This window comes from Bacteroidia bacterium (genome assembly GCA_026932145.1).
Taxonomy (GTDB): Bacteria; Bacteroidota; Bacteroidia; order J057; family JAIXKT01; genus JAIXKT01.
This window is the reverse complement of the sequence record JAIXKT010000001.1, coordinates 100,163-152,978: the sequence shown is the minus strand read 5'-3', so window position 1 is coordinate 152,978 and position 52,816 is coordinate 100,163. Positions and strand designations below refer to the sequence as shown.

Below are 52,816 nucleotides of genomic sequence, written 5' to 3'. Positions count from 1 at the left end.
AACTAATCATTCCAAAAAATATCTTCCTATTATTTCTACCTCCTTACAGCCCAGAGTTAAACCCTGCTGAAAAGATATGGCAACATATCAAAAGAAAGTTTACCAATAAACATTTCGAAAATTTAGAACAAATCAGCACATTCTTTGACCAAGCAATAAAGAACCTAAGCCCTCAAATGGTAATGTCTATATGCACATTCAAATATATGAATATAGATACATTTTGGTCTAATTAAAATATCATTATCGTATTACGCCTTCTATTTCCGGTTATGGTTCAGAAAAAGGATTAACCATCTGAGCCACAATTTGCTTTTTAGCAGCTAACGGCAGTTATCTTTGGTTACGCTTCTTTTGTGTAAATCTGTTTTAGGATAAAAATGGGTTAGCTGCTTTTGGGTTGGGGAGTGAGGATAATGACAAATTCGCCTTTTTCGGCTATTTTGTGTTGGTTTAAGGAGGTTAGTTCTTCAAGAGTACCTCTTAGCACTTGTTCAAATTTTTTGCTGATTTCACGGCAAATAGCTGCTGGACAGTCTTTTCCCAGTTCTTCTGACAAGTCTTGTAGTGTTTGGAAGATTCGGTGAACAGATTCGTAAAGCACAATCGTTCGGTGTTCGTGTTTTAGTTGTTCTATTCTTTTTTTTCGACCTTTTTTGGCTGGCAAGAATCCTTCATACACAAATCTGTCGCAGGGGAATCCGCTCATTACTAAGGCGGGAATGAGGGCAGTAGGGCCTGGCAAGCAAGTTATGGGGATATTTTTTAAAATAGCCTCTCTGATTATCAAAAAACCGGGATCTGATATTCCGGGAGTGCCGGCATCTGAGACTACAGCTAAGATGAGCTTTTTATCCAGAACATCTTGTAGGATTTGTGGGACTTTTTTATGTTCATTATGGCCATGAATTGAGATCATCGGGGTTTGGATGGCGTAATGCTTTAGCAGATGCTGGGTAACGCGGGTATCTTCAGCAGCGATTACATCCGCTTCTTGCAATATCCTTATTGCTCGGAAAGTAATATCCTCTAAGTTTCCTATGGGGGTAGGAACTATGTAGATACACGGACGCGTAATGTCTGTGTTACCAATAGCAGTTTTGGTCTCCATACCAACGGTTTTGAATACGTAATGTAGCTTCAATTACTTCGCGGGCGCAACCGGTTCCGGCTTTTGAGCGCAATAACCAGCGTACTATTTGCTGAATATCCCAAGCTGCATCTGCAGGGCAAGTAGATACGCCCACACGCTTTAAGACTTCAATATCCGGCATATCATCTCCGACGTACAGCACGTCGCCGTCATTAAGCCCTTTTTGGGAAATATATGATTCATAGACAGATAGCTTATTATGGCAGCTCATAAAAATGTCCTCTACGCCTAAGCCCGCCAAACGTTTATGTACTCCCGATGAAGTTCCACCAGAAATAATGGCAACTTGAAATCCTAATTTAATGGCTAATTGTATAGCGAAGCCGTCTTTTATATTCATCACTCGAACTGCTTCTTGCTCAAAAGCAAATACTTCTCCGGTGGTTAAAACACCATCAATATCAAAGATAAAAGCCCGAATAGGCTGTAATAGGCTTGATAAACATTCGCTAACAATAGAATCATATCGAATCTCTCCGATTTTTTCACCCGAAAAATAATATTTATCGGATTGAGATAATGATAGTTGAACAAAACCATCTTCGGGTGAGTAATAGGAAAAAATGGTTTTATCTGATGCCCAAAACTCAATCAGTAATTGACCTCTCTGAACTTGACCAGCAGGGATATAGCATTCTTTTACTTTCCAGCAAGTAATATTTTCCTGATAAGGTAGCCTTAATGCAATTGTGTACTGCATATTAATGGTTTACAAAAACCCACTTAGATAAATCTTTCCATGTTGGTTTTTTTCCGTACATCAAAATCCCAACGCGATAAATTCGGGCTGCTAACCAGATAGTTCCGAATACTCCGGCAATAAGAAGCAGTATAGATAACCCAATTTGCCAAAAAGGAACTTCTATACTTGCTAAACGCATCATCATTACTACAGGAGAAAATAGCGGTACTAATGAACCGATAGTCGCGATAACCCCATTCGGATACTGTAAGATATTAGGGATAAATAAAATCGGTAAAACTAAGGGAATAAAAATAATAGATACAAATTGCTGACTATCAGTTTCTTGGTCTATTGCCGAACCAATAGCTGCTAAAATTGACCCATACAGAAGATAGCCAAATAAAAAGTAAAAGAGAAAATAAAAAATAATGGAAATATTAAAATTTTGTAGTGAACGAATGATTTCGGCAGTTTGATTTATTTGTTCAGGAGACGCTTGCGCTGTCGATACAGATTGAGATGCTATTCCGGTTATTCCCATTATAAAAGCCCCCACTACAACGATTAATATCATTAAAATAAGCCAGATAGCAATTTGGGTAAGTCCTACCAAGGCTATTCCCATAATCTTTCCCATCATCAATTCTATTGGTCGGATACTGGAAACGATTATTTCTACGATGCGACTTTGTTTTTCTTCCATCACACCACGCATGACCATAGTTCCGTATATTACTAAGAATAAGTAAATTATCATACTCATAGCATAACCTATTCCGGCTGCGACTATTGAATTAATGGATTGTTCGCTTTTTGCAGAAATTTTTAATGTGTTTAAGTCAACTTTTGGGGTTAAAAAGCTAAGTTGTTCTGATGTAAGGTTAATCTGTGAAAGCCGGATTCCTTGAATGGCTTCTGTTATTTTACTGCGAATTTTTTGGTCTAATGATAAACTTAATGGTTTTGCGGCATACAAAGTAGCCGTAATTTGAGTTTTAGTAATATCTTCCGGTAATATCAGAAGATATTGATTTTCAGTTTGTTGTATCTCTTGTTGTATTTCTGGGATGGCATTATTTCGGCTTACAAACAAGATAGAACCATCTGAATGTAGGTTTTTAATAATTTGGTTTGTTGGGTCTTTTACCCAAACAGTAGCAATTTCAGAGTTATCCGTAAGAGTAGTAACTAAAATTGGCAAAAACACCAGCAGTGCAAAGCCTATCGGAGCTAAAAATGTAATGAGCAAAAAGACCTTGTTTTTAACTCTGATAAAATACTCTCGGCGTAAAACAAGGCCAATGTTTCGTAGCATATTTCTGAAAATCAGTTAGTTATTCTTTTCCAGATAACTGTTCGTCCGATAAGTGAAAAGCCAATATAGCCTCGTACTTCTAAGGTATTTTTGTCTGTTAAGGTCATTTTACAGCTATAATCTTTGCCATTTTCAGGGTCATAGATATTACCGTCTTCCCACACATTGTTTTTGTAATAGACAAAATTTCGCAGTAAGTTTAGCCCTATCAGTGGGTTATTGCGTTTTTTGGGGTCAGTGTTATTTTTATCAACTTTGGGTTTTCCATTTTCTTCGGGCTCTTTGAGCCAAGAAATTTTTCCAAAGTATTTATTATTTGATTTGTAGATATGGACTTTTGAGCGTCCATTGGTAGTTAGCCAATCACCAATAATCTGGTCTGCTTCTGCTTGAGCAAAGGCAAAAAAGCAGTTTAGCAAAGCAAAAAATGTTATTAAAAATAATAACTTATTTGTTTTCAGCATTTTATTACTTTTATTTAAGTTTACTCTTGTTCGTTTTTTTCTTTTAAAATAGCCAAGATAATATTTTTGAAGGCATCTCCTCTTGCATTATAGTCTTCAAAGAGGTCAAAACTTGCGCAGGCGGGGCTTAGCAGAATGGTATCTCCTTCGGCAGCAAATTTCATGGATTCTTGGATAGCATCTTCCATACTTAGCACATGAACAATCGGTTTAAGGGTTGCAAAGGCATCAAAAATCGCTGCTTTATTTTTGGCTAACACAACGATAGCTTTCACTTTTTTAGACACCAAATCAAGCAGTTGGCCATAATCATTACCTTTATCTACCCCGCCTACAATCCAGACAACGGGCTGTGTTATAGAGTCTAAGGCATACCAAACAGCATTAACCGTAGTTGCTTTAGAGTCGTTAATAAAGGTAACTTTATCAATTTCTGTAACAAGTTCTAACCGATGTGGCTCATTTTCAAAGGAATTAAAACTTTCTCTGATTTGGTCATTCCGAATGCCGCTTATATTCCCGACAATACCTGCTGCCAAAAGGTTTTGTTGGTTATGCTTTCCTTTATTAATTTTAACGTGTTTCGTAGAAATTTTATCTACAGAAAGTTTCTCGCTTTTTGGGTCAGTATCTTGTTTCATATTTTTGAACATTAAAAAATCGCCGTCTATCCAAGCAGTAGAATCGGGGGTGTAAGATAAGGAAAAACCGAAAGTTATGCACAATGGTTTGTTTTTTTTCACAATATCTACAAGTTTTTTACTATCAAGAGAATAAATCAGAAAATCCGCTGGTCCCATAGCCTGATATAGTCTTGCTTTGGCTTCTGCATACTTAGAAAAGTCGTAATTATACCTATCTAAATGGTTTTCGGTGATATTTGTTAAGACGGCAATTTTGGGTTGAAAGCTAAAACAATTATCCAATTGAAAGCTGCTTACTTCTACGACATACCATTGGTGTGGATCTTCGGCTATCATTTTTGCAAAGCTGAAACCTACATTTCCGCACAATCCTATATCAAAACCGGCTTGGCGCATTAAGTGGTAAACCAGCAGCGTAGTAGTAGTTTTGCCATTGCTTCCTGAAATAGCGATAATATTATCGCTATTTCTATGCCGGTAGGCAAATTCTATTTCCGAGATTACTTCAATTTGGTTGGAATAAAGTTTTTGGATAATGGGTGCTTTTTCCGGTATTCCAGGACTTTTGATTACGGTGATGCCGGATTTTAGCCAAGTTTCAGAATGTCCATTTTCTTCAAAGGCGATATTATAATGGAGGAGTTCATCTTTGAATTTCGGTTTTATTGTTTGAGAGTCTGATACAAAGACTTCAAAGTGTAGTTTTTTTGCAAGGACAGCAGCACCGATTCCACTTTCGGCTGCGCCCAACACAATGATTGACTGCATAAAAAACGCGCAAGATATACAGTTTTTGTAAACCTTGCGCGTTAATATTTTTAGAATTTAAAAGTTACTCTTTAGGTGCATCTGCAATTGTGTTGCGCATTTGGGTGTCGGCTTGTAGGTTTTTCAGCCGGTAATAGTCCATTACTCCCAAGGAACCTTTGCGGAGGGCTTCGGCCATAGCTAACGGTATTTGGGCTTCTGCTTCAATCACTTTGGCACGCATTTCTTGCGCTTTGGCAATTGATTCTTGTTCGGCTGCTACTGCCATAGCCCGGCGTTCTTCGGCTTTTGCGCGAGCTACTTGTAAATCTGCTTCGGATTGATCTATTTGTAGCTTTGCCCCAACGTTCTCTCCAATATCAATATCGGCAATATCTATGGACAATATACTAAATGCTGTTCCGCTATCTAAGCCTTTGGCTAACACTGTTTTAGATATTAAGTCGGGATTTTCCAATACTGTTTTATGGGAATCAGAGGAGCCGATTGTGGTTACGATACCTTCTCCAATTCTGGCTAAAATAGTTTCTTCACCAGCACCACCTACTAACTTGTGAATATCTGCTCGCACAGTTACTCGGCTGCTAACGACAAGCTGAATCCCGTCTTTTGACATTGCTGTAACTGGAGGAGAGTTGATAACTCTTGGATTAACGGAATCGTGTACTGCCTGATAAACATCGCGCCCTGCCAAATCAATAGCTGCTGCTAAGTTGAAATCTAAATCTATATGTGCTTTATCTGCTGAAATCAAGGCATTTACCACTGCATTTACATTGCCTTTTGCTAAATAGTGAGTTTCAATATCTGTAACACCAATCTTGATTCCGGCTTTTGTTGCTGTGATTAAGTTATTTACGATTATAGATGGCTGAACCTTACGTAACCGCATCCCCACCAACTGCATGATACTAACATCAACTCCGGAAGTAACGGCTGTAATATACAACCCTATCGGAACAAAATAAAAAAACAGTAAGATACCAATAAAGGCCGCAAAAACTGTTAGTGCTGTTAAAATTTCCATGATATTTAAAAAAACAAATCTAAGTGTTTTTAACACACAATACCTAATATTTATTTTAAAAATCGAAAATTAATTATTGTAAATTATCAATTGAACGTAATTGATGCCAATAACTGTTGATTTTTATCGCCAGTTCAGCTATTTCTATGGATTCTTCTGCGCAAATAATATGTGCTTGTTGGTAATAGAAAACTCTATTTGAAAGTAGATTTTGTAGGGATTTTAAGATACTTGGTTTTGTTTTTCCTTGAATAACGGGTCTTGAATGAGGATTTTGGGATAATATTCGGTGGGCAATGATGTGAATATTGGGATTTAGCCAAATACAAACTGAATTAGATGACATTAAAGAGTTATTTTCCTGAAAACAAGGTGTTCCGCCACCACAAGCAAGAACAAAGCGTTCATGGTCAGCAAATAACGATTGTAATTGTTGGGATTCTGTTTGGCGAAAATAGTTCTCTCCGAATAATTGAAAAAAACGAGCAATAGGAATCTGTTTTTCTTGAATAATCAGATTATCTAAATCAAAAGCGGGTAAGTTAAGAGCGTTAGCTAAGGTGGGTAATAGACTGGACTTTCCAGCACCCGGAAGCCCCCAAATACAAACCCTCACGAATTTTGCTTTTCTTGTTTGGGAAAAATTAACGAAAAAACTACCGATAACACTAAAACAGAAATAATAAATATAAAAGATAAAATTGTATCTATCTTAATATTAATAAGTTCTAATAACATTTTAGCTCCAATAAAAATCAAAATAAATGAAACGCCGCGGGAAAGAAGATAAAATTTATTCAGGACGGAGCTTAGTACAAAAAACATTGCCCGAAGGCCAAGTACGGCAAAAATATTGGAAGTATAAACTACAAATTCATTTTGAGAAATCGAAAAAACAGCCGGTATAGAATCAACAGCAAATATCAGGTCGGTAGTCTCTATCAAAATGATTACCATGAAAAGGGGGGTAAACAATAGTTTTCCCTTATCCCGTATCCAAAAAGAACTTCCGTGCTCTACGGTAGTAAAGGGTAAAAATTTCTTGGAAAACCGAAGTACCGGATTCGTATCTAAATTCACCTCTTCGTCTTCTTCGGATTTTCCAAAGAGCATCTTGGCACCGGTAAAAACCAAAAATGCCCCAAAGATGTACAGAATCCAATGAAATTCATGGATTAGTATGGCTCCTATAAAAATAAAGATACCCCGCATAATCAACGCACCCAAAATACCCCAAAATAAAACTTTGTGCTGATATTGATCTGAAACGTGGAAATATCTCATTATCAATATAATCACAAAAATATTATCTACAGATAACGCGTATTCTGTAACATAAGCTGATAAATATTCAACTGCTGCGGTAGGTTGGTCATCAAAATAATAAATTAAGGCTCCAAACGATAAGGAAACTGCCACTAAGGCCGCAGACTGTATTAAAGCTGCAGTAGTAGATACTCTATGAGGATTTTTGTTAAAAACCCCTAAATCTAGTACCAAAAACGTAACTACAATAATCCCGAAAACCGTATATAACCAACTTTCAGGCGAAATAGACTCAATAAATAAAAACGTACCATGCATAACTTAGGTACCAGAATACACTATGATTGACTTAGGCGGCAAAGGTAGAAAAATATACATTATGAATAGAAAGTTCGGCTGTATAGTTATTATTTTTTTGCAATAATTTTCAATATTTATATTTAATGCACGTAAACACTTGAATTTAAGTGTCTTTATGCTTTCAATACCTAAATATTTCTGAGTATGTAACGACAAATTAATTTTTAGTTTTAATAATCTATATTGTTTATTATCAATGATTCGTATGTATTAGAACTTATCTATAAGAATTAATATTATTCTATTTATTTGATTACTAAATGATTTTTTACAAGAGATATTTTATTGATAATCTCTACTTTTTAAGATAAAGAGAAATAGTAAAAGTTAATTTTTCATTGTATCTGAGAAGGGTAAAATCCGAGAAGTTAAAGAATTGGTAGCGGCTCGAGTTAATCTGTCATTAATAGCAATTCCGATACTTTCTTGCGGGAATTTTTCTGCCAAAATGACATCAATTCCGGATGCATCAAGTTCATAAAGAGCAGCATATAGCCGTTGGGCAGCTTGATACATATCTCCCGAAGGGGAAAGACACTTGATAGTAGCTCCCGGAACATCCAGATTGTAGTTTCGTTGAAACGACAAAATCCCAATTTTTTCCGGCACACAATCATTCAGCATAAGCCAGTCGATAGGATTTCCCAAAATTAGAGGGGTTTTAGGGGCATAGTGGGCAAGTGTCATGCCAGGTGCTGCTATGGGAATGTCAGATGCGGCCTGAGAATAGGTAGAAATTTTCCCTACAATAGCTTCTATTGCTTCCGGCAAAATACCGCCTTGCCTTAAAATAACCGGTGAATCGTTCATAAAAGAAACTATAGTTGATTCCAACCCAACGGCACAAGGCCCACCATCTAAAATATATGGAATTTTATTTCCTAACTGTTCATAAACGTGCATTGCCGTTGTGGGGCTAATGGAGCCGGATAAATTAGCACTTGGTGCCGCTAATGGGATACCGGAGTTCGTTAATAGCCGATTGGTTAAAATATGCGCAGGCATACGGACGGCAACCCCGGAAAGACCTGCCGTAACTATAGTTGGAATATGCTGGCTTTTGGGCAGCACTAAGGTCAAGGGGCCAGGCCAAAAAGCCTCTGCTAACAGCAACGCTAACGGAGGTAAATCTGAAACAATAAATGGTAACTGCTCCAAAGAGCCAATATGAACAATGAGCGGATTAAAATCCGGCCGATTTTTTACCTCAAAAATTTTCGCAACCGCATATTCATCAAAAGCATTTGCGGCTAACCCATATACTGTTTCCGTAGGAATCGCAACTAACTTACCTTCACGTAGATAAGTCTCTGCTATACGTAAGTTCTTTCCAATTCTACAACAACTATCTTCTTCTTCCTTTTCCATATATTATTAAGTTACAAAGATACATATTGACATAACACATTTTGTGCCCAATTGATAAATGTTGAAACATTTATCAATTTAGTGTTTATACTTTGTTAGGTTTAACAACTATTTGCTAATCCAAAGAGTTCAACAGATTTATAATTTTCTAATTTTAGGAGAAAAATAATTCTAAGATGCTGATTTACAGTTTGTATTAAAGAGTTATTGCATAAAACTCCATGCTGATTCATATCCGCCAACTGTTTCTGCATAGGTTACAAAATCTTGGTAAAATGAATCATTTCCGATAGTAGAGCTATCTCCGGCCACAATTAATGTCATTTTGGCACGGGTTATCGCTACATTAAAACGCCGTTTATCGGCTAAGAAACCAATATTTTTTTCTTGATTTGAACGCACTAAGCTGATTGCAATGATAGAACGCTCTTGACCCTGAAAACCATCAACTGTATCAATGGTAATTCTATGCTTAAATGCTATAATAGATTGAAAATCATTTATTAATGATTCTAAATAATAGGTTTGTTCTTTATAAGGAGAAATAATTCCAATGGTTAATGAATCAGCCTCTTGGGGTGAATTTGTTTTCAGTTGCTTTAAGAAAATATCTAAGAACCGGAGTAAGATTTGCGCTTCTTCGGGGTTGTAATAACTTTGGGATTCAGGATGTAGCATTTCTTCGAAGCCACAGCCGGCAGTATCTAAAAACAAAACAGGCTTTGTTACAAGTATATTTTCTGCTGGTACATTCCATTTTTTAGTGGCCACAGAGGCATCTGCAATTAGTTTGCTTTGATAAAATTTTTGGTTAGAAAACTCCATGATAGTTTCATGCATTCTATATTGCTGGTCTAAAAGGGCTACAATTTGCGGATATTTTGCCATCAATGTTTCTAATAAAGTTTTACTTAGAATAGGAGCGAGGGCAGGATTTTTTACAGTAGGCGGAAGCTGGCAAGGGTCTCCTGCTAAGATGATGCGTTTGGCTTTTAGTATTGGTATCCAGCAGGCTGGTTCTAAGGCTTGGCCGGCCTCGTCAATAACTGCAGTTTGGAAATATTGTTCTTTAAGCCATTCATTGGCGGCTCCGGTGCAGGTGCAGACTATTACTTGGCTTTGGGTTAGAATATCTTGCTCTATAAATTTTTCTAAGTTTTGGGCTTCTTTACGTAAATTTTTGGCATCCTGTTTTGCTTGTTTTTTTAGTTCAATATGTTCTTGTGTTATGGTTCTTATCCAGCGTTTAGCGGCGCGAATGGCTTCATTTGCTCGGCGACGTAGTTTTTTTATTTCCTGAAAATGAGTGTGTTGGGATATTTTAGCTTCTGCTGAAAGTTCACGTGCATGAGCAGAAATTCTACCCGGATGCCCGACCCTCAAAACACGTAAGCCCATTTTAGAAAGTTTGGTAGCTAATAAATCAGTAGCTAAGTTACTGGGAGCGCATACCAACACCCGCTTTTCTACCTGAACAAGTTCATAAACAAGCGCACAAACAGTTGTGGTCTTGCCCGTGCCCGGAGGTCCCTGAATAACACCTATATGCTTAGAACCTAACATCTTAGATACTGCATCAATTTGACTTTTATTTAAGTTATTCAGAATAAGTTTGTTGTGAATTTCATTAAATTCCGGCTCTGCCTCACCTAACAATACGCGACATAGTTCGGCGGTTTCTCGGCTATTTTTTGTTGATTGAACTTGGTTTAGTGCCTGCAGCATAACCTCATAAGTATGCTCATCATAAAACCAATCCATACCCAACTTAAATTCTTCAATCCATTCCGGAATTTCGGAACAAGAAAGCATAATTTTAGCTTGATTTTTAGTAAAGCTGGTTAGAACACCGCTTATTCTGGGGTATTTTTTACCGTCATTTCCAAATATCGAAACAGAGCATCCTTCTTGAAAAAAACCTCGTTTAAAGGTTTCAGGTAAATTCATAGTAGTCAGTAATTTATCTCCAGTTTCTAATTCAAAACTTTCATATTGAACCGGATAAATTGTGGTACCTTTTGATATTCGATGCTCTAAGGAAAGGTTCTTAAAATTTGATTCAAACAACGTTCGCTCATAAAGCCGTTCTGCTTCAACAGCCTCTTGTAGTTTTTCTATGCGTGTGCTCACATCGCAAATTTAGAATGATACAGATTCATTTAACCACAGAAAATACGGTAATTAATCTAATCAAATTGATTATTTATTATAAAACTATTAATTTATATTGATTTTAAAAATAAATATAAAAAATTTATTATGAACAACTTATTTTAATGACATAACTTATTTTGTTAAAATAAGTTAAATTATCAAAAAAACAACTCTGTAAGATTAGCCTTTTCATTAGGTTTGATGACTAATAAAACAATACCTTTGTTGAAGGATTAAGTAGCTGTATATTAGTTTTAGATGAAAACTCAAATATTGATAGTAGAAGATGAGCTCATCGTTGCCAAAGATTTACAATTACGTTTAGAACTATTGGAGTATGAAGTGATTGGGATGGCTGTGAATAAGCAAGAGGCGTTAGATCTGCTTCGGCATCATAGTCCACAATTGGCATTGATGGATGTTATGCTTAAAGACGGAGACGATGGGATAGCCTTAGCCAATATTTTCCGTAAAGAATACAATATTCCGGTGATTTTTTTAACGGCATATTCGGATAATGCTACCTTACAGCGAGCTAAACTGATAGAGCCATTTGGCTATCTTGTAAAACCCTTTGAAGAGCGTGAAATTCATGCAGTTATAGAGATGACTTTGTATAAGCATGAAATGGAGCTAAAACTGATGCGAAGCGAACAATGGCTTAGTTCTATGATGCAGAGTTTAGGCGATGCCGCTATTGCCGTTGATAATCAAGGGAATATAAACTTTTTTAATATTCGGGCAGAAATGCTTTTTGGAATATCATCTACCCAAGCTATGGGCGCAGACCCAGCCATATTATTCTCCATTATTTCTGAAGAAACCCGCCAACCTATCCGAAACCCGCTGATACAATCTTTGATATTAAATTGTAAAGTAGAGAGTTACAAAGATTTTAGAATCCGGCTGCCAAACAAAACGGAGCCTCCCATAGAATTTGTAGCCTCTCCTATCATTGACGAAAAAAACAACTGTATCGGTAGTGTGCTGATTTTAAAAGACATCACAGCTAAACGAATAGAGCAGTCTGAAAAACAACGCCAACGAGAAGAAGCCGAACGTAATCTGATGAGCACTATCGTAGAAACCCAAGAAAACGAACGCCGTAGAATAGCCGAAGACTTACATGACGGACTTGGGCAAATCTTATATGCCGCTAAACTAAACCTAAATACAATCGAAAATACCGAAATAGCGGAACAAAAACAATATAATTTCGAAATAGCTAAAACCCTGATAGACCAAGCCATCGAAGAAGCTCGTAATATTTCCCATAACTTAATGCCCGGTGCTCTGTATGATTTTGGGCTAATCTCAACCTTAGAATCTTATTTTGAACGACTTGAAGCAAGCAAAAAACTAAGTATTCATTTTCATACCAATATTGATAGCCGCTTGCCACTCAAAGTAGAGTTTACTTTTTATCGTATTATTCAGGAAATCTTTGTCAATATCATCAAACATTCTGACGCAACCGAAGTAAATATTCAACTTTTACTAAGAGAAAATGATAATTTAGTATTATTGGTTGAAGACAACGGTAAGGGATTTGATACCTCAGATGTGAAAAATAAAGGATTTGGGCTGAAAAATATCGAATCCCGAATCAAAACCCTAAATGGACAGTTTAATATAGATTCTGCCGCTAACCATGGAACTACGGTAATTGTTGAAACACATATTGACAAATTCTAAATAATTGTGAATTGGAAACATCGTTTACTTAATGATACACTAAGCGTTCGTTATTATCTCCTAACTTGTTTAGGGATATTTTCCACAGCTGGTAGTTTCTTGTTTAAGTATGGTTATGTTGAGAGTTTTCAGATACTAAATGCTTTTGGAAACCCTAAGTGGGATTGGTTTTACTTAACAGTTACTTATTTGGGTGATTCCCTATTTGTTTGCTCTGTTATTTCAATCATATTAGCGTATAAAAAACCGGATGATGTTCTAACTTGCTGGATTGTTGTTCATCTTGCCGGTATTATTATCCAAATATTGAAACAATTTATTTTTGTAGAATGGGGGCGTCCCGGATTTGTACTTGGGTTAGAAAATATTTATACAGCAGGTAGCCCTGAAATTTATCGTTCTTTTCCTTCCGGCCATGCTTGCACCACATTTTCAGTTTCCCTTTGGGTTGCCTATATGTTGGAAAAAAAACTTTTCTTAATCGGAATTGCAGCATCTATTATAGCCAGCATTGTCGCTTACAGCAGAATATACTTAGGCGTTCATTTTTTGGGTGATGTTTTTGCCGGAGGCTTAATTGGACTGTGTTTTGGCACAATAGCATTTCCTCTTGCGGGAAATTTTATTAAAAATAAAATCAACAAAGTTTCACCAAGAGAAAAAATGGTATCTCATTTATTGTTTTACTTAGGTATTTTAGGGTTTATTGCTTCAGTAGTAAAGTTTTTGATAGAAAATAAGCTTTTTTTTTCATAACTAAAACCAATTTGAAGCCAAATTAGCGGTAAAAGCATTACATAATAGGAGGCTTCTGCCCCAAAAAAGGCAAAGGCAGCCCACATAAAAACACAAAACAAAAATAATGGCTGTAGAAATTGCTTTCTTAAAATCTGAATACTTCTGCTAAGCCACCAAATAATCCAAGGCAGGTTTAGTAATAGCAATAACGTTCTCTTCATGGGAAAGCTGTCATTGGGAAACCAAAACAAAAAAGCACCTCGCACAATCCGTTCTAATAACTTGGCGGGATTTTGGAGCATATCATCAGTGGCCAATTTCCACAGTTCGTTATCTTGCTGAGGAGTATCCGTTCCAAAGTACGTAATATTCAGCTTTTTACCATATTTTTTTTGATAAACCGTGAATATAATGTCGGTAGTACCAAAAATAGATTCTTCTCCCTTCCAATATTGAGCACCGGCACCGCTTGCTATTGGGATAAATTGATGAAATTGCTGATAATTTCTAAGTGTCCATGGAAAAATTCCCGCAAAAAATACTGTACAGAATATCAATAACGAGATAATTCTTTTCTTCAATGGTGAATCTAAACTCCAAATTCCCCACAAGGAAACAGGAAACAACAGCACCAACGTTGCGTGCGTAAGTGCGGCAATTATTGCCAAAACCACTACAATAAGCACCCAAAAAATGTCTTTTTTTTGGAACATCCAATAAACTGCAACTGCCCAACAAGTAATAACAGCAACGCCTATTGGCAAAAAAGTAGCGGCACGAACACTTGCCAGCAATGGCGGAAACAATAAATAAGAAATCAGAATAAATCTGCGAACAAAAACAGCTGAAATACGAACAGAAATAGTTAAGAAGAATAGGAGAGAAGCTACTGTGAATAAAGCTATTGTAAAGCTAAACCAGCCCCAATACCAATATGTAGGATACGGTGCAGCCACAAATTTCATTATCCAAGCGGTTACGGGCGGGCGCGTATGAACCGGAAAACTATCCTTAAAATAAGCATATTTACCCGTTTCTAACCACGTTTTTGCCAATTGAATATAGCCGTCAGTTCCCGCAGATTCAAAATCAAAACTATCTAATACAACAATTCCACGCCCGTCTTCAAAGACAAATCCTAAACAAACAATCAACCTTAATAGCCCGAAAAGGCTTAGCCAGAAGCCGAGTTTCTCGATTAACCGAAAAGTATCTGAACCTATAAATTGCTCAAACTTAATCAAATATCGAAAAATATTGATCCTGTGAATCCATTTTTTCAACTTTCAATAATAAGACCGGAACAAAAAAGAACAACGCTCCCAATTTATCTACTTCAACTAAATCATTGAGAAAGAGATGAAAAATCATAGCCCCAAATGACAATGTAGCTGCTACTACCAAAGATTTAGAACTCTCGTATTTTAAATTATGGTATAAATTTTCTCCCCGTATTAAAATAAAAGCAACAAACAAAGTAAATAGAATCAGCCCGGGTATTCCTTGTTCAGAGGCTACCAACAAGAAGTAGTTATGCGTAGAAGAGCGTTCTACATTATCACTTACGTATGTTCTAAATCGGCTTTCTGCAAAAGGTTTATATTGGAATGTAAAAGAGTTAGGCCCAAAGCCTGTTATTGGGTGCTCTGCAATCATATTTTTGGCCGCTACCCAGCGATATAATCGTTCAACGCCGCTTACATCTTTCATTTGGTAGGTAGCAGTTAAGTGTTTTGAAAAGTCATTTTTGTTAAAAACGGTCTTTTCATAAACCGGAGCAAATTGAAGGTAGTTTTGGTTGTGCAATAAATATGAAACAAATATTGTGGTAATCGCTAATGACAATAGCAAAACCAGCTTTGTTAATCTGAATTTTATGATCAGAAATAGAACGGGTAATAATATTATAGCTATCCAAGAAGCTCTGGTATAGCTTATAATAATTGCTACAATCCAGAATAAAATACTGAAATTCAATAATTTACGTAGATTGCTATCTTTGGGATACCATTTTCTGGCGGATAATAAGTAGGGGAAAAATAAGGCCATAATGCAAGCATAGGTTACGTGATTGCTATAGTATGGATGCATTGGGTCATGATGTGCAGCGGCAAAAGTAAAGCCCATTAGCCCGTGTCTGATAATTGTAACAACAGCTAAGATGAGTAAAATCCAATAAAGTACCCAAAACCATCGTCTAAAATCTCCTGGCTCACGTATAACCAATAAACTAAATCCTATAATAGACCCAAAATACCAAACCTTGGATAAGGTATATTTTAATGAAATTAATGGCTCCGTTGAAAAAATACTCGAAATAACAATCCATATAAACATTAAGAATAACATTAGATAGGTTTTATTTATGGGTATTTTTGCAAAATAAGAAAAATCTAATCCTAAGCGAAGCAGAAAAATAAAAAACAAAACCAACATTAATGGTTCCGAAAATAAATCTAAGTTCATTCCGGAAGGCAAATCGTATGGTATCGAGCCAGGGAGGCTAAACCAAAATAAATAAAATAGAACTTTATAGTTAATTACTGCTACAAAAGATAGCCCAATCAATAATGGAATAGCTAACAAAACATAACGTTCTAATACAAAGCTCAGTACAACAACAGGAATGGTGATTAATGCTGTACCGGCTATTAAAAGAAACTGTTGTTTGGCAGAGAAAAAATCACTGTTTAATTTCATTCCGTAAGCTTTTGTAATGCTCTAAGAATAAGATTATCACCATCGTTAATAAGGTAGAAAGAAGAACCATGATTATAGCTACTGCCATACGTTTTGGGCGGATATGCTTATCGGCAGGATAAGGCTTTTCCATAATGTAGATGGTGTTTGTGCTGTTTTGCATGGTTAAAATAGCACGGTCATAGCGGTTTTTTAAGTCCTCCACTTCGTGGTGAGTTCTCCCTATAAGGGATTCTAAACTAAGTACTTTATCAACACCTTCCCGAAATTTAGATAAGTTAATTTGATTGTTTGAGTTTGGCTTAGTCAGATTATCTACAATGGTTCTCTTTGCATGATAGTCCATTAGTGCTTGCTTCGTTTCTGGGCTTTGTTCTCCTTTTTCTTTTAGCAAAAATTCGTATTGAACTTTAGCTGCACTTAGTTGTGCCTCTAATTCGGTAATTCGGTATATCAAGGCTTCCGTTTGGCGTTCATAATGAAAAACATTGTATTGGTTACGCACTAAACGTAAACTATCATATAAATGAGTTTCTTCTATTTGCTTTGCCTGTAAGCCAACTTTGTACAGATTTGTTACATTTTCAAGCTGAACAAGAGCTATTGAGTCGTATTCCTGTTCAATCCCTAAGATTAATTGATTACAAATATCAGCAGCTATTTTGGGGTCTTTGTCTTCTACGATAATTTTTACCCCCACAGCGTCAGTGCGAGAAATCTCAATATTATTACGAAACTCTTCTAAGATGTCAAATTTAAAATTGGCTGTTTTGGTAGAATCTATTTCGTAGTGGTCAAATAGCTTTAATTTGTAGATAACACGAAAGGCAATTGCATCTGATTCACCTATTTCAATCATTCGATTTACATCGTCTCCACTGCCAAAAATATCAAATTCATTTTTTCCTAAGACATAATTTAGGTCTCCCCGATTTTTATTGATGGGGTATAATATTGCCTGCGAGCTATATGTTCTTTCCCAAATAGCTGGTAATGTGATGATAACAGCCAATAAAAAAGAAATAATCCCAACGATGGCTATAATTTTCCACCAACGCAGTATTAGCTGGATTAGATCTAATAAATTATAGTTGGTTTGTGTAGGTTGCATTTACTTTCAGCCCGCAAAAATATTAATTCTTGCGCTTGTTCAACCTTTTTGTGAAAAACAAAACTAAATAGTTAATAGTCCTTCGTTGGACATATTTAATACTTTTTTGACTTCTCCGACAAGTTCATCTTTTTCCCACGGTTTTGAGATAAACTTATACATATTAGCTTCTTTTTTGGCTCTTTCTACGGAGTCTTGGTCAGCCTGACCGGATAGCATAATTAAGGCTACATCAGGAAACCGTTTGTGTACTCGAATCATAAACTCATCTCCGCGAACTCTTGGCATTAGCCAATCGCAGATTATTAAATCAACAGAAAGTCCGTCGGCATATACTTCATCAATGTATTCCCAAGCTTCTTCTGCATTATCAAAGCCTTCATATTTAAAATTTTGGCCAAAAGCATTTCTGAGTTGGCTAATCAAGCTGGTTATCACGATTTTCTCATCATCTACACACATAATGGTCTTTTTAGCCATAATTCCATTTAACTTTATTTGGCGCAAAGATAATATTTTTATTTTACTCAATTAGTATTGTTTTTATTAAATTTTAATAAGTGTTTATTGGTATGCGAAATATAATAGTGTAGAAATTGAATGGTTATTTTGATATGATTTATGAGTTTATAAATATAAATCCTGCATATCAGTGAGTTAGATATAGACAGGATGGTAATTATTTACAAAACACTTATTATCGAAGAGATAAGTCACAACTAAATTTTTATGTACTTTTGGAGCGCGATATTTCGTTCCGATAAAGTATTTATTAAACTTACCTAACCACGAAATTATCAATAAGATAGTATAATTCTACCTAACTAATTGCAATGTTCTTTTCAATAGTAGTTCCTACCTATAATCGCGCTCATCTAATAACCAAAACGCTTCAATCGCTTTTAGACCAAACATATCCTGACTTTGAAATTATTGTAGTAGATGACGGTAGCACGGATAACACAGAGGAGGTTGTCAAGAAAATAAACGCTGATAAAATTAAGTATTATAAGATAGCCAATAGTGAACGTGCTGCTGCCAGAAACTATGGAGCAACTAAGGCAACCGGAGATTATGTCAATTTTTTTGATTCAGACGATATTGCCCTAAGTAATCACTTAGCAGAGGCACAAAAAGCGGTTGAAAAATATAACTTTCCCGAAGTTTTTCACCTAAGTTATGCCGTTAAAAACGTAAAAACAGGCGTTGAAAAAAACAGCATATTCAAATATGAAACTTGCAATGCTGTTCTTTGGCAAGGAAACTATTTATCCTGTAACGGTATCTTCTTGAAAAGAGAGGTAACATTACAAAACCCATTTAATGAATACAGAAAACTATCAGCTTCTGAAGACTGGGAAATGTCGCTAAGAATAGCCGCACGATTCCCTTTTTATATGATACCCACAGTTACTTCTGTTATCATTGACCACGATGAAAGAAGTGTGATGACATTTAATGAGTCAAAAATGCTGGCAAGAAAAAACGCATTGATAAATAGCTTAGCAGCAGATAAAGTTTTTTTTGCCAAGAACAAAGATAAACTACCTAAAATTGATGCTCACATGTGCTCTTACATATCTCTACACGCAGCAATTACCGGGCACAAAAAAAAAGCAGTTACTTATCTATGGAAAGCCATCCAACTGAATATCGGAGAACTTTTTACCCGAAGAACTTTAGGTATTATTAAACACCTGATTTTAAGCTAAAAGCTATTCATTTTCGGGATATTCCTTCTTTTGCTTGTGTGAAAAAGACATCGTTACGTGAATTTTCTTTCTCCGCACATGAACCATTGTTTTGTTCAGATTATCTAAGGTTTCTTGAACCGTTTTGGTAAACGTGGTATCGTAGAGTAATGTATGCGCAAGTGTTTGTCTTTGCTGTAAGGTATCTAAAATAGACTTTGCATTAAGTAATAGATTCTCAGCCTGATAAATCAACTTATCTGTATTTTTCAGAACCGTATCCATATTGTTTAGCGTTGATGTGCCGGCTTGCATAAGTGGTTCTAAGGCGTTGATTTTAGCGTCTGCTACCTGTAAAGTAGAATCAATATGCACAATCAAGCTGGTGATTTTGGAAATTAAGCTAAACTGATTCGTTTTGTTCAGCAAATTATTGATCCCCGTTATGCTATTTGACAAATTCAAAAGGAGTTCTTTGGGCTGCTGTTCCGGAATATTATTTACAATTTGGGTGATTTTATCCAAACTATTCCATAATTGTTGTGTCCTTTCTGGGGTTAGTTCTGTCAATAGATTACCCATTTTGGCAATTCCGGTGGTTATATCAAAAGTTTGTTTTCCTTTTAAAATAGATTTATTATCAAGTAGTTGTGTTTTTTTTCCGGGAAATAATGCGACTTGTTTTCCGCCCAAAATTTCTTTTATCTGGATTTCGGCGGAGGCATCTGCATACAATTCAACGGTTGGTTCAATGCCGAGCAAAACTACAACTCCATTTTTTTGCTGTTCAAACCCTTGAACAGAGCCTATTTCAAAGCCGAAAAGCACTACTGGATCGGCTCGTTTCAGCCCGTTTACATTATCAAAATAAACCCTAACTATCTGATAGTTAGTAGAAAATGGCCATGTTCGTAATAGCCATGCTATGGTTAGATATAATCCTAATAAAGCTGGAATAATAAAGAAAACAAGCAGAATCCGCTTTTTCACCAGATTTTATTAGCGCATGGATAGGGCATTTTTGAGATAATCTATAACACGCACCGGAGTTGGCTCAACGGCATTAAGCTCTGCTAAATACAGCGAAACCCAATCCGCTAAATGTAGCAGATACATCAACTGAGCAATTTTGCTCGTTCCTTTTGCCCAAACTTCTGTCAATTTACCGCTTTTAGGCTCAATAATTTCTTTATTTATGTCAAAACGAAGATTTACACGCGGATGATCATAGCTCCAACGTAAGAAAATCACCATTGTTTTAGGTAACAAAAAGTCCGGTTTTTCCCAGCCAACTAATTCATTGTGATTCATTTCCGGCAAATAGTGATTCCAGCATAATTGTTTCGCATTTTCATTGATTTGCTGACGAAAGCGAATAGAGATAGAATCTGATGCGTCTGAACTATATAAAACAACTGCTTTTTCAAAACAATCTGCTGCAAGTTCGCGGGCAAAGGCATGGTCTGAAAAATCATTTAATAGCTGAATAGATTCCTGAATCTCCGGTAAAAATTCACCAATTAAGTTAAAGTGTTTTAAAACAAATAGTTGTTGGACAAAGGAGAATCCGGCTGCGGTACGTGGCGGATAGCCTGTTGGCAGCATGATAAGGTCATAACCATTTTGCTGGGCAAACTTAGCTAACTCTCCGCCGGATGTGATGCAAACTATCATTGCACCTCTTTGGTGGCAGGCTAAAACGGCTTGTAAAGTCTCTTCGGTATTTCCTGAATAGGAGCTGACAATAACTAAGGTGTTGGTAGATACATACGGAGGAGCATCATAATTGCGATGTATTTGAAAGGGTACTTTTATCTGTACCGCATTTTTGGTGATTTCCCCGCCGAAAGCAGAGCCGCCTAAGCCTAATAACGCAATATTATGAATAGCATTACGAGGTTGTGATAACTTTGCTGCTGTCCCTATCTCAACGGCGCGCTGTAACTGCCCGCTAAATCCAGCTATCAAGTCTTTCATTTCCATTGTGCAAAATTACGCATTTAGCGCATTATTCTATATCATTTAAAAAAATCTACTCTAAATAATTGATTATGAGCAATAACAAATTTATTATTCATCTTTTGTGTGATTCAATATATGTTGTAATATTGCGGGGCAATTGGTTTTGATAGTTGAGCGAATTATTAAATAATAGGGAATGAGGTAAAAATCCTCAACATTACCCGATGCTGTGTTCTCCAAAACGTATTTTTCGAGTGCGCCAATTTTGCAAGTGCGTCGCCGCAGTATTTGTAAAGTGAAGGCCAAAAATACGGGAGTCAGTCAGAAGACCTGCCAATAGCAAAAAACCCACGCTTACGGAGTATAAGCAATATGGAGAAGTGGCATACTGTTTTATCACCTTTGTCAAAAGGCAGTAGGAATTATCGTTTGAACCTACTCACAAGGCTAATCAGCATCCTTATGTGTATTTGGATAGCTGATTGTAAAACTCTGATTGCTCAGCAAGATTCTATCAAGGTTCAAGGAAGCCTGCCGGAGATAACAATTGAAGACTTTTGGGGTAATGCAGAGAAAAACTTAGGGAATAAAATAATCCTTGATTCCATCATAAAAACTACTTTACCGGCTGTTTCTCTGGCAGAGTTATTGGCCTCAAATGGCAGCGCTTTTCCCAAAAGTTATGGAATCAATGGCATTGCTACAATCAGTTTACGGGGAAGCTCCGCCGAACAAGTAGCCTTAAAGTGGAATGGAATTAACCTAAACAACCCACAATTGGGGCAAGCCGATATTTCATTACTACCAGCTACTATTTTTGAATCCATTGAAATTCAACCAAATGTTACACTTGATAACCTTAATTCTTCCGGAGGAACAATTGAACTAAAGTCTAATGAAAAAATAGATTCTCTATTTTCTGCTCAGGCAATTTTTAGAGCCGCAAGTTTTCAGGATTATAGAGGCAGTTTAAAACTTCAAAAAGGGTACAAGTCTTTTGATTTCAAACTATTAGGATATGGGATGAATCAGAAAAATGATATTTCGTACCTTAATCCTTATCACAATAACCAACGGGAAAGGTTAGAACATTCTAAAAATGAGCAACTTGGAACGATGCTTTATCTTGCCAAAAAAGTTCGTACTACAACCTTTCTATATTCCGGTTGGCTACAAAATGCAAAGCGGCAAATACCGCCCACTTTTTCACAGGCTTATTCGGATGCTGTACAACAAGATTATTTTTATAGGAATTTATTGACAATCTTATTTTCAAATTGTTGGATAAAAAATATTGATATTGCCCGTTTAGATGACCAAATTCATTTTGAAGACTTACAGGCTAATATCCATAGCTTTAGCCGCTCTGAACGATATGTTGGAAAAGTTTTAAGCAAAGATTTAATTATTAAAAACTGGGTTAATCATTTGGATATTACCGGAGAATGGGTGCAAGCGGAGGTTCGTGAGTATCAAACCCCCAAGCAGCAATTAACCGGCACTATTAAAGGTAGCTCAATCTTTACTAATCATTGGCTACGATTACAATTAGGAGCTGTGTATCAGAAAGTTACACAAATGAAAGTACCTCTAACCGGTGCTATTTTAACTGAAATTCTGCCTTTTCAGAAAGCAATTAAGGGGAATATTTTATTTAAAATCTCGCTAAATATAGCTCGGGAGGTGCGTATTCCCACGCTAAACGACCGCTACTGGATGCCGGGAGGGAATCCGGATTTATTACCCGAAGAAAGTTGGAAACAAGAGTTAGCTACGAATTTAAAGTTCCATAATTTTGATTTTCAAGTAATTGCTTTTCACAGATGGGTTAATCATTGGATACAATGGATTCCGGTAGGGGGCTTTTTTGCGCCTGTAAATATTCCAATGGTGAGGGCACGGGGCTTAGAAACAAACTTTTCTTACCAAACCAAATTCACAAAAGGTTTTGTAAGAACTTCTATAACGGGTGCTTTAAACCAAATAACCAAAGAAAAAACAACTCAAATAGCTGATGCTTCCTTGCATAAACAAATGATTTTCATACCGTTGGTAAATTCTTCTTTTCAAATATTACTTTCCTATAAATATTGGCAATTTCGTTTGAGTGATGTGTTTTGCGGTTTTCGGTATATTTCAGCAGATAATTCGGCGTTTTTACCGGGTTATAACTTGCTTAACTTTTCTATTAGTAGAAATATTAGGATAAAAGCTACCGCATGGAACTTAGCATTCGGGGTAGAAAATACCCTGAATCAAATGTATGAAATTATGCCGGGGCGGCCAATGCCCGGAATAACTTTCTGGTATTCAATTCAATATAAATTAAATCAAAATAAACACAATTAATTTTTATGTTAAATCTTTTTTTAAGAATGACCGTTTTATCGGTATTGTTTAGTTATCAGGTTTCTAAGGCGCAAGTAGTAGCTGATTTTGATGACCTTCAGCCTACGATTAGGGGTTACTGGAATGGGTCAGATGGCTCAGGCGGCTTTTCTTCAGGGATTTGCCATTTCTGGAATTCGTATGATTCAACATGGAACTCATGGATAGGTTGGGCGTATAGTTTTATGTATGACACAGTTACAACAGGTTTGGGAAATCAATACAGTGCTTATGCAACTCCTTTACCCGGATCATTCAGGCAGTTTGGGCTTTCTTACGGCCAGCAAAATGGCTTTCAAATACAATCCTCTTTCACCAGCGGTTATGGTTATCTGAATAGTTTGTCAATCGCCAATTCAACTTATGCGGCTTGGGCAATGCGAGATGGAGACGCTTTTTCTAAAAAATTTGGCGGCCCTTCAGGAAACGACCCAGACTACTTTAAAATTGTATTTAAAGGATTTTTGCAAGGAAACCTCACAGACACTGTTGAATTTTATCTCGCAGACTATCGCTTCACAAACAATAACTTAGACTATATCCTAAAAGGATTTCACTCAATAAATTTGACCCAACTCGGATTAATAGATTCACTTGGATTTGAACTGTTTTCTTCTGACACCGGAATGGCTTGGATTAACACACCTACTTATGTTTGTTTTGATAATATCGAATATATGATTCCAACAAATACAAACCATACTTTGCAACATCCAGATTTTCAACTATATCCAAATCCTGTTTCCGAAAAATTATATTGGAACCCTATCTCAAAAGGAACAGTATTTATCTACAATTTAACCGGCCAACTCTTAAAAACAGAAAATTTAGCATCCGGTGAAATGCTTGTTAATGATTTAGCATCAGGAGTTTACATAGTAAAAACAATCTCTGAATTTGGTAATTTTACTACACGGATAATTGTAAATCATTGATTTTAAAGATGCTAAAAATGAATGAGGAACACTGCAAAATAGTGTTCCTCATTCATTTTTTTAAAAAAAGTAGTTTATTGGCTTTTATGCCTAACGTTCGGATTATTATGAAATAACCATTTCAGAGACTAAGCTATAAACAATCGGCTTTGCTGCGAATAAGGTTTTTGTTTTTGTCCAAATATTCTTAAAAACCTCACTATTACGGTAGTTTTCTAAGTGTTCAGGTGATTCCCAGTGGCTTATAGTATATCTTACTGATTTATTATCCAAATCTTCTAAGAGTTCTAAATAAAGGCAGCCGGGCATAGCTCGTATCAATTCCTTAGACTCACTGAATAGTTGTGAAAATTCGGTTATGTATTCCGGTCTAAATTCCAGTCTAACAATACGTTGAATCATGGTTTATAAAATATTTTTAGGGAAAATTTAATTGGTTCTGTATAATATAAATTGCACAAGTGCTTCTAATGATTTTTTGGGCGGGGTATCTGGGAAGGTGTTTAAAATAGCTAATGCTTGTTTTACATAATTTTCCATAGCTTGTTTGGCATATTCTATGCCATTATGTTCATTCACAAATTTATAGAGAGTCTGTAATTTTTTATAGTCGGTATTTTGGTATCTAATTGTAAATAAGATTTTTCTGCGTTCAATCCAAGAGGCTTGGTTTAGGGCATGAATTAGCGGGAGGGTTAGTTTTTTTTCTTTTATATCAATTCCGAGTGGTTTTCCGACAGCTTGTGTTCCGTAGTCAAATAAGTCATCTTTGATTTGGAAGGCTATTCCGGCGAGTTCGCCGAATCGGCGCATTTTTTCAATAATTTCTGGGTCATTATTGGTACTGGCAGCTCCGCAGGCGCAGCAGGATGCAATTAAGGAAGCGGTCTTTTGCCGGATAATGTCAAAGTAAATAGGCTCATCAATATTCAGGATACGAGATTTTTCTATTTGAAGAAGTTCCCCTTCACTCATCATCTTAACTGCATTAGAAACAATTTTCAGAAGTTCAAAGTCATTGTGTTCCAAAGACATAAGTAATCCCTTGGAGAGCAAAAAATCGCCTACAAGAACAGCTATTTTGTTTTTCCAAAGAGCATTTAAGGAGAAGAATCCGCGTCTTTGATCGGAGTCATCTACCACATCATCATGAACAAGCGTAGCAGTATGCAGTAATTCTACCAAAGCTGCACCGCGGTAGGTCGCGGGTTGTATTCCACCGCAGACTTGGGCTGAAAGAAGCACAAATAATGGGCGCATCTGCTTTCCTTTTCGCCGCAGGATGTAGCGCATAATAGTATCTAACAGAACAACGCGCGTCTGCATGGAAGACCTAAAGTATCGCTCAAACTGCGCTAATTCCTGCGCAATTGGAGCCTGAATATCTTCCAATGTTTCACCCATTCGCCCGCAAAATTAAAAATTTTATATGCTAATTCGATAATTTATTTATCCAGATTTATCCAGAATCTACCAACAATTAACTGCGTGTGGTAAGCCAAACGCCTGTTAATATCACACACATACCTGCTAAGTGCATACCTGTAATAGCCTCATGGTCAAGGGCTCCCAAAAGTATTGAAATTATCAGTGTTAAAAATGTTCCGGTAGAGGCAAACAGCGCACTTGTTTGCTTAATTAGCCAATTAAATAATACTAAGGCAATAGCAGTATTCAAAAAGCCCAGTATTACTAAATACATAAAAGACTCCCAAGCCCCTTGTACCGTAGAAAGTTTATAAAAAACATCTGAAAAAAACAACCCTGCCCAGCATATTGGCCCAATCATAAGCAAACATATTGCCGAAACTGCGGCAGCCGGAACATCGTGAAAATGCTTCTTTAAAATATTAATATTTATACCATAAAAACCTGTAGCTAAGATAATTAAAGCTCCATACTTAACGTTTGACTCTATACCGCCTCCGGGCTTTAGTAAGACCAAACTGATAGCACCAATCAAACCTAAGCAGATTCCGGCTACTTTCCGCCACGTAATTTCGGTTGAAAATAACCATGCCCCGAAAAGTAGCGTAAATACCGGCGTTAATGAATTTAGAATTCCGGCTGTAGAACTCTGGATAAACTGCTGTGCTATACTAAACAAAAATGCCGGTATTAAGTTCCCAAAAATCCCGGCTAAAAATAGTGGCAATAAGGGAAGTTTTATCTGCTTGTTTAGATAAAAAATGGCTACCGGTAATAATCCTGCACTTGCAACTCCAATACGTATCATGGCAATTTGAGCAGGATTAAAAACAACTAAGCCTCTTTTAATGAAGAAATAAGATGCCCCCCAAACAATTACCAAAAAGATATATACCAGCCAAACTTGTAGCGGATATAATCCTGCTTTTTGCTTTTTCAATGACTGCAAAATTATGGTTTTTACTGCGGGTTTCTACAAATTTAGATGCCTAAAAGTTCTAAAAAGTTGTGGAAATTTGCCGGAAGTGTAGGCTTGTTGTTCGTTTTAAGGTGTAATTATTGCCGCTTTGCTTATAGTACACTATCTTTGCTTTAGCAATGCGTAATCCACATATAGAATCGCAGTTTTTACCGGAAGATGTAGAGGAAAAAGCCTTACGTCCCAAACGATTTGAAGATTTTTTAGGCCAGCATAAAAATGTTAAAAACCTAAAAGTGTTTACTCAGGCGGCGTTATTGCGTCAAGAAGCCTTAGATCACGTATTGCTTCATGGCCCCCCAGGTTTGGGAAAAACAACCTTAGCGGCTATAATAGCTCAGGAATTACAAGCTAACCTCAAAACAACAAGTGGCCCCGTTATCGAAAAACCTGGAGACTTAGCCGGATTATTAACCAATCTTGAAAAGGGAGATGTCCTGTTTATTGATGAAATTCACCGACTTAGCCCCGTTGTAGAAGAATATTTGTATTCCGCAATGGAAGATTTTAAAATTGATATTTTGATAGAAACAGGCCCTAATGCCCGCTCTATTGAAATCAAATTGAACCCCTTTACCTTAGTTGGAGCAACTACCCGTGCCGGGCTGCTTACCTCTCCAATGTTAGCTCGTTTTGGCATTCAATGTCGGTTAGAGTATTACGACACAGAACTATTAAAACAAATTGTTGTGAGATCTGCTAAAATGCTGAGAATAAATACATCCGAAGATGCTGCCATAGAAATAGCTCGTAGAAGCCGAGGTACCCCCCGAATTGCTAACCGCTTACTACGCAGATCCAGAGATTTTGCACAAATTGAAAATCAAGGCAACCTTTCCAAAGAGCTTGCCCAATATGCCTTAGCTGCCCTTGAAGTGGATTCCGCAGGACTTGATAAAATGGATAACAACTTACTTTTGACGTTATTAGAAAAATTTGGCGGCGGACCGGTGGGCATTAATACATTAGCAACAGCTATTGGAGAAGATGCCGAAACCATCGAAGAGGTTTATGAACCATACTTAATTATGGAAGGTTTCCTAAAAAGAACTCCGCGTGGGCGCGAAGCCACAATAAAAGCCTATACTCACTTTGGAAAAATTCCCCCAACCCAGCATAGCCAGCTATTTTAAAAAAATATTAACAATAAATTTATATTCGCTTCATTTTTTTTCGTTTTTTTGGATGTGTTCAAACTCTTTTCTATTCAGATAGCAATTTTTCTCATTGCTTTTCAATTTAGCTATGGACAATTAGTGGATGATTTCTCTGACGGAGACTTTACCAATAATCCTACTTGGCAGGGAATAACCGCAAACTTCACCGTTAATGCAGCAAAACAGTTGCAAACCAATGGGCCGGCGGCTACCGCAATAGACTACTTAGTTACTAATCAATCTTTAACAAATGATATAGTATGGGAATTTTACGCCAGATGTAACTTCAGCCCAAGCACAACTAATTTAGCTCGGGTTTATTTAATAAGTAATCAAAGTGATTTAACCGCTGCTTTAAATGGATATTATCTTCAGCTTGGCGGAGAAACAGGTAATAATGATGCAATAGAACTTTATCGCCAAGCCGGACTTACTAACCAGTTGGTAATCAGAGGAATCAATGGAAGAGCCGCCAGAAATAATAATATTTTCAGAATTAAAGTTACCAGAAGTGCAACCGGATTTTGGGAAATTTATTCAGATTCATTAGGAGGAACGAACTATATTTTGGAAGGAACAGGAACAGACAATACCTACACCACATCAAACTTTTTTGGGGTTTATTGTAAGCATACAACATCCACAGCAACAAGTTTTTATTTTGATGATTTTTATGTTGGGCCCCCAATATTGGATACTATTCCGCCACGTATCTCTAACATTACAGTTCTGAGTGATAGTAGTTTACGGATTAATTTCTCTGAAAATTTTATTTTACCTTCTGGTGAAAATATCTTAAATTATGAAGTCATTCCCAGTATTTCTAATCCTTATTTAGTGAATAGACCCGGAGGGAGTTTTTCACAAGTAGAATTATTTTTTGCCTCAAAGTTTATAGATTCACAGAGTTATCAATTAATTATCAAGAACATACAAGATGCTGCACTGAACTCAGCACCAGACACCATGTCTTTTGTTTGGTACGCACCGGTAGTTCCACAGTTTAATGATGTAGTAATAAACGAATTACTTCCTGACCCTACGCCGGTTGTGGGATTACCGGCGCAGGAGTTTGTGGAGATTTTTAACCGAAGCACTAAAGTCTTAGATTTAGCGGGTTGGAAAATAACCGATGGCACAACAACCGCTACATTGGGAAGCTATCAACTCAAACCCGACAGTTTTTTGATTCTCTGCGCAAATACTTACGTCTCATTGTTCAGTCCATTTGGTTCTACGCTTGGATTAAGTTCTTGGCCATCCTTAAATAATTCCAGCGATACAATCACCATAAAGGATTCTAACAGCAACATAATAGATGTTGTTTCATATCAATTATCTTGGTATCAGGATGTTAGCAAACAAAATGGTGGTTGGAGTTTAGAGCGTATTTTCCCGAACGGGTTATGCCCCGGAATATCCAATTGGCGAGCCTCTATTGACCCTGCGGGTGGAACCCCCGGAAGAACCAATTCGGTCTTAAACCAACCCTTAGATGTGTATCCTCCTAATTTACTCAGCAGCGCAATTTCCGGAAATTCAGTTGCTTTAATATTCAATGAAGCAGTAGATTCAGTAACGGCAGTTAATTTACTGAATTACAATATAAACAATGGTTTTGGTTCACCTACTAATTTAAGTCTTTCAGGAGATAAAACACAACTAACACTGACTTATGGCAGTTCTTTTTCTGTGGGAGTTCTTTACACATTGATTATTAACCAGATAAAAGATTGCTTAGGGAATGCCCAAAGTAATTTATCGGTGATATTAGGTATTCCGGAGGTTGTTTCGGTGGGTGATATTCGTTTTAACGAGTTATTACCGGATCCGGATCCGGTGGTTGGGCTACCGAACCAAGAGTTTGTTGAGTTAATCAATGTAAGTGGTAAGTTATTGGATTTAGGGACGTTAGAGATTCGGGATTTAAGCACCGGTAGTTTTTTAACGCCGATGTTATTGCCACCGGATAGCATCGTTATTTTATGTTCTCCGGCTAATGTTTCTTTATTTTCGCCTTTTGGCCGAGTGTGCCCGACATTGAGCACCTTACCTTCGCTAAATAACAGTAGCGATAATTTCAAACTATTGGATAATTTCGGGAATGTTATAGATTCAGTTGCATATCAATTATCTTGGTATCAGGATGTTAGCAAACAAAATGGTGGTTGGAGTTTAGAGCGTATTTTCCCGAACGGGTTATGCCCCGGAATATCCAATTGGCGAGCCTCTATTGACCCTGCGGGTGGAACCCCCGGAAGAACCAATTCGGTCTTAAACCAACCCTTAGATGTGTATCCTCCTAATTTACTCAGCAGCGCAATTTCCGGAAATTCAGTTGCTTTAATATTCAATGAAGCAGTAGATTCAGTAACGGCAGTTAATTTACTGAATTACAATATAAACAATGGTTTTGGTTCACCTACTAATTTAAGTCTTTCAGGAGATAAAACACAACTAACACTGACTTATGGCAGTTCTTTTTCTGTGGGAGTTCTTTACACATTGATTATTAACCAGATAAAAGATTGCTTAGGGAATGCCCAAAGTAATTTATCGGTGATATTAGGTATTCCGGAGGTTGTTTCGGTGGGTGATATTCGTTTTAACGAGTTATTACCGGATCCGGATCCGGTGGTTGGGCTACCGAACCAAGAGTTTGTTGAGTTAATCAATGTAAGTGGTAAGTTATTGGATTTAGGGACGTTAGAGATTCGGGATTTAAGCACCGGTAGTTTTTTAACGCCGATGTTATTGCCACCGGATAGCATCGTTATTTTATGTTCTCCGGCTAATGTTTCTTTATTTTCGCCTTTTGGCCGAGTGTGCCCGACATTGAGCACCTTACCTTCGCTAAATAACAGTAGCGATAATTTCAAACTATTGGATAATTTCGGGAATGTTATAGATTCAGTTTCATATCAATTATCTTGGTATCAGGATGTTAGCAAACAAAATGGCGGTTGGAGTTTAGAGCGTATTGAACCTCGAAATAGTTGTTCTGGAATAGGAAATTGGCGTGCAAGTATAGATTCTGCGGGAGGAACACCCGGAAAAACAAACTCAGTAACCGGCCAGTTTTTAGATACATCCGGACCACAACTTATAAGCTATAATTTAACATCTACCTATGATACATTAACTCTTTACTTTAACGAAAGTATTGATTTCTCTTCATTATCAATAAATCAGTTAAATATAACTCCAACAATAGGTTCACCAACACAGATTTTACTTATTGATGCACAAACAGTTAGTTTGGTTTTACTTCAACCAATAACTTCCGGAATAATTTATCAACTAACAGTTACAAACTTTAAAGATTGTATTGGCAACCTAACTAATTCCCAAACGATTTCGATAGGTGTTCCAGAGCAAGGATTATTAAGAGATGTGATATTCAATGAGTTATTTCCAGATCCTGATCCAACACAAGGCTTACCTGAATATGAATTTGTAGAAATTTTTAATAGAAGTTCCAAAATAATTTCACTTGCCGGCTGGAAACTAACAGATGGCTCAAGCACAGCTACAATAAATGACTTTATGTTGATGCCACAACAATACCTGTTAATCGCTTCGAGTGCCGTTAAGCAGTTTTTTGAACCTTTTGGAAGCACTGTTGGGGTTTCTAATTTTCCTTCTTTAAATAATTCGTCTGATAAATTAGTTTTAATCAACAACTTAGGAGAAATAGTTGATAGCGTAACATATAGCGATACTTGGTATCAAGATAATGTAAAAAAAGACGGAGGCTGGACATTAGAAAGAATTGACCCAAACGAATTTTGCCACACAACCGGAAACTGGATTGCCTCAAACAACAGTATAGGCGGAACACCCGGACAGCAAAATTCCGTTATAGGAAGTTTTATAGATACAGATATTCCACAAATAAAAATAATTCAAACAATTAATAATCAGGAAATTATAATTACTTTTTCTGAAAATATGAACCCTGATGCTATTGCTAACCCATCATTATACTTTGCCTCCCCAACGCTTGGAAATCCAATGTTAATAACTCAACTAAATGATTATCAGTTATTAGTAAGATTTTCTGCTAATATTGACAGCAACTTTGTTTATTCGATTCAAATAAATGGACAAAAGGATTGCTCTGGAAATCAGGCGGGAACATTGAGGGGGGAATTTTTTATACCGGTAGCTGCTTCGGCGGGCGATATTCTGTTGAGTGAAGTTTTACTTAGCCCTCCGGTAGGCGGCCAACGCCACGTAGAACTCTATAATAATAGTTCCAAAATTATTTCCTTATTTAACTGGAGCTTAGCTAAAGGAGATGCGATTACGGATAGCATTATTTCACCTAAAAAGCTATCTAACAGTGATTTAATCATTCGCCCCGGAAAATATCTTTGTTTTAGTAAAGACACAGCGTGGACACGAAGTTGGTTTTTGCCACCGGATACTGCACAATTTGCCCGAGCAGAATTACCAACATATAGCGACTCAAAAGATAAAGTCTATTTATTATCAGCTGATAATCAGATAATTGATAAATTAAATTATACTAATTCGATGCATTTTGGGGATTTATTAAACAAAAGGGGAGTTGCTTTGGAACGATTAGATTATTCCCGACCTACAAATATGTCGGGTAATTGGTTCTCTGCCTCTGCTGATGTGAATTTTGGAACACCCGGCTATCGAAATTCTCAGAAAAAACCTGATAATCAATCAAATACGGAGGTAAGTCTTTCGCCTGAAGTATTTTCTCCTGACGAAGATGGCTTTAATGACTTTCTGGCTATTCAGCTAAACTTCCCAACGCCCGGAACCGTTATCAGCATACAAATTTTTGATGCCGAAGGCCGAAAAATCAGAAAATTAGCCAACTCTGTAACTATTTCTTACGAAGGTGAACAAGTTTTGTGGGATGGAACAGACGAAACAGGCAGAAAACTATCTGTGGGAAGTTATATTTTCCTTGTTTCTGCCCACAACCCAACTGACGGATTTCATAAAGAATATAAACTAACAGCAGTATTGGCCGGTAAATTTTGACCGGAAACCTGAAAAATTGTATTTTTGCTAAAAAGAAATAACTTGGAAAATGTTTATGATTACGTAGTAATCGGATCTGGGTTTGGCGGTTCGGTTTCGGCAATGCGGCTAAGCGAAAAAGGCTATTCGGTTTTGGTGCTTGAAAAAGGAAAACGCTGGAAACAGGAAGACTTTCCAGAATCAAATTGGAAAGCCGCAAAATTCTTATGGTTCCCTAAATTAAAATTCTTTGGTTTTCAGCAGCTTACATTTTTCAAGAGACTCTTTGTATTGAGTGGGACAGGAGTAGGCGGCGGAAGTCTGGTTTATGGAAATACCTTATTCATGCCTCCGCAGGCATTTTACAAAAATCCGGTTTGGGCTCATCTGGGAGATTGGGAAACAACATTAGCTCCCCATTATGCCGAAGCCCGTAGAATGTTAGGCGTAACTAAAAACCCACTCTTAGGTGCTGAAGATGAAGCACTTAAAAAAGTGGCAACAGAGTTAAATCGTGAATCTTATTACCATTCGTTAGATGTTGGAGTATATTTTGGCCCAACTGATAAACCGACTGACCCTTATTTCAACGGTGAAGGACCTCTACGAACCGGATGCACAGCTTGCGCAGGCTGTATGGTGGGCTGCCGCTATAACGCAAAAAATACTCTTGACAAAAATTATCTATATTTTGCCGAAAAAAAGGGCACTATTATCCAAGCTGAATCATACGCTTGGAAAATAGAATATCAAGATAATATTTACAAAATATATTGGAAATCAACAACATCCAAAAAGTCTGGTATAATTTTAACTCGAGGCTTAATTTGCAGTGCAGGTACACTCGGCACACAAGATTTATTACTCAAACAGAAATATAAGTACCAAACGCTAACAAAACTTTCTGAAAAATTGGGGTTTGGGATTCGTACCAACTCCGAAATGCTCTGCGGAATTACCGATATTCCTCAGAAAGTAAATAACGGTATTGCTATTTCTTCGGCCTTTAATGCCGATGAACACACTCATATAGAAGTAGTTAAATATCCGGAAGGCTCAGGCTTGATGGCACGTTTAGCAATACCGGCTACCGGTGATGCCCACCCATGGATACGACCAATTAAGTTTTTGGGAAATTTACTCTTAAATCCTTTTTCTTATTTCAAACTACTATTTAAAAGCAAGATAGAAAACAACACTATTATTTTGCTGGTTATGCAAAATATAGATACTAAAATGCGTATGGTTTTCAAAAAAGGGATTTTGGGCGGAAGAATAACCTTAGAACCTAACCAAGATGAGAAAGTACCTGCCTTTATCCCTAAGGGTCAGGAGATTATGCATCATTATGCGCGTGTAACCGGTGGGAAACCGATGAACGCCGCTACCGAAGTAATGTTTAATATGACCACAACAGCTCACATCTTAGGGGGCTGCCCTATGGGAAATGATACCCAACAAGGCGTTGTGAACCCTAAAATGGAGGTTTTGGGATACCCAAATTTCTTTATTTTAGACGGTTCCATTGTGCCTTGTAACATCGGCGTAAATCCCAGTCTTACAATCACAGCTTTAAGCGAATATGCACTATCCTTTATTCCTAACAAACAAGACACTGTAAATGAATGAGTTAGTATCTCACTATCAAAATACAACTTTTATACAAGATTTTTGCCAAAAACTAACCCAAGAGCCTGTTTTTTTTCGTTGGCATGGCTGTTCAGGTAGTCAATTTAGTATAGCACTGGCTGCCGTAACAGAAATTTCTAAGCAACCTACTTTGGTTATTTGCAATAATAAAGAAGAGGCTATTTATTTGTTGAATGATTTAGCTTATTTGCAACCATCTCTTAAATGGCTTTATTATCCGGCTACGTTTCAGAAACCGTATCAAGTTGATAAAATTGACAATGCAAATATTATCAGAAGAGGAGAAACTATTAATGAAATTTACACTACCGGCGATTCTAACCTTTGTATTGTAACCTATGTAAGTGCCCTTTGTGAGAAGGTTTTAAATAAAAAAACGCTCCAAAAGAGTATTTTTCGCATTCAGGTTGGAGAAAATAGCGGTATATCTTTTATTGTAGAACTTTTAGAATCGTATCATTTTGAGGAAGTTCCGTTTGTAAGCGAACCCGGCCAATTTGCTGTTCGTGGAGGAATTGTAGATATTTTCAGCTATGCAAATGAGTTCCCTGTTCGTTTAGAATTTCAGGGAGATACTGTTTCCGAAATCCGTTATTTTAACGCAGAAACGCAGTTATCAATCCACAGTACGAATGAATTTTCATTACTGATTAATTTTCAGGAAATTTCAAATCAAGAAGAATATATTCCATTTTTAAATCATCTTCCCAATAACACAATAATCTTTGCTAACAATTTTGAATATATTAACCATGAATTAGATAAGTATTTAGAAGTTGCGCAGGTTTATTATGAACAGCAGCAAGAAAAAACGAATGGGGCAAGCCTTTTATCAGAACCAAATAAGGTTTATGCTTCATCAGCAGTTATTCAAGATATTTTTAATCAGCGTGTTTGTATAGAATACGGAAGCCTTACTTCGCTTTCCCCAAATACTGAAACCTTAATATTTACTGGAAATGCGCAGCCACTTTTGAATAAAGATATGACTGCCTTAGCCAAAGAGTTAGAAAACTTAGCCGAAAAAGACTTTAAAACATATCTATTGGTGGAAAATGAAAAGCAGTTTAATCGGTTACAAGAAATTTTGACTGGAATAGCTCCCAAAATAAATTATCATTTAAGAATAGGAGAATTGTATGCCGGTTTTATAGATAGCGCGTTAAAGATAGCCTGTTTTACTGACCATCAGATTTTTGAACGTTATCAGCGACCCAAAACGAAATATGCACGGCAGCAATCTAATAAAATTTCGATTAAAGAATTAATAGAACTTAAACCCGGAGATTATGTGGTGCATGAAGGATACGGAATAGGCCGTTTTGGAGGGTTAGAAAAAATCAAAAAGGGAGAGATTGAGCAAGAAACCATCAAACTTTTTTTTCGAGATAATGATATTTTGTATCTAAGTATCAGCCGGTTACATGAGGTTTCTAAGTATTCAAGTTCAGAAGGAGCTGCTCCGCAGTTAAGTAAACTGGGTAGTGGAGAGTGGAGTCGAACCAAATCCCGCGTAAAAAGCCGCGTTAAGGAGTTGGCTTTTGACTTAATATCTCTTTATGCTAAAAGAAAAGCCCAACCCGGATTTGCCTTTTCGGCAGATACCTATATGCAAAAAGAATTAGAAGCCTCCTTTTTATATGAAGATACACCAGACCAATTTACTGCTAATGAAGATGTTAAAAAAGACATGGAAAGTAGCGCGCCAATGGATAGGCTCATCTGTGCAGACGTAGGTTTTGGAAAAACAGAAATAGCAATCCGTGCAGCATTTAAAGCTGCAATAGACGGAAAACAAACAGCCATTTTAGTGCCCACAACAGTTTTAGCTCTACAGCATTTCAAAACATTTTCTGAAAGATTACAAAAATTTCCCATTACAATTGATTACGTAAGTAGGTTAAAATCAGCCAAAGAAATAAAAGAAACACTAAAAAAATTAGCAGACGGAAAAATTGACATACTGATTGGGACACACCGAATATTGTCAAAAGACGTTATTTTCAAAGACTTAGGGCTTTTAGTCGTTGATGAGGAACAAAAATTTGGCGTTAATGCAAAAGAAAAGCTAAAAAACCTGCGTTCAAATGTTGATACGCTAACCTTAACTGCAACACCAATTCCGCGTACACTTCAGTTTTCGCTTATGGGAGTACGGGATATGTCGGTGATTAACACACCACCACCAAATAGACAGCCAATTGATACTCAATTATTTACATATAACGAAGAAGTTTTACGTAATGCTATTGATGTAGAATTACGGCGAAAAGGGCAGGTTTTTGTTGTAAAAAACAGAATCCAAGATTTAGAATCAATAGTTGCTAAGATTTTAGAGTTAGCTCCGGAAAGCAGGATAGCCATCGCGCACGGGCAAATGTCCGGCGAAAAAGTGGAAGAAATCATGCTGAATTTTATAAATAGAGAGTATGATATTCTGGTTAGTACCACTATTATAGAGTCGGGCTTAGATATTCCAAACGTTAATACGATTATTATCTATGATGCTAACTTGTATGGTCTGAGTGATTTACATCAGATGCGGGGTAGGGTAGGCCGTTCAAATAAAAAAGCACATTGTTATTTATTTTCTCCACCACTTTCTATCCTTAGTACAGATGCTCGTAAGAGGCTTGCTGCCATTGAAGAGTTTTCGGAAATTGGCAGCGGGATTCATATTGCTATGCGCGACTTAGATATTCGCGGCTATGGAGATATTCTCGGTGCAGAACAATCCGGATTCGTATCCGAAATAGGCTATAAACTATACAACAAAATATTAGAAGAAGCTATTCTTGAAATCAAAGAAGAAAGCTTTAAAGACTTGATTAACAATAAAGGAGAAGCTATCGTTAAAGCAAATATTAATGCTAAAGATTGTATTGTTGAAGCTGACTTAGAGATGTATATCCCCGATGAATACATAAAAAGCATATCTGAAAGATTACATTTCTATAATCGGCTGAGCAAATCTCAGGGAGATACTGATATTCAACAGATTTCCAGAGATATGATAGATCGGTTCGGGGTGATTCCAAGACCCGTTTTGAGTTTATTTGACATAGTGAGAATCAGGGAATTATCCAGAAAGCTATCAATTGAACGTATTACATTAAAAAGTGGAATTGCAAAATTGGTTTTTCCTCACCAAAATAAAACCCAGTTCTATAATTCACAACAATTTACGAATCTACTTGCTGAGTTAGATAAACTACCTAACCTTCAACTAAAAGAAGATGATGGTCATTTAGTTATCCGAATAGGAAATATAGCATCACTCAAAGACTTAACCTTATTAGTTAAAAGATTTCTAAATATTTCTTATAGTGAGGTAGTTAATGCATAACATTAAAGTAAAATATACTATAATTTAGAGGAAAGTTTGCTCATTAATGAAATAAAAGGGCTTGTGTTTTGCATAATATAAAAATGCAGATTTTTCAAGCCGGCTTCCAATAGCCCAAGAGATTGATGATATGCCCAGTTAATACCTATTTCTAAAACGGTTTTATCATTTGTGGCATTTAAAATATCTGATACTAATTCTTCGGGTAGGTTTACAAAGAACGACCGAGGTATTGAGTGCAGTTGTTTTTTTGAGGTTAAAATTTTAAGTCCTGGCAAAATAGGAATTGTAACCCCCTTTTTACGAGCTTGTTCTACAAAATCAAAATAGTATTGATTACTAAAAAACATTTGGCAAACGGCATATTCTGCACCGGCATTTTGCTTGGCTAATAAATTATCAATATCAAAATTCAGGTTAGGAGACTCAAAGTGTTTTTCTGGATAAGCTGCCACTCCGATGCAAAAATTTGACGGGTAAGCGTCAATCAAAGTATCTTGGTAAATACCTTTATTCATGTTAGCTACTTGTTTTACCAAATCTAAGGCGTGATTATTGACGGTTCTACCTACTTGGTCTCTGCGCGGTTGGCCGTCTCCACGAATTAGGAGCAGATTTTCAACCCCCAAATAATTCAGTTCTATTAAGGCGTCTTCGGTTTCTTCACGGGTAAAGCCATTACAAAGTAGGTGTGGAACGGGATCAACGTTGTATTTATATTTAATAGCTGCACAAAGCCCAAAAGTGCCGGGACTTTTTCTTTTGGTTCTACGCTTGATTGTTCCGTCCGGCATTTCTTCTAAAATGGCTTCTGCTGCATGGCTGGTAATGTCAATAAAGGCCGGTTTATACGGTAAAACGCTCTCTATTGCTTTATGCAGTTGATGGATATTGCTACCTCGCTTAGGGGGGATAATTTCAACACTAATATGCGGATTTTTGGCTAATGCTAAATGTTCTACTACTTTCATTCGATTTCAGTAAACAAATAAGTTAAAAGTACGGTTTCAAAAAATTGGTAATGAATAATGATTTCCTTGCTGAACAATCCTTTTTGGAGCGTTGCTTGGATTGTCCCATTGTCAGAAATTTTATTTTGTGGCTGGATTGCTAAGTGATTTCTAAAAGATAATTCCCGCCAAGAATACCATTTATAGAGAGCTTCTTTGGAGCTCCATACAAGGAAGAACCACCGTTCTGGTGCTGGGTTACTATTATAGCAATCTAATTCTGTCGGGTTCATAAACATTCTTTTGACGGCGAAATCGCGAGTCGTTTTGAGTGCTTCTAAATCTATTCCGACACGATATTTTTTTGAATAAACGCCGCCCCCAAACCCGGGGCAGTGCGAAAAAGAAAAATATCCTTCAACATGAGGAGATGTCGGCTCGCCCGTTAAAGTGTTTTTTACTTCTAAGGGATCTGTAAATGGCAAACAAGTTTTGAGTGCTAAGCGGCTTGCTAACCATTCTAAACGCTTTTCGGGCACTTTGATTCGTTCTAACTTTTCTTCTTCAGATTCAAACAGAACTAAACGTTCTCTAAAGAAATCTTCATTTTCACTGGGGTCAACTTTCCAAATGCCTATAAAAATATCTTCATTGGATATATTGACAGGTATAAACGGCATATTTAAAATTTACGTGGATCTTCTTGTTATGCATTTAAAATATAAATCCCCCGAGCAACCATAAGTTTTAAGCCGTCCTTTAGGTAAAAAACGGAAGGTATTAAGATATAAACGATGGCTCCTTTTGCGATATTTCCTTGTGAAATTCTTTGTTGAATTTCGGATATAACGTGTTGCTGGTTAGGAAATTCGGAAGATTTTAATCGTGCACTTTCGCGGTAGTTTTCTATGGTAACATTATCGGCATAATGTTCTGCATGCGGGGAGCGACCTATGGTCTGGTCATCAACATCAACTTCTAATTGGCGTATTTGGGTAATCAATTGTTTATAGGCTGCTTGCCCGTCATTGATAGCGGCAACATAAGAAAGTTGGGCGAATCTAGCTATGGCGTATAAGTCCCCTTGTTGAGTAGGGTTATTTAAACCTAAGGTTTGTGATAAATGGGTTAAAGAATGTATATTTGATTCACTACCGATTTTTAAAATCGTTTCTCGAAGGGAAGAGTTTAAGGGCAGCAAGACTTTTCCTTTTAAAATGGGAGCAGCATCTAAATCTGCTTTTAGGGATTCAATAGCGTGGATTTTGTCTGTTAGTTGCTGCATCTTGAGATCCGTTGAAGTCCGAATCTCTTGTATCCAAGTATTCATCTGGTTTATCTCGGTAATTACCGTTTTACCAAAGTCAAGTTGTTTCGTATTAACTTCTGTTATTTTAGAATTCAGAACATTTATTTTGGCTTCAACTTCCTGAAAAAAAGTAGTTATGCTGGTTTCGATTGCAACTACTTTAGATTGGGTAGTCATTATTTCGGTGGGGGATATTTGGGGTCTTTTTTCTAATGATTCAATCAATTTTGATTGTTCTGTTAGTCTTTTCTCTACGGCTTGGAGTATCTTTTTTCTTCTTCCAAAGGCATTTAGCCAGGTGATACAGAATAGTAAAATTATAATTCCAAATAAAAAGTAAATAATTGTCATTTCGGGGATTCTCGAAATGGGGGAGGATTGTACAATTATAGAGCCTTGTTCTTCTGACTGGTTAGGTTGGTTGGCTGTATTTGCGGTATAATCTTTTTCTTTGGGTTGTTCTGTATTCGGTTGGGGTAATTCTTCGGGGGATTTTGGGTTTTTTAGAAGATAATCACGCAGGGATTCTGACCAGAAAATAACCTTACGGGCGTTATCGCTATCAAATCGTTTGGCATATTTCAGAAGATTGTTATTTCGGTTTTGTAGTTCTTTATAGTTTAAGTATGTAGAATCTTGCTGATAGTTGTTTATTGCTTCTCGGGTGCTAATGAGCAAATCGTATAGCGTTTTAGTGTCTTTATTCGGCTTATCTTGATTAGCACTTTGGTAAATGGTAATCAACTCACCTAACTGATTATCAAATTCTCCCTGTTGGGAATATCCGACACGCAGGAGTAAACCCCAAATCAAAAGTATAAAAAAAATAAAATTCTTTTTTACCACTGCTTTATGCTGCGCAAAGGTACATAGTTTTATTATTCTTGCTTCCAAACTCTTAGCATTTCGCGTTTATTCCCAAATCCGCTTGGCTTTTGAAAGAAAAAACCATGTTTTTTTAGGATTCGTTGTACTTGTCCGGTTATACCGTAGCTAACTAAGCAGCCACCGTTTTTCAGCAATTCAAAATAGGTTAAAAAAGCATCTTCGTCCCAGAGCTCCGGAGATATTTTGCTGTCAAAAGCATCTAAGAAAATACAGTCATATTGTTGATTCTTAATTAGTTCTTTTGAAAATGGGCATGAAAAAACAGTTAGTTCTGCGAGTGGAAAGAAATCAACTGTTATGGTTGGAGAGATAGGTCTTTGGTAAATTGTTGTTAAGGCATCTAACTTAGGCAAATACGCAGGCAGAGAGTGATAATATTCTGCCATAAGTAATTCCGGTAGCAAATCAGGCTCAAAAGCGGTATAGAAAATTTTATTTTTTGTATTTATAACTAATTGATAATAAGACAATAAAAAATTTAATCCTGTTCCGAATCCAATTTCGAGGATATACACATTTCCGTATTTAAGGAGTTCAGGAAGGTAGCTGCCTTGAATAAACACATGATTAGATTCTCCTATTGCACCCGATAGGGAGTGGTAGTGGCTTTGAACTGAGTGGTCAAACACAGTAGGAGAGCCGTCTTGGGTAATAATTACATCTAACACACCACAAAGATAACACTAACCAAGCAGTCAGCAAACACAAAACAAAACTAACCAATTAGTCAAGGTATGAATATAAGGCTGACCAATTGGTTAGTCTTATGGGATAACGACTGGCCAATTGGTCAGTGTTCTGTTTTTTGTTTTGACTAATTGGTTAGTTTTGTGGCGGTGATTTTACAACCCTAAAAAATGGAACAACCTATCCGAAATCAGATATTAGCTGCCTCCCGAAAGGCATTTCTAAGGGAAGGCTTTGTGGGCGCACGTATGCAGGCTATTGCAGATGAAGCCGGAATCAGTAAAGCGTTATTACATTATCACTTTAAAAGTAAAGAACTACTTTACCAAGAGGCAGTTAACTATGCTATAAGTCAGTTACAGCCTGTTTACCAAGCGTTTGCTGCCGAGCATACCAGCACCAAAACTAAGGTTACTGCTTGCTTGCAAGAAATTGAAGATATTCACCAAAAACAGCCGGAACTAATCCAGTTTTTAGTATTTGAAGCTAAAAATAACTTTGCCGGACTCACATTTGAGTTAGAAATTCCCCCTTACCAAGAGGTAAGTTTCAAGCAAAAACAGCTTTTTTTTGACCTATTTTGCTTCGTTGCGGGATACTTTTTGGTTCAAGAAAGCGCCAAAAATATTTACCCTCAATTAGCAAGCTGCCAAAAATTAGCTCCGTCAGAGTTAGCAGACGGCATCTTAGCCTTGATTCCTTCTTTATATTTAGAAAGGTATCTTATGAAATAATACGAAATTTTGGAGGTTTTCAGGGTCAGTTTTTTAGCCTTTTTGGCGGAAGTTTTGAAAATACTTTGGTATTCAGCAGGAAAAAATGAATCAAGAACCAACCTTTGTAAACGCCGGTTAGCTCGCGAAGAGGTCTTCTGGGGTATCTAAACTGCTTTCTAAAACGAAATATGGCTGAAAATTGCCCATAAAAGGCAAAATGAGCTTGAAGAATAGCAAGTGTTTGCTGATAGTTAAGTTTTATCAAAGAAACAAAGCCGGCTAAACCGTCTAAGCATAGCCGAAAAAACAGTAAGAAAAAAACCTGCGGAGCCGGATACAGCCGCGCAATCATCATCAAGTTATTTCTAAAATTTAAAAATGATTTACGAGGAGATTGCTGTGCCAAAGTACCACCCCCTACATGAAAAACGAGGCTAAGTGGCTCTACTGCAATTTGATAACCAGCTAACTGGGCACGCCAGCAAAAATCTATTTCTTCTTGATGCGCAAAAAAATACCCCTCAAAAAGCCCTATTTCGGCAATTACAGACTTTCTAACCAAGATACAGGCACCACCAGCCCAAAAGATAGTCCTAAAATCATCATACTGCCCGTTGTCGCGCTCGCAAATGTTTACCATTCTTCCTCGGCACAAAGGATAGCCTAATTCGTCAATAAATCCTCCGGCAGCACCTGCATATTCAAAGTTTTCTTTTTCATAAAAACTGCGAATCTTGGGCTGTATAGCAGCCAGTTTAGGCATAGCTTCCATTCGCTTTACCAGTGGAGCTAACCACGCCGAATCCACTTCTACATCACTGTTTAAAAAAACAATATACGGAGAATCTATCTGGGCTGCCGCTAAGTTATTTCCAGTCGCAAAACCGTAGTTTTTAGCCAATTTAATCAACCGAACGGCGGGATAAGTGGTTTCCAACCAAGCACAACTATCATCAGTAGAAGCATTATCAGCCACAATAACAGAAAAGTTAGAATACTTTGTAGCCAAAGCACTGGGCAAAAAACGCTCTAACCAATTTCTACCGTTATAATTTAGAATTAATACAGAAACATGTGGTTCTAAATCCAAAGAAAACGTATTTAAAGCGCAAAGATACGTAACTTTGCTACCCATTAGTAACTATGAATTATCAATTTATTATTGTTGAAAAAGAAATATCAGCCAATGTCGCTTTAATTCGCTTGAATCGCCCCAAAGAATACAATGCCCTAAATACAGAATTAATGGCAGAATTGGCCGATGCCTGCCAACAATTAGATAAAACTGAAAACGTTCATTGTATCATAATTACCGGAAACGAAAAGTCTTTTGCTGCCGGTGCTGATATTAAGCAGATGTCAGGGCGCGGTGCTGTTGATATGCTGATTTTAGACCAATTTTCTGTTTGGGATAAAATCAAGCGGGTTAAGAAACCCATTATAGCGGCGGTTTCCGGCTTTGCATTGGGAGGCGGATGTGAGCTGGCAATGCTCTGTGATATGATAGTAGCCAGCGAAACAGCACAGTTCGGCCAGCCAGAAATAAAAATAGGAGTGATGCCGGGCGCCGGCGGTACACAACGGCTTACCCGCGCTATCGGAAAAGCCAAAGCAATGGAAATGGTACTCACAGGACGTTTTATATCCGCACAAGAAGCATTTCAAGCCGGCCTAATCACCAAAATCGTTCCCGTAGAACTATACCTCCAAGAAGCTATATCCCTCGCAACAACCATAGCCAAACAACCTCCTTTAGCCTGCCAATTAGCCAAAGAAGCTGTTCTGAAATCTTTTGAAACCTCATTAGAAGAAGGATTGTTCTTTGAACGAAAAAACTTCTACTTACTGTTTGCCTCCGAAGACCAAAAAGAAGGTATGAATGCATTCATAGAAAAACGAAATCCAAAATGGAAAGGAAAATAATATTTTGCAAAATACTTATTATCATATTTTTAGGCTCTTATCTTAAAGTAGAATCTCAAATTATTTCTGGGCCCTATCTGGGTCAGGTTACTACCGAGCAAGCCTATCTTTGGGTTTTACTCAAAAAATGTGGTACTGCTGCCGAAGCCATATTGCAGGAAAATGGACAAACAATTGAGCAGTATAGCCTTCCCATTAACCAAGAACTTTTTCCGGTTAAAAAACCGGCTATTATTTTTACCCTAAAAAACCTAAAACCAGCAACAAAATATTCTGTATCCTTTTCTATTGACGGAAAAAAACAGCCCCAAATATGTTCGTTTTCAACGCCTAACTCGAACCATGAAGATACCGTTACAATGCTTTTGGGAAGTTGTATGTATATTGGAAAAGGTTTTTTTTCTCCACTCAATGCTTTTACCAATCGTGGAACGTTACGCCAAATTGCCAAAGAACCACCTACAAATTTTTTGTGGTTAGGGGATAACGTTTATTACCTGCCGGGATATTATTGGAAAAACTACAAGCGGATGTATCTACGCAATGTGTCTATGCGGAGAACCCGTGTGGTAAACAATGCGTTAAGGCCACATAGACAATTCGCTATTTGGGATGACCACGACTTTGGCCCCAATGATGGCAATGGAGACTTTAATAAAAAAGATAATTCACTAAAAGTATTTCACCAATTTTGGCCAAACCCAAAACAACCCAATCAAGGTTCAGAAAACTACTTTACTTTTTCTATGGGAGTAATTGACTTTTTTTGCTTAGATGGTCGCTATTATCGAACTCCCCAAGATGGCCCCTCCGGTGAAATGTTTGGCAAAACGCAAATAAACTGGCTTATCGAAGAGCTTAAAAAATCTAACGCCCAATTCAAATGTATAGTCAGCGGCACACAAGTGCTGAACGAAATTACCAAACATGAATCTTTTGCCCATTATACCACAGAATTTAATAACCTACTGGAACTTATCCGGAGAAATAAAATTTCCGGCGTAATCTTTTTATCCGGAGATAAACACCATAGCGAAGCCTTTAAAGTAGAAAAAGAAAACCTCTATCCGCTATACGAATTTACCAATTCACCCTTAACAAGTTGGCCTAGACCAAGTTTTAAAGGCGATGTTGAAAGAAATAACCCAATCAGAATCCCCGGCTCTTGGTATCGAAAACATAACTACGGCAAATTTACTTGCATCCCAAAAAATGATACCGCAGAGCTAAACTACCAAGTTATATCCAAGCGAGGAAAAGTCGTTTGGAGCATCAAATTACTTTCTAAAGATTTAACTTATTGATACAGAATATTATTCATGAATTATTCAAAACCAGAAGATTTTTATTGTGATTTACACATTCATCCAACTTTAAAGGCATTTTTAATCAATGCGATAATCAATCCTTGGCATCGCTATGATGAAGCCAGCCCGGAAGAACGGGTCGGCAGAACCTCAAAACTTACGCAAGCAGATTTCTCCAGACTCTTAAACTCCAACACACGCTTTGTAATGTGCTCCATAACAATGTTAGAACGCTATGTTTTGGGAAAATTGGTTACAATGCCGGGGGTCATGGCCAGAGTAATGAAAATGGACGTAAAACGCCTCAGAGATATTTTAAACAAACGGCCTTTTGACTTACTTCAAGAAGAACTTAACTACCTAAAACGCAACCTACAAGACCCAGATAGCGACCGCAAAGCTGTTATCGCTCATTCCTATGCACACGCGCAGGAAATCCTGAAAAACCCAAACCAAATTGCACTGATTTTAGCCATAGAAGGAAGCCATTGCTTAGGATTTGAATACAGAGATGCCCTTTTTCCGGGAAAAAATAAAGATTTACCGGAAATAATTAACGAAGAAATGATTGAGCAAAAAATCCAGTTTATGAAAGAAAACTTTGTATTCAGCTTAACACTTAATCATTTTGTTTACAATCACTTAGCAACACAACCAAAGGCTATTGAATTGGTTGGATTACAAAAAATTGCCCATAATCCGATAAAATCCCTGCATTTAGTAGGAGAGTATCGAGGTCTAACCTACTTAGGACAGTTCTTTGTAAAACGCTGTTTAGAAGAAAATATTATTTTAGATGTAAAACACTGTGATGCCGTTGCTCGCTATCAGATTTATGAACTTGCAAAACAACACAAAAAACCGATAATAGCTTCGCACGTAGCGGTTTCCGGAAAAAGAACAAACCTCAGAAACCATCAACTACTACAAACCAAAGAAGACTCACCCCAAGATAGATTACAAAGCCAACGCTTCAATCCTTGGGATATAAACATCCATGATGACGATATTCTGGCAATCCATCAATTAGATGGCTTAATCGGAATCATTTTAGACGAAAGAGTTTTAGCAGGTGAAAAACTAACCCAAAAAATCCGAAAAGAAAATGGAAATTGGGTGGAACTCTTTTTTAATCAAATAGTTCATATTTACACAACGCTTGTTGCATTTGGTATTTCCCCCCAATTAGCACTTGATAATATTTGCATCGGCAGTGATTTTGATGGTATAATTGACCCCATTGACAGTATTGTAACCGTAGAAGACTATCGCAAAACAAATGAAAACAACGTTGGCTTAGATGATTCTTTGTTACAATTATTTCATCAACGATTTTCATTATTTCGTGAAACTCAATTAGAACCAGAACAAATTGTTCAGAAAATCATGCGTGATAACTTTGTTCGTTTTATGGAAAAGTATTTTAAATAACCATTTTTGCAAGTTATTGTATAATTTTGCTAAATGATTAAATTTAATATTATCGTTGCCGGACTTTTTCTGCTTGTATCTTGCAGTAAACCGGCAGCCCAAGAAAGTACAAATTCCTCAACTTCTACCGAGCAGCATGAGGAACATTCCGCTCATGATGAGCATGGTATGTCAGAAGACAATGCAAAACCCGGAAAGGACGCAACCCCCGAGTTGTTTGCCAGTTTAACCGTAAAGGAAGACCCTATTTGCGGGATGAGTTTTGCGGAATATCCCATATCAGATACTCTTAGAACCGCTGAAGGTAAGCTATATGGCTTCTGCTCAGCTCATTGCAAAGAAGAATTTGAAAAACACAAAAAATAAACACTCAATTATCTCTTGAATACCTCAGATCAATATTATCAAGTTATAGCAACTTGCAAACAACTTTTTCTAAAAAAACATTTAGACTACGGGGCTTCTTGGCAAATATTAAGATTAACTTCGGTAACTGACCAACTCTTTATTAAAGCAAAAAGGATTCGGACAATCGAAGATACAGGAAAAAATTCTGTTCAAGAACCCATTGAAAATGAATATGTTGGCTTAATAAACTATGCAATAATCGCATTGATAATATTATCCGGAGGCAATCATGAAGATAACATTGAAAAATACTATGATCAAGCAGTAGTCAGAGCCTTTGAAACCTATCTCGCTAAAAATCAAGATTATGGAGAAGCTTGGAGAGATATGAGAACCTCATCCTTAACGGATTTGATACTCATGAAGATTCTGCGTATCCGTAGTATTGAAGATAATAACGGAAAAACAATCGCTTCCGAAGGAGTTGATGCAAATTATATTGATATTCTGAATTATGCTGTATTTGCTTTAATTCAATTAGGCTTTGTAAAAAACTAATTATTAGCAAATTATACTAAATGCTTCAAGAGTTAGATCAAGGTTTATTTTTATGGTTAAACCAATTTCATCAGTCAAATATTGATTCGTTGATGGTTTTTGCTACCGAAAAATGGACTTGGCTACCTTGGTATGGCGTTTGGATATTTTGGCTTGGCTATCGTTACCGTTGGCGGTTGCTCCCTTGGTTAATTTGCCTTGCGTTGCTAATTACCTTAGCAGACCAGATTTCATCCGGTTTCACAAAGCCTTTTTTTGAGCGATTGCGCCCTTGCCATGAACAGAGTTTGCAGGGGTTAATCCATTTGCTTATCCCAAACTGTGGTGGAAAATTTGGCTTTATCTCATCCCATGCGGCTAATACCGCAGTATTAGCCGCATGGTTGATAACTACTGTCTTGAAGAAAAACCCTGTTTTACAAACTATTTGGGTTTTGTGGGCATTATTGGTAAGTTATTCTCGGATTTATGTAGGTGTGCATTATCCCGGAGATATTTTAGCCGGCTGGATCTTAGGAATTACCCTTGCTTTTGGCTTAAAATATTGCTTAGTTCAATGGTCTATTCCTGTAAGTGGCTTATACAAAAATGCTTAGGAAAAATGAATCTTTTAAAAATTAAACTCTTGTTTTATGCAATTACTTATCTAACAGTTTCGTTAATAAATGCACAAAAACTTGATAATCAAGATATTAATTCTATAGAAGACTTTCATATCCAACTTACTCGTAAGTCGCCTAAACCAAAACCTAAATTATCTCAAAAGCCGCTCTACGTTAAACTAAATCCACTTTACTGGGTTTTGTACGGGTCTTTACGATTTTATCAAACGGTATTATCTGCACAGCTATCCAAAAATTGTATGTATGAACCGTCTTGCTCCCGTTTTAGCAAAGAAGCTATTCAGCAATTTGGAATCATCAAAGGGATAGCGTTATCAGCCGACCGCTTAACAAGATGTTCTCGGTCGGTAGCCAAAGAAATACCGACTATTCGTATCACCAAAAGACGTAAATATTTTGACCCACCCAAATTGTACCATTTAAAATCATTTCATAACTTTAACTAAGATGTTAAATCCTTTTCAGCTTGGGGATACAAAGACTTTTGATGTTTGGGTAGATGAATCCAGATTGGCTCAATTTGATTCCGGCTTGGTACACCGAGTATATGCGACTTTTGCTCTTGCTAAAGATGCAGAATGGGTTTGTCGCCTCTTTGTATTAGAAATGCTGGAAGAAACCGAAGAAGGTGTTGGCGCTTATGTTTCAGTAAAACACTATGAACCAGCTCCCTATAAAGCAACTGTAACGCTAATAGCCACTTTGGAATCTGTTATTAACAATAAAATCCATTGTAAATGGAAGGCTTTTTGGCACAAAATACTTATTGCAGAAGGGGAACAAACACAATTTATCATCAATAAAGAGGCATTTAATGCTAAGATAAATCAACTTTTTGAAGCGAGTTAGCTACCAAATATCAATTTTCCGATTGATTCTGCAGTGTTTTGCCATGAAAATAATTTTACACGGTCATTTCCGCGTTCAATCAGGTTTTTTCTGTATTCGGGATTTTGAATTAGCTGAGCCATACCATTAGCAATATCTTGCGGAGAATGTGGATCTACCAAAATAGCAGCATCGCCACATACTTCCGGCAAAGAGGTAGTATTAGAAGCAATGACCGGCACACCACTTCGGAAACCTTCTACAGCAGGTAATCCAAACCCCTCAAAATAAGATACATAGCAAACTGCTTCGCAGGATGCATATAACTTCACTAAGTCTTCATCAGCAATATAGCCGGTAAATAAAATATCATCACGATAACTGCATTCATTGGAGTCCATTAGAACTTTTTGATAATCCCAAGCTTTTCTTCCCACAATAACTAACTTATGTGGAGTTAATGTGTTTTTTTTAAAAATATTGAAAGCACGTATCAAGTTAGAAAGGTTTTTTCGTGGATGAATTGAACCTACATACAAGAAATAAGGATAGCCGGCTGTGTATTTTTGGCGCGTTTTTAATTGTTCGGCTTCATCTATGGGGTGAAAATTTTCACTGACTCCATTCCAAATAGGGATGATTTTTTGGGGATCTGCAGAATAATAATTTAAAATATCCTGACGGGTAAACTCTGATATAGCAACTGTTTTTTGAGCCTTTTGGAGATATTTCGGATAAAAAAAGCGATAGAATAAGCCTTCTAAATACGAAATATCTTGCGGATAATGCTCAAAAGCTAAATCATGAACTACATGAATTTGAGATACTTGGCTATTTAGGCATAAATAACCTTCGGGAGAAAAAAACAAATCAATGTTTAACTTTTTTAAATAGTAGGGTAGTGCCCATTCAAACCAGATATAATACAAAACGGGATGCCTTGCCGAAGGGTAAACAACAACCGGAGTTACATTTGGGGCATAGATAAATTGTGGGTCATATTTTCGGTCAAAGAAAAAATAAAACTCATGTTGGGGATAAATTTGAACCAAACGAGACAGTACTTCATGGGCATAACGCCCAAGACCTTCTAATTTTCCTGCAAGCAATAGCCTTGTATTTACTCCTATACGCATTTTTTCTTGGAATAAATTGAAAAAGCCGCTTTTCGGCGGCTTTTTCAATTATAAGAGAAATTGATTATTTGTATTTACTGAATTTTGGGTTATCACGCATTACAGAGAAAACCGGATTCGTCATAACGTCATCTTTATACTTAGGGTTAATTTCAATGGCTTTATCTAAGTTTTCTACACATTTATCTGGAAGTCCTTTGTAAGCATAAATTAAAGCAAGGTTAAAATATGGTTCAGCTTGTGAGGGGTCTAAGGAGATAGCTTCTTTAAAATCTGCCTCTGCTTCTGCAAAACGATTGGTTTTTAGCTCTGCTACACCGCGGTTATTTAGTCCTGTAGCTGTTTTGGAAGATTCTGTAATTAAGTTTGAATATTCAGCTAAGGCACCGGAAATAAAACCTACTTTTTCCATCATCACAGCACGGTTGAAATACAAGCCTTTGTTGTTGGGGTATTTTATAGCATAGTCATTGTAAGCATCAAGCATTTTCATGCGTTCATCAAGGGAATAGTTGCTGGCAAATTTAGTTTTGAAAGCCAAAGAAGCCATAGCATAGTCTTGGTTATTTTTATCTAAGGATTGTGCTTTTTCAATGTCTTTAATAGCAGAGGCTATGTCGTTGATACCAAATAAGTAGGTGCAGCGCATTGCAAATAGGTTAGCTTTTTCATTATTTGGAATCAACATATTAAGTACACGCAGTCCTTTTTGAGCATCAGTTCCTTTTATGTATTTACCAATGGTCATTTTTTTGGTTGCTACGTTATACAATTCAGGAGAGATAACCGGCATTTTGGAGGGATACATTTCGGTGTACATTTTATCCGGTTGATAATCGAAAGTAAAGGTGATGAATGTATGACGGCAGTTTTCCAATACTTCTTTTACGAGTTTATCCCAATGGGGCAGTTTACGGAGTTCTGCTTCTTTTTCATCTTTGGTGGCACTGGAAGCGGATATAGTTAGAACCTGCTTACGCTCTTCATCAGTCATTACGGCTGTTTTGGTGAGTAGGTCAAAGCGTTCCCAATCTTCACCTTTACCGGAATATTCAATTTTGATTGTTTCAGCCTTTTCTTTAGGCATTTTTTTCGTTAGGTCATTAAAGACAGCAAGAGAGCGTGCTTCTGAAAGTTTTTGGTTAAATTCTTCCGTTCCGCCTTGTGAAGCATAACCTTCAATGTTAATGGTATTTGCCTTAAAGCCTTCGGCTTCGTATTTGGCTAAGTAGTTTGTGATAACGTCTGTTAATTCGTTTTCATTAAACTTGGTTGAACTCATCGGGAAGATAAGGTCTAATGTTCCTTGAAATCCCTTATAGCGGTAGTTTTCATCTTTAATGTTAATATCTGGTAGTATTACCAATGAACCGGTATTAGCCTGCTCCCAAGGTTGGTCTGTGCAGCAGTTTGGCTCCATTGGGCCTAGTGGAACTTCCACTGTATTGCAAAATACCTTAGCTACTTTTCCTTTTTTGTATTGAACGATTGAGAACTTCAGGATTACCTGCCGGCCATCTAATTTTTTGCCGACCGGAATCTTATACAAGAAAAACGGTGTGTTATTTGCCTTGTAGTAAGTCTCATCAATAACGAGCATTCCCAATTGTCCTTGGGGTTCTGATTCAATATTTTTCAGATGTTCTTGTGATGAATACTCGGCTGTTACATGAACAGCTACTCCTTTGGTCAAATATTTTCCGTACTCCATGTCGCCGATCATTCTGAAATACAAGGTGTCTCCTTTTATTTCGTACTGACCGGGTTCTAAGTAGAAATAGTCAAACTGAGAGTTATCATATTCACTTACGCGGAGGGTCGTTTGTCCCATATTTGAGGCAAGCATCGCTTTTGCTTCGGTTTCAAAGTTCTTACAAGTGTTAGTAACTTTTTTTCCGTTGTATTTCGTCTTGTTTATCAAACCTTCCGGGCCGCATCCACTAAGCAGATAACTAACCGTTAGTAGCGAAAATAATTTTATTCCAAAATTTCTTATGGGTAATAGCATAACACCGTATCTTGTATTAAGTAGGTTAATTCGTTGCAAAGTTACTTACATTTTGTTTGTTGAAACAAAAATATTTTTTGCACATTTTCGTTCTTTGCAGGTTTTATTAGATAATT

44 protein-coding genes, 1 pseudogene and 1 riboswitch are annotated in these 52,816 nt (G+C 36.9%); of the genes and pseudogenes, 19 read left to right on the top strand and 26 right to left on the bottom strand.

Annotated features, from left to right (window positions below):
- Positions 1-92: pseudogene (locus LC115_00635) on the top strand (transposase).
- A gap of 293 nt (positions 93-385) precedes the next feature.
- On the opposite strand, the gene rsmI reads toward LC115_00635, so the two are convergent.
- The 10 genes from rsmI to LC115_00585 form a co-directional block, all read right to left on the bottom strand.
- Positions 386-1,111 carry a 16S rRNA (cytidine(1402)-2'-O)-methyltransferase gene (rsmI, locus tag LC115_00630; GenBank protein ID MCZ2355186.1) on the bottom strand — a complete coding sequence of 242 codons (726 nt, stop codon included), beginning with the start codon at positions 1,109-1,111 and terminating at the stop codon, positions 386-388.
- Positions 1,086-1,853, bottom strand: coding sequence for an HAD hydrolase family protein (locus LC115_00625; GenBank protein ID MCZ2355185.1), 768 nt, complete (start codon positions 1,851-1,853; stop codon positions 1,086-1,088). Before LC115_00625 ends, rsmI begins: the two co-directional genes overlap by 26 nt.
- Before the next feature lies 1 nt (position 1,854).
- Positions 1,855-3,153: an ABC transporter permease gene (locus LC115_00620; GenBank protein MCZ2355184.1), complete on the bottom strand. Its 1,299-nt coding sequence runs from the start codon at positions 3,151-3,153 to the stop codon at positions 1,855-1,857.
- An 11-nt stretch (positions 3,154-3,164) separates the two neighbouring features.
- The gene (locus tag LC115_00615) at positions 3,165-3,614 is read right to left on the bottom strand and encodes a DUF2147 domain-containing protein (GenBank protein MCZ2355183.1); all 450 of its coding nucleotides are present in this window, start codon (positions 3,612-3,614) and stop codon (positions 3,165-3,167) included.
- Positions 3,615-3,637: 23 nt separating this feature from the next.
- On the bottom strand, positions 3,638-5,029 hold the full coding sequence (gene murD / locus LC115_00610) for a UDP-N-acetylmuramoyl-L-alanine--D-glutamate ligase (GenBank protein ID MCZ2355182.1): 1,392 nt from the start codon (positions 5,027-5,029) through the stop codon (positions 3,638-3,640).
- A gap of 64 nt (positions 5,030-5,093) precedes the next feature.
- Positions 5,094-6,056 carry a flotillin-like protein FloA gene (floA, locus tag LC115_00605; protein ID MCZ2355181.1) on the bottom strand — a complete coding sequence of 321 codons (963 nt, stop codon included), beginning with the start codon at positions 6,054-6,056 and terminating at the stop codon, positions 5,094-5,096.
- Between the two features lie 73 nt (positions 6,057-6,129).
- Positions 6,130-6,672: a shikimate kinase gene (locus LC115_00600; GenBank protein MCZ2355180.1), complete on the bottom strand. Its 543-nt coding sequence runs from the start codon at positions 6,670-6,672 to the stop codon at positions 6,130-6,132.
- The gene (locus LC115_00595) at positions 6,669-7,640 is read right to left on the bottom strand and encodes a TerC family protein (protein MCZ2355179.1); all 972 of its coding nucleotides are present in this window, start codon (positions 7,638-7,640) and stop codon (positions 6,669-6,671) included. Before LC115_00595 ends, LC115_00600 begins: the two co-directional genes overlap by 4 nt.
- A gap of 369 nt (positions 7,641-8,009) precedes the next feature.
- Positions 8,010-9,050 carry a threonylcarbamoyl-AMP synthase gene (locus LC115_00590; protein ID MCZ2355178.1) on the bottom strand — a complete coding sequence of 347 codons (1,041 nt, stop codon included), beginning with the start codon at positions 9,048-9,050 and terminating at the stop codon, positions 8,010-8,012.
- 204 nt (positions 9,051-9,254) lie between these two features.
- The gene (locus LC115_00585; protein MCZ2355177.1) at positions 9,255-11,180 is read right to left on the bottom strand and encodes an AAA family ATPase; all 1,926 of its coding nucleotides are present in this window, start codon (positions 11,178-11,180) and stop codon (positions 9,255-9,257) included.
- Between the two features lie 282 nt (positions 11,181-11,462).
- Here LC115_00585 and LC115_00580 point away from each other — a divergent pair, with 282 nt between their 5' ends.
- The gene (locus LC115_00580; GenBank protein ID MCZ2355176.1) at positions 11,463-12,899 is read left to right on the top strand and encodes a response regulator; all 1,437 of its coding nucleotides are present in this window, start codon (positions 11,463-11,465) and stop codon (positions 12,897-12,899) included.
- A 6-nt stretch (positions 12,900-12,905) separates the two neighbouring features.
- The gene (locus LC115_00575; GenBank protein MCZ2355175.1) at positions 12,906-13,655 is read left to right on the top strand and encodes a phosphatase PAP2 family protein; all 750 of its coding nucleotides are present in this window, start codon (positions 12,906-12,908) and stop codon (positions 13,653-13,655) included.
- Here the strand turns inward: LC115_00575 and LC115_00570 are convergent.
- The 4 genes from LC115_00570 to LC115_00555 all read right to left on the bottom strand — a co-directional run bounded on the left by LC115_00570 (position 13,583) and on the right by LC115_00555 (position 17,979).
- Positions 13,583-14,881, bottom strand: coding sequence for a hypothetical protein (locus tag LC115_00570; GenBank protein ID MCZ2355174.1), 1,299 nt, complete (start codon positions 14,879-14,881; stop codon positions 13,583-13,585). The genes LC115_00575 and LC115_00570 overlap by 73 nt on opposite strands.
- Positions 14,874-16,337 carry an O-antigen ligase family protein gene (locus LC115_00565; protein ID MCZ2355173.1) on the bottom strand — a complete coding sequence of 488 codons (1,464 nt, stop codon included), beginning with the start codon at positions 16,335-16,337 and terminating at the stop codon, positions 14,874-14,876. The genes LC115_00570 and LC115_00565 overlap by 8 nt, the downstream gene beginning before the upstream one ends.
- A complete protein-coding gene (locus tag LC115_00560) occupies positions 16,321-17,448 on the bottom strand; it encodes a hypothetical protein (GenBank protein MCZ2355172.1) in 1,128 nt (375 codons plus the stop codon). Before LC115_00560 ends, LC115_00565 begins: the two co-directional genes overlap by 17 nt.
- A 63-nt stretch (positions 17,449-17,511) precedes the next feature.
- Positions 17,512-17,979: a response regulator gene (locus tag LC115_00555; GenBank protein ID MCZ2355171.1), complete on the bottom strand. Its 468-nt coding sequence runs from the start codon at positions 17,977-17,979 to the stop codon at positions 17,512-17,514.
- A gap of 302 nt (positions 17,980-18,281) precedes the next feature.
- On the opposite strand from LC115_00555, the gene LC115_00550 reads away from it, so the two are divergent.
- The gene (locus LC115_00550; GenBank protein MCZ2355170.1) at positions 18,282-19,160 is read left to right on the top strand and encodes a glycosyltransferase family 2 protein; all 879 of its coding nucleotides are present in this window, start codon (positions 18,282-18,284) and stop codon (positions 19,158-19,160) included.
- A 3-nt stretch (positions 19,161-19,163) separates the two neighbouring features.
- On the opposite strand, the gene LC115_00545 is transcribed toward LC115_00550, so the two are convergent.
- Together LC115_00545 and LC115_00540 are read right to left on the bottom strand one after the other, a co-directional pair.
- The gene (locus tag LC115_00545; GenBank protein ID MCZ2355169.1) at positions 19,164-20,129 is read right to left on the bottom strand and encodes an MlaD family protein; all 966 of its coding nucleotides are present in this window, start codon (positions 20,127-20,129) and stop codon (positions 19,164-19,166) included.
- A 9-nt stretch (positions 20,130-20,138) separates the two neighbouring features.
- Positions 20,139-21,122: a bifunctional phosphoglucose/phosphomannose isomerase gene (locus LC115_00540; protein ID MCZ2355168.1), complete on the bottom strand. Its 984-nt coding sequence runs from the start codon at positions 21,120-21,122 to the stop codon at positions 20,139-20,141.
- Between the two features lie 120 nt (positions 21,123-21,242).
- A riboswitch (cobalamin riboswitch) is annotated at positions 21,243-21,454 on the top strand.
- Between the two features lie 19 nt (positions 21,455-21,473).
- Between LC115_00540 and LC115_00535 the strand changes: the two genes are divergently transcribed.
- Both LC115_00535 and LC115_00530 read left to right on the top strand, forming a co-directional pair.
- Positions 21,474-23,450 (top strand): TonB-dependent receptor, encoded by a 1,977-nt coding sequence (locus LC115_00535; GenBank protein ID MCZ2355167.1) that lies wholly within the window; start codon positions 21,474-21,476, stop codon positions 23,448-23,450.
- A 5-nt stretch (positions 23,451-23,455) separates the two neighbouring features.
- Positions 23,456-24,424, top strand: a complete 969-nt coding sequence (locus LC115_00530) for a DUF4465 domain-containing protein (GenBank protein ID MCZ2355166.1) — start codon at positions 23,456-23,458, stop codon at positions 24,422-24,424.
- 105 nt (positions 24,425-24,529) lie between these two features.
- Here the strand turns inward: LC115_00530 and LC115_00525 are convergent, their stop codons facing one another.
- From LC115_00525 to LC115_00515, 3 genes are all read right to left on the bottom strand, one after another.
- The gene (locus LC115_00525) at positions 24,530-24,826 is read right to left on the bottom strand and encodes an antibiotic biosynthesis monooxygenase (protein MCZ2355165.1); all 297 of its coding nucleotides are present in this window, start codon (positions 24,824-24,826) and stop codon (positions 24,530-24,532) included.
- A 27-nt stretch (positions 24,827-24,853) separates the two neighbouring features.
- Positions 24,854-25,828 carry a polyprenyl synthetase family protein gene (locus LC115_00520; GenBank protein ID MCZ2355164.1) on the bottom strand — a complete coding sequence of 325 codons (975 nt, stop codon included), beginning with the start codon at positions 25,826-25,828 and terminating at the stop codon, positions 24,854-24,856.
- Positions 25,829-25,904: 76 nt separating this feature from the next.
- Complete coding sequence (locus LC115_00515) at positions 25,905-26,792, bottom strand: DMT family transporter (protein MCZ2355163.1); 888 nt, start codon at positions 26,790-26,792, stop codon at positions 25,905-25,907.
- A gap of 158 nt (positions 26,793-26,950) precedes the next feature.
- Between LC115_00515 and ruvB the strand changes: the two genes are divergently transcribed.
- From ruvB to mfd, 4 genes are read left to right on the top strand one after another with little or no spacing between them, the layout of a single operon-like run.
- A complete protein-coding gene (gene ruvB / locus LC115_00510) occupies positions 26,951-27,964 on the top strand; it encodes a Holliday junction branch migration DNA helicase RuvB (GenBank protein MCZ2355162.1) in 1,014 nt (337 codons plus the stop codon).
- A gap of 54 nt (positions 27,965-28,018) precedes the next feature.
- Positions 28,019-33,013 carry a lamin tail domain-containing protein gene (locus LC115_00505; protein ID MCZ2355161.1) on the top strand — a complete coding sequence of 1,665 codons (4,995 nt, stop codon included), beginning with the start codon at positions 28,019-28,021 and terminating at the stop codon, positions 33,011-33,013.
- 24 nt (positions 33,014-33,037) lie between these two features.
- Complete coding sequence (locus tag LC115_00500; GenBank protein MCZ2355160.1) at positions 33,038-34,621, top strand: GMC family oxidoreductase N-terminal domain-containing protein; 1,584 nt, start codon at positions 33,038-33,040, stop codon at positions 34,619-34,621.
- A complete protein-coding gene (gene mfd / locus LC115_00495) occupies positions 34,614-37,988 on the top strand; it encodes a transcription-repair coupling factor (protein MCZ2355159.1) in 3,375 nt (1,124 codons plus the stop codon). Before LC115_00500 ends, mfd begins: the two co-directional genes overlap by 8 nt.
- Positions 37,989-38,005: 17 nt before the next feature.
- Here the strand turns inward: mfd and LC115_00490 are convergent, their stop codons facing one another.
- The 4 genes from LC115_00490 to mnmD form a co-directional block, all read right to left on the bottom strand.
- Positions 38,006-38,959: a methylenetetrahydrofolate reductase gene (locus tag LC115_00490; GenBank protein MCZ2355158.1), complete on the bottom strand. Its 954-nt coding sequence runs from the start codon at positions 38,957-38,959 to the stop codon at positions 38,006-38,008.
- A complete protein-coding gene (locus LC115_00485; GenBank protein MCZ2355157.1) occupies positions 38,956-39,618 on the bottom strand; it encodes a 4'-phosphopantetheinyl transferase superfamily protein in 663 nt (220 codons plus the stop codon). The genes LC115_00490 and LC115_00485 overlap by 4 nt, the downstream gene beginning before the upstream one ends.
- A gap of 26 nt (positions 39,619-39,644) precedes the next feature.
- Entirely contained in the window at positions 39,645-41,060 is a 1,416-nt protein-coding gene (locus tag LC115_00480; GenBank protein MCZ2355156.1) for a hypothetical protein, read from the bottom strand.
- A 65-nt stretch (positions 41,061-41,125) separates the two neighbouring features.
- Entirely contained in the window at positions 41,126-41,803 is a 678-nt protein-coding gene (gene mnmD / locus LC115_00475; GenBank protein ID MCZ2355155.1) for a tRNA (5-methylaminomethyl-2-thiouridine)(34)-methyltransferase MnmD, read from the bottom strand.
- Positions 41,804-41,992: 189 nt separating this feature from the next.
- On the opposite strand from mnmD, the gene LC115_00470 reads away from it, so the two are divergent.
- Complete coding sequence (locus LC115_00470) at positions 41,993-42,556, top strand: TetR/AcrR family transcriptional regulator (GenBank protein MCZ2355154.1); 564 nt, start codon at positions 41,993-41,995, stop codon at positions 42,554-42,556.
- A gap of 25 nt (positions 42,557-42,581) precedes the next feature.
- Here LC115_00470 and LC115_00465 read toward each other — a convergent pair whose 3' ends face one another.
- Positions 42,582-43,628, bottom strand: coding sequence for a glycosyltransferase family 2 protein (locus LC115_00465; GenBank protein MCZ2355153.1), 1,047 nt, complete (start codon positions 43,626-43,628; stop codon positions 42,582-42,584).
- Positions 43,629-43,681: 53 nt separating this feature from the next.
- On the opposite strand from LC115_00465, the gene LC115_00460 reads away from it, so the two are divergent.
- The 8 genes from LC115_00460 to LC115_00425 are packed head-to-tail and all read left to right on the top strand — an operon-like array spanning position 43,682 to position 49,577.
- A complete protein-coding gene (locus LC115_00460) occupies positions 43,682-44,461 on the top strand; it encodes an enoyl-CoA hydratase/isomerase family protein (GenBank protein ID MCZ2355152.1) in 780 nt (259 codons plus the stop codon).
- On the top strand, positions 44,446-45,765 hold the full coding sequence (locus LC115_00455) for an alkaline phosphatase family protein (protein ID MCZ2355151.1): 1,320 nt from the start codon (positions 44,446-44,448) through the stop codon (positions 45,763-45,765). Before LC115_00460 ends, LC115_00455 begins: the two co-directional genes overlap by 16 nt.
- Before the next feature lie 15 nt (positions 45,766-45,780).
- A complete protein-coding gene (locus tag LC115_00450; GenBank protein ID MCZ2355150.1) occupies positions 45,781-47,199 on the top strand; it encodes a membrane dipeptidase in 1,419 nt (472 codons plus the stop codon).
- 33 nt (positions 47,200-47,232) lie between these two features.
- The gene (locus LC115_00445) at positions 47,233-47,565 is read left to right on the top strand and encodes a hypothetical protein (GenBank protein ID MCZ2355149.1); all 333 of its coding nucleotides are present in this window, start codon (positions 47,233-47,235) and stop codon (positions 47,563-47,565) included.
- Between the two features lie 15 nt (positions 47,566-47,580).
- Positions 47,581-48,105 carry a DUF1599 domain-containing protein gene (locus LC115_00440; protein ID MCZ2355148.1) on the top strand — a complete coding sequence of 175 codons (525 nt, stop codon included), beginning with the start codon at positions 47,581-47,583 and terminating at the stop codon, positions 48,103-48,105.
- A gap of 20 nt (positions 48,106-48,125) precedes the next feature.
- Entirely contained in the window at positions 48,126-48,701 is a 576-nt protein-coding gene (locus LC115_00435; protein MCZ2355147.1) for a phosphatase PAP2 family protein, read from the top strand.
- Between the two features lie 5 nt (positions 48,702-48,706).
- Positions 48,707-49,174 carry a membrane protein insertion efficiency factor YidD gene (yidD, locus tag LC115_00430; protein MCZ2355146.1) on the top strand — a complete coding sequence of 156 codons (468 nt, stop codon included), beginning with the start codon at positions 48,707-48,709 and terminating at the stop codon, positions 49,172-49,174.
- Between the two features lies 1 nt (position 49,175).
- Positions 49,176-49,577 (top strand): hypothetical protein, encoded by a 402-nt coding sequence (locus LC115_00425; GenBank protein ID MCZ2355145.1) that lies wholly within the window; start codon positions 49,176-49,178, stop codon positions 49,575-49,577.
- On the opposite strand, the gene LC115_00420 is transcribed toward LC115_00425, so the two are convergent.
- Complete coding sequence (locus LC115_00420; GenBank protein ID MCZ2355144.1) at positions 49,574-50,692, bottom strand: glycosyltransferase family 4 protein; 1,119 nt, start codon at positions 50,690-50,692, stop codon at positions 49,574-49,576. The genes LC115_00425 and LC115_00420 overlap by 4 nt on opposite strands.
- 64 nt (positions 50,693-50,756) lie before the next feature.
- Positions 50,757-52,700 (bottom strand): tetratricopeptide repeat protein, encoded by a 1,944-nt coding sequence (locus tag LC115_00415; protein MCZ2355143.1) that lies wholly within the window; start codon positions 52,698-52,700, stop codon positions 50,757-50,759.
- Positions 52,701-52,816: the final 116 nt, after the last annotated feature.

Excerpts from the sequence above, each read along its gene's own strand:
- floA (MCZ2355181.1), bottom strand. The coding sequence starts at position 6,056 with ATGGAAATTTTAACAGCACTAACAGTTTTTGCGGCCTTTATTGGTATC.
- LC115_00625 (MCZ2355185.1), bottom strand. The coding sequence starts at position 1,853 with ATGCAGTACACAATTGCATTAAGGCTACCTTATCAGGAAAATATTACT.
- LC115_00435 (MCZ2355147.1), top strand. The coding sequence starts at position 48,126 with ATGCTTCAAGAGTTAGATCAAGGTTTATTTTTATGGTTAAACCAATTT.
- LC115_00420 (MCZ2355144.1), bottom strand. The coding sequence starts at position 50,692 with ATGCGTATAGGAGTAAATACAAGGCTATTGCTTGCAGGAAAATTAGAA.
- LC115_00460 (MCZ2355152.1), top strand. The coding sequence starts at position 43,682 with ATGAATTATCAATTTATTATTGTTGAAAAAGAAATATCAGCCAATGTC.
- LC115_00560 (MCZ2355172.1), bottom strand. The coding sequence starts at position 17,448 with ATGCAACCTACACAAACCAACTATAATTTATTAGATCTAATCCAGCTA.
- rsmI (MCZ2355186.1), bottom strand. The coding sequence starts at position 1,111 with ATGGAGACCAAAACTGCTATTGGTAACACAGACATTACGCGTCCGTGT.
- LC115_00595 (MCZ2355179.1), bottom strand. The coding sequence starts at position 7,640 with ATGCATGGTACGTTTTTATTTATTGAGTCTATTTCGCCTGAAAGTTGG.
- LC115_00470 (MCZ2355154.1), top strand. The coding sequence starts at position 41,993 with ATGGAACAACCTATCCGAAATCAGATATTAGCTGCCTCCCGAAAGGCA.
- LC115_00485 (MCZ2355157.1), bottom strand. The coding sequence starts at position 39,618 with ATGCCGTTTATACCTGTCAATATATCCAATGAAGATATTTTTATAGGC.
- LC115_00415 (MCZ2355143.1), bottom strand. The coding sequence starts at position 52,700 with ATGCTATTACCCATAAGAAATTTTGGAATAAAATTATTTTCGCTACTA.
- ruvB (MCZ2355162.1), top strand. The coding sequence starts at position 26,951 with ATGCGTAATCCACATATAGAATCGCAGTTTTTACCGGAAGATGTAGAG.
- LC115_00445 (MCZ2355149.1), top strand. The coding sequence starts at position 47,233 with ATGATTAAATTTAATATTATCGTTGCCGGACTTTTTCTGCTTGTATCT.
- LC115_00450 (MCZ2355150.1), top strand. The coding sequence starts at position 45,781 with ATGAATTATTCAAAACCAGAAGATTTTTATTGTGATTTACACATTCAT.
- LC115_00620 (MCZ2355184.1), bottom strand. The coding sequence starts at position 3,153 with ATGCTACGAAACATTGGCCTTGTTTTACGCCGAGAGTATTTTATCAGA.
- LC115_00540 (MCZ2355168.1), bottom strand. The coding sequence starts at position 21,122 with ATGGAAATGAAAGACTTGATAGCTGGATTTAGCGGGCAGTTACAGCGC.
- LC115_00580 (MCZ2355176.1), top strand. The coding sequence starts at position 11,463 with ATGAAAACTCAAATATTGATAGTAGAAGATGAGCTCATCGTTGCCAAA.
- LC115_00565 (MCZ2355173.1), bottom strand. The coding sequence starts at position 16,337 with ATGAAATTAAACAGTGATTTTTTCTCTGCCAAACAACAGTTTCTTTTA.
- yidD (MCZ2355146.1), top strand. The coding sequence starts at position 48,707 with ATGAATCTTTTAAAAATTAAACTCTTGTTTTATGCAATTACTTATCTA.
- murD (MCZ2355182.1), bottom strand. The coding sequence starts at position 5,029 with ATGCAGTCAATCATTGTGTTGGGCGCAGCCGAAAGTGGAATCGGTGCT.
- LC115_00550 (MCZ2355170.1), top strand. The coding sequence starts at position 18,282 with ATGTTCTTTTCAATAGTAGTTCCTACCTATAATCGCGCTCATCTAATA.
- LC115_00530 (MCZ2355166.1), top strand. The coding sequence starts at position 23,456 with ATGTTAAATCTTTTTTTAAGAATGACCGTTTTATCGGTATTGTTTAGT.
- LC115_00490 (MCZ2355158.1), bottom strand. The coding sequence starts at position 38,959 with ATGAAAGTAGTAGAACATTTAGCATTAGCCAAAAATCCGCATATTAGT.
- LC115_00590 (MCZ2355178.1), bottom strand. The coding sequence starts at position 9,050 with ATGGAAAAGGAAGAAGAAGATAGTTGTTGTAGAATTGGAAAGAACTTA.
- LC115_00535 (MCZ2355167.1), top strand. The coding sequence starts at position 21,474 with ATGGAGAAGTGGCATACTGTTTTATCACCTTTGTCAAAAGGCAGTAGG.
- LC115_00520 (MCZ2355164.1), bottom strand. The coding sequence starts at position 25,828 with ATGGGTGAAACATTGGAAGATATTCAGGCTCCAATTGCGCAGGAATTA.
- LC115_00425 (MCZ2355145.1), top strand. The coding sequence starts at position 49,176 with ATGTTAAATCCTTTTCAGCTTGGGGATACAAAGACTTTTGATGTTTGG.
- mfd (MCZ2355159.1), top strand. The coding sequence starts at position 34,614 with ATGAATGAGTTAGTATCTCACTATCAAAATACAACTTTTATACAAGAT.
- LC115_00455 (MCZ2355151.1), top strand. The coding sequence starts at position 44,446 with ATGGAAAGGAAAATAATATTTTGCAAAATACTTATTATCATATTTTTA.
- LC115_00525 (MCZ2355165.1), bottom strand. The coding sequence starts at position 24,826 with ATGATTCAACGTATTGTTAGACTGGAATTTAGACCGGAATACATAACC.